Below are 46464 nucleotides of genomic sequence, written 5' to 3'. Positions count from 1 at the left end.
TCCGCAGGACCCCTGCCCGTAAGGATAGGAGTGGGTCGCGGCATCGACAAGGCGTCGCAGGTAGCTACGCGGCGGACAGCATGGCGGGTATCGAGCGGTAGGCGTGCAGGTTTCGCAGGGGATGCGGGATCGGCGGGCCGTCCAGGCTCAGATCCGGGTACCGCTCGAAGAGGGCTCGCAGCGCGACGGCGCCTTCCAGCCGGGCGAGTCTGGCTCCCAGGCAGCCGTGTATTCCGCTGCCGAATGCGAGGTGTTCCCCGGCGTTGTCCCTGGTGACATCGAATTGCTGCGGGTCGGGAAAGACGGCTGGATCGTCGTTGGCTCCTGCCAGGGAGAGCAGGACGAGGGAACCCGCGGTGATGTGCTGATCGGCGATGTCCACGTCACAGTTCGCGACCCGGCCGGTCATCCGCACGGGACCGTCGTAGCGCAGGATCTCCTCCACCGCGTTCGGCCACAGTTCCGGCTGTGCGGTGCACAGTTCCAGCTGGTCCGGGTGGCTCGTCAGCAGCACGATTCCGTTGCCGAGCATGTTCACCGTCGTCAGGAATCCGGCGTCCAGGAGCAGGGCCGCGTTGGCCACCTGCTCGCGGCGGGTGAGCTCGTCACCTGTCACCAGCATGCTGAGCACGTCGTCCTGCGGGTCGGCGGTGAGCCCATCGAAGTACCGGTCGAAGTACAGCTGGACTTCGGCCAGATCTTCGATCGCGTGGCGGTAGGTGGACCAGGGCAGGCCTCGTTCGAGCAGCGGTGCGCCGGAGTCTCCCCACTTCAGCAGGGTCGAATGCATGGTGTCCGGCAGCCCGAGTATTTCGGCGATGATCGTGACGGGCAGCTGTGTGCAGAAGTCCTGGATCAGGTCCGGCCGAGGTTTGGAACTCAGGCGTTCGACGAGGTCATCGGCGACCTCGGTGACTCGCTCGTCCAGCGTCGCGATCGCCTTCGGGCCGAACGCCTGCCCGACCATGCGCCGGTACCGGGTGTGATCGGGCGGATCGGTCACCAGCATCGAGGGCGGTTCGCCCAGATTGGGAAGTCCCAGATCCGTCTTGGTCATCATCCAGCGGATCGGCTTCGGCAGGGCCGGGTGGTTGGGCGTGACTATGCCGAAGCGCCGGTCTCGCAGGATGAGTCGGCACAGTTCGTAGTCCGCGGTTACCCGCACCCCCGACATCCTGGGAATCCGGCCGCGCTGCCGGATCTGTTCGATGTACGGCGATGAGCCGAGCAAACGATCCGAACCGACGGCGATCTGCCCGAGCGGGTCACCGAGACGCGCCGACCACCGAAGATAAATCCGTGGGATGCCATGTGTGAGCAGCCATCGAGTCCATGCACGAATCAACATCGTCACCTCCCAGCCCCGACTACTCCTATGATAGGTAGCCGCTATGTCTGTCGCAGCTACCGTTCGCCTCGGGCGAGGGGGCATTATGGACAGGGGCTCGGGGCGGCGGTCATCGCGCTGCGCCTGTCGCGGTCCGGGATTCGGGTCGCGGTGCTCGAGCGTGGATCGCGCTGGCCGCGCGATTCGTGGCGCGACATCTTCGCCACCGACACCATTCCCGACGGCCGCGGCTTCTGGCAGCGCACCTCCTTCACCGGGGTGGACGGGGTCCCATTGGCTGTCGATTTGTTCGGCGGGGCCCTCGATGTCTCCAGCTACGCGGGCATCGACGTGTGGCGCGGAGCGTGCGTGGGCGGCGGCTCGGTGGTGTGCACCGGGGTGACGCTCGAGCCGGAGGAGAGGTTCTTCGACCATCTGTTCCGGGGCGTGGTCGACTACCGCGAGATGCATGAGGTCTATTACCCCAGGGTCCGAAAGATGCTGCGGCCCAGCCCGATTCCGCCCGACATCTACAACTCCGTCGCGTTCACGCACTCCCGTGCCTGGGACCGGCAGGTCCGCGCGGCCGGATATCAGCCGCGGCGTAACGACGGCATCTGGACCTGGAACATCGTCCGGCACCACGCCCTTCGACACCACCGTTCTCGGATCGTTGGGCATCGTGCTGGAGGACACCCGGGGCAGGTTCGTCTGCGATCCGGCCGACGGGCGGGTGGACCTGCGGTGGCCGCCCGACGGGGCTGCCGCCTATCTCGCGCGAGCGCGGGAAGTCAACCAGCGGGCGGGCTGTCACTGCAATTCCGGCATTCGGACAATTCCGGATGCGGATGCGTCGTTCACCTCTCATCCGCTGGGCGGCGCGGTGATCGGCCGCGCGGCGGACGAATACGGCCGGGTGCGTGGTTATCGGAACCTCTATGTGATGGACGGCGCGGCGGTGCCGGGTAGCAGCGGAACGGTGAATCCGTCACTGACGATCAGCGCGCTGGCCGAGCGCAATATCGAACAGATCATTCGTTCCGGGCGTTTGTGGCGACGGCCGGGCGATACAGTCGAAAGCTGTGAACGAAACGCCGGTCACGAACCGTGCGCGGCCGCTCGCCGAACGGGTGGCGATCCGGCTGCTGTATCCGACATTCCGGCCGAGCGAGGAGTCGTTGCGTGCCGCCGTCGGCGGCAAGGTGGTGCTGGTGACCGGCGCCTCGCACGGTATCGGCAAAGCCAGTGCGCGGAAACTGGCCGCGGCGGGGGCGGTGGTGCCGCTGGTGGCGCGTTCTCGGACCGAATTGGAAAGGCTCGCTGCCGATATCACCGCCGCCGGCGGCACGGCCCACGCGTATGCGAGCGACCTGACCGATATGGCTGCCGTCGAGCGGCTCGGCCGGACGCTGCTGGCCGAGTACGGGCATGTCGATGTGGTGATCAGCAACGCGGGAAAGTCGATTCGGCGGCCTATCGCCGAGTCCTACGACCGGTTCCACGATTTCACCCGCACCATCGATACCAACTATCTCGGCCCGGTGCGGCTGCTGCTCACCCTGCTGCCCGATATGTGCGCACGCCGGCAGGGGCATATCGTGAATGTCTCCACCTGCGGCGTGCTCATGCCGCCGAGTCCGCGTTGGTCGGCCTACGGCGCCTCGAAAGCGGCGTTCGACGTCTGGCTGCGCAGTGTCGCCGCGGAAATCGCCGGAGACGACGTCACCACCACATCGGTCTATCTGCCGTTGGTCCACACCAGAATGAGCGCTCCCACCGACTTCCGTCGCATCCCGGGGCTGACGGTCGAGGAAGCCGCCGACCTCATTGCGTACGCAATCACGGCCAAACCTCGTGATGTCGCCCCCTGGTGGGCGGTCCGGGTCCAGGCCTGGTCCGCCGTCCACCGCGACCGCGTCCAGCGCTTTCTGGAACGTCGATCGCACCGCGAACTCGAATAGTCGCAATCCACGGATCGCCATAGTGCAGAAGATGTCGGGCATCCGATCCGGTCGGTGGATACTGGTTCACCCATCATGTATAAATGAATGGTCGAGAAATTCGATTCTCGCTCCGAAAGACCGAGCGAAAAGATTGCGGAAAGAGTATTTGGTCGTCTGATCGAAGGACGGAAGCCACAAATTCGTCGTGGCGGGGAAGACTATTCCTGTGCGCGGCGGTGTACAAGAACATATTATTTTGCTTATAATGTGGGCGGTCGGGGTTAGAAGGAAATTATGACCGCTCCGCAACCCCAGCTCGACTCCGCCCGGGGATCGAGCGAAAATACCGAGCCGGACGCGTCAGTCATACAGCCGATACCGCTATCTGCCGGGCAGCGGGCGTTGTGGTTGGCGCAGAAATTAAGTCCGGGTGTGCCGATATCCGAGGCGCAGTACGTCGAGTTCCGTGGTGATCTCGACATAGAGGTACTGCGTGAGGCGGCGATACAGGCCGGCCGAGAGTTCCAGTCGGGCTTTCTGCGGCTGGTCGAGACCGACGGTGAGCCCTACCAGCTGTACGACCCGTCGCTGACGTCGGCGGGACCGGTCATCGATGTGCGCGATGCCCCGGATCCCGTTGCGGCAGGCCTGGAGTGGATGCGCCGGGAATACACCGCGCCGTTGGACATGACCCGTGACCGTTTGGTCGCGACGGCGATCGTGCAGGTCGGAGATCGGCATTATCTGCTGTACTGCCGGAGCCACCACGTCGCCCTGGACGGCTACGGCGCGATGATGATCGTGAACCGGATCGCGGCGCTGTACACCGCGGCGGTACAGGGCCGCACGGCGGAGCCCGCCCGGGCGGCGGACATTCGCGCCCTGTTCGAGGCCGACCGCAGCTACCGCGAGTCGAAGCGGTTCACCGACGATCAGGAATATTGGGTGAACCGGCTCGCCGGTCTCGGCGAGGAAGTCGGCCTGGCCGCCGGGCAGGCGCCACCGTGTGCGGACAGCGTCGTCGCGATCACCGAACTGTCGGCGGTGACCGTGGGACGGATCGATCATTCGGCGAAGGCATTGGGCGCGAGCCCGGCCGCGGTCGTGATCGCCGCGTTCGGCTGTTACCTGGCCCGGAACACGGGCCGGGACGAGGTCCTGGTCGACATTCCCGTGTCGGGCCGTACGACCGCCGTACTGCGGCGGTCCGGAGGGGTGTTCGTCAATGTGGCACCGCTTCCGATCGTCCTGGATCCGCAGGACACCGTCGCGACGCTGGCGCTGCGGGTGCAGTCCGATCTGGTGGGTGTGCTGCGACACCAGCGGTGCGGCCTCACCGACATTCGCGCCGCCACCGGGAACCATGGCGCACAGCGCCGCTTCGCGGGCCCGGTGGTGAACGTCATGCTCTTCGACCAGCAGATCAAGTTGGGGACGGTGACCGGGGAATTCCACATCCTCAGCTCGGGCCCGGTCGAGGATGTGCTGGTCGACGTGTACCGGACCGGGGATCCGCCGCGGACGATCCTGCAGTTCCTGGCCAATCCCAACCTCTATACCGACCGCGAACTGTCGGCGCACCGCGCCGCATTCGTGGAGTTCCTCGACGAGTTCGCCGCCGCCGCACCGGACACCGCACTCGGGCAGGTCCACCCCGGCAGCGCCGCCGACGCCGCCCGGATCCGCCGCCGCCGCGAGAACCTGGAGTTCTGGCGGGCGACGCTCGCGGATCTTCCCGAGGAACTCGGTCTGCCGTTCGACAGGCCGCGCCCGGCGGTGCTGTCGAATCGGGGCGCCACCGCGAGCTACGCATTGCGTTCGGGGCTGGTTCGAGAGCTGGAAGATGTTGCGCGACAGCGTAATTCTTCATTGTTCGCGGTGATTCACGGTGTGCTGGCGGTATTGCTGGCCCGGATGAGCGGCGCCACGGACATTCCGGTCAGCACCCCGGCCGCGGGGCGGGGTGTCGCGGCGATCGGCGATTCGGCCGGGATGTTCGGGAATCACCTGGTGTTGCGTACCGAGATCGACCCGGGGGAGTCCTTCGCCGATTTGCTCGGCCGGGTTCGGCAGGTCGATCTGGATGCGTTCGACCATGCCGATGTTCCGTTCGGACAAGTGCTGGACCAGCCGTCCCGGTCGCGACATCCCTGGTCTCGAGTGGCGCTGGCGTTACGGAACCCGGAACCGGGGCGACTCGCCCTCGAGTTACCGGCCGTCGGCCTCTCCAGCGAAATATGCTGCTTCGACCTGCGATTCGAGCTGTCGGCGGAGCCCGGCAGCGGCGACTCGACGGTCACGATCGCGTACACCACCGACCTGTTCGATCCCGCGACGGTCGACTCCCTCGCCCGGCGGTTGATCCGGATTCTCGAATCGGTAGCCGCCGACCCGACGATCCCGGTCGGCGCGATCGACGTACTCGAGCCAGCCGAGCGAGCCGACCTGTTGTCTCGTTCGGGTGAGGCCGCGGCGACGGCGACAATGACGTTGCCGGAGCTGCTGGCCGCCGCTGTCCGGCGCGATCCCGATGCTTCGGCGGTCGTCTTCGATGGGCAGCGGTTGAGTTATCGGGAGATGGACGAGCGTTCGAATCGATTGGCCCGGTTGCTCGTTCGGCGTGGTGTGGGCCCGGAAGACGTTGTCGCGGTGGGTATTGCGCGAAGTTCGGATTCGGTGACGGCGGTCTGGGCGGTTGCGAAGTCGGGAGCGGCCTTCATGCCGGTCGATCCGGGTTATCCGACGGAGCGGAAAGCGCACATGCTGGCCGACTCCGGGGCGGTCGTGGGCGTGACCGTCGCACGGGCGCGCGCGCAGTTGCCGGACGGCATCGACTGGTTGATCGCGGACGACCTCGACGAGACCTCGGATGCCCGGTCGATCTCCGACACGGATCGGACGACCTCGCTTCGACCGGAGCACGCGGCGTACCTGATCTACACCTCGGGCTCCACCGGAGTACCGAAGGGCGTGACGGTGACGCATGCGGGGTTGGCCGCACTGAGTCGCGAACAGCGGCAACGCTATCGGGTCACCGCGGGTTCGCGGACGCTGCATCTGGCATCTCCGAGCTTCGATGCCGCGGTCTGGGAGTTGCTGCTCGCGGTGGGCGCGGGAGCCACCATGGTGATCGCCGGGCCCAGCGACTACGGTGGCGCCGAGCTGACCGATCTGCTGCGCCGCGAGCGAGTGACGCACGCGGTGATCACCCCGACCGCGTTGATGTCGGTCGATCCGGCCGGTCTCGACGCGCTGCGTGTCGTCGTCGCGGCCGGTGACGTGTGCCCACCGGAGCTGGTGCGGCGCTGGGCCGCCGACGGTCGCGAGTTCGTCGATGCTTACGGGCCGACCGAGGCCACGGTCATGACGAACCACAGCACCCCGTTGGCGGCGGGTGATCCGGTGACGATCGGCGGTCCGATTCCCGGTGTGGCGGAATGGATTCTGGATCAGCGGCTGGAGCCGGTGCCGGTCGGTGTGGCGGGTGAGCTGTATGTCGCGGGTCGTCTGCTGGCTCGTGGGTATCACGGTCGGGCGGGGATGACGGCCGAGCGCTTCGTCGCGTGTCCCTGGGCGGCGGGGGAGCGGATGTACCGGACCGGGGATGTGGCCCGGTGGACGGCGGCGGGGGCGGTCGAGCATCTGGGCCGGTCGGATTTCCAGGTGAAGATCCGAGGTCTGCGGATCGAGCTGGGCGAGATCGATTCTGCTCTGACGGCTCATGCGGATGTGGGTCATGCGGTGACCGCCGGTTTTCGCGGTGATTCGGGCGCGCAGTCGCTGGTTTCGTATGTCGTCGCCGCGCAGGACCATGCGATCGATACGGCGATGTTGCTCGAGTATCTGGGTAATCTGTTGCCGGCGTACATGATTCCGGCGTCGATCATGGTGTTGGATCGGATTCCGTCGACCCCCGCGGGGAAGTTGGATCGCAAGGCGTTGCCGAAGCCGGTGTTCTCCGGCGGCAAGCACTTTCGGAAGCCTACGACGCCGACCGAGCGGATCGTCGCCGGGTGTTTCGCGGATACTCTGGGTGTCGAAACGGTCGGTGTGGACGACTCTTTCTTCGCCCTCGGCGGAGACAGCTTGGTGGCGACGCGAATTGCCGCGCGAATCGGGGCCGCGCTGGATACCGACATCCCGGTGCGACTGCTGTTCGAGGCGTCCACGGTAGCGGCGCTCGCGGCTCGCATAGATCAGCATTCCGGGACCGGGCGACGGCGCCCGCCGCTGGTCGCCCGGCCGCGCCCCGATCTCGTTCCGCTGGCGCCTGCCCAGCAGCGGATGTGGTTCTTCAACCAGTACGACATCGGTTCCGGCACATACAATGTGCCGATCGTCATCCGGCTGCGCGGCGAGTTGAACGTCGAGGCGGTCCGAGCGGCCATGATCGATGTATTGGGTAGGCACGAATCCCTGCGGACCCGGTACCCGGATCACGACGGAATGCTGATCCAATTGATCGAACCCGTTGCCGATGTGGACCGCGAACTCACCATGGTATCGGTTCCGCCGAGCCAATTGATCGCGGCGATAACCGAATTCGTCACCGAAGGCTTCGATGTGAGCGCCCGGCCGCCGGTGCGCGCCCGGCTGTTCGGCACGGCCGATCCGCGGGAACACGTGCTGGCCGTGGTGGTGCATCACATTGCCGCGGATGGCTTTTCGATGACGCCGCTGGCCCGGGACGTGGCGACCGCCTATACCGCCCGGATCCACGGTGAAGCCCCGTCGTGGACCCCGCTGCCCGTCCAGTACGCGGACTACGCCCTGTGGCAGCGAGCTACCCTCGGTTCGCCGGACGAACCGGAATCGCTGTGCGCACAGCAGATTCGATATTGGACGCAGACTCTGACCGGAGTCGCCGAGGAACTCCGTCTGCCGTTCGACCGGCCGCGCCCCGCGGTGATGTCCAATCGGGGCGCCACGGCGACCTACTCGTTGCCCGCGAACACGGTACGTGCGTTGGAAGATGTTGCCCGGCAGCACAATTCCTCGCTGTTCATGGCGATCCACGCGGCACTCGCGGTCCTGCTCGCCCGGATGAGCGACGCCACCGATATTCCGATCGGCACACCCGTCGCGGGCCGTGGCGTCGCGGCGCTGGACGATATGGTCGGAATGTTCGTCAACACCCTGGTGCTGCGAACCGAAATCGACCTACGAGAGTCGTTCGCCGATCTACTCGACCGGATCCGGCACATCGATCTCGAGGCATTCGACCACGCGGACGTACCGTTCGAACAGGTGGTGGACCGACTCGTCACGCACCGATCCCAGGCTCGCCATCCGCTGTTCCAGGTGATGCTGGCGTTCCACAACCTGGAAGCGGTGCGGCTCGAACTGCCCGATCTGGACCTGTCGGTGGTCGACCTACCCGTCGAGGCGTCTCGCTTCGACCTGCAATTCGTCCTCGCGCAGGACCACGACAGCGGCGATATGACCGTCGCGGTCACCTTCGCCACCGATCTGTTCGACGTCGCGACGATCGACTCCCTCACCCGGCGGTGGATCCGGATACTCGAATCGGTGGCCGCCGACCCGGCGATCCAGGTCGGGGCCGTCGAGGTGCTCGAGCCCGCCGAGCGAGCCGACCTGCTGACCCGTCGCGGCCCATCCGCGATGGCCCCGGTCACCCTGCCCGAGTTGTTCGCCACAGCGGCCGGGGTGGATCCGGACGCCTCGGCGGTCGTGTTCGAGGGACAGCGGTCGAGTTACCGGGACTTGGACCGGCATTCGAATCGATGGGCTCGGCAGTTGATCGGGCGCGGTATCGGCCCGGAGGATCTCGTCGCGATCGGTATGGCGCGTTCCGCGGATTCGGTCGCCGCGGTGTGGGCGGTGGCCAAGACGGGAGCTGCCTTCGTACCGATCGATCCGAGCTACCCGGCCGAACGCATCGGTCACATGCTGGCCGATTCGGGGGCGGCCCTCGGCCTGACGGTGGCGTCCGCGCGTGACCGGTTGCCCGATGCCGATATCGACTGGTTGACGCTGGACGACCTCGACGAGGGCGATGATCGGCCGGTTACCGATGCCGATCGGGTGCGCCCGTTGCGCGTCGACGATATCGCCTATGTCATCTACACCTCCGGATCGACCGGGCGGCCCAAAGGCGTCGCTGTCACGCACCGAGGACTGCGGAACTGCGCCGCCGAACATCGCGCCGTCCTGAACATCGAATCATCCAGCCGCACACTGCATCTGGCTTCGCCGAGCTTCGACGTCTCGGTTCTGGAGCTGCTGTTGCCGCTGTGCTCGGGCGCGACGATGGTCGTCGCGCCCAGCGGCATCGCGGGCGGTGACGAACTCGCCGGATTCGTGGACGGCGAACACGTCACCCACGCCTGCATCACGCCCTCGGCATTGTCCACCATCGACCACATCCGCTGGCCGCTGAAGGATTTGGGCCATCTGATCGTCGGCGGCGAGAGCTTCGGTCCTGAACTGGTCGAGCGGTGGGGCGGCGATCGTGAGCTGTTCGACGAGTACGGGCCCACCGAGACCACCATCGCCGCGACGCTGACCGCACCCATGACAGCGGGGGAGCCGGTCACGATCGGCCGCCTGATGCCGGATGTCTCGGCGTGGGTGCTGGATCGGCGATTGCGGCCCGTGCCGGTCGGGGTGGCGGGTGAATTGTATGTCGCCGGTGGACTGTTGGCTCGTGGGTACTACCGCCGGGCGGGGCTGACGGCCGAGCGTTTCGTGGCGTGTCCGTGGTTGCCGGGTGAGCGCATGTATCGGACCGGTGACGTGGTTCGCTGGTCGGCAGGTGGTGCGATCGAGCATCTGGGCCGGTCCGATTCGCAGGTCAAGCTCCATGGTCTTCGGGTCGAGCTCGGTGAGATCGATTCGGTGCTCGCGGGGCAGGAGAGTGTCGGTTATTCCGCCACGATCGGTTACCGCGCCGATTCGGGAGCTCAGTCGCTGGTCTCGTATGTTGTCGCCGCGCAAGGGTATTCGATCGACGCGGGGGCTTTGACGGAGTATCTCGCCGATCGCGTGCCGTCCTATATGGTTCCGTCCTCGATCATGGTGCTGGACCGGATTCCGTTGACGCCGACCGGCAAGCTCGATCGCAGGGCGTTGCCCGAACCGGTGTTCGCCGACGACGCGCCGTACCGGCCGCCCCGAACTCCGATCGAGCACCTCATCGCCGACACGTTCGCCGGTGTGCTCGGCGTCGACACCGTCGGTATCGACGACTCCTTCTTCGCGCTCGGCGGAGACAGCATCATGTCGATCCAGGTGGTGACCCGGGCCAGAGCGGCGGGTGTGGTGTTCTCCCCGCGCGACGTGTTCGAGCGCAAGACGGTCGCCGGACTGGCCCAGGTCGCCATCCGGGACAGCGCCGCGGCGATGGCCCTCCCGCGGGAACTGCCCGGCGCGGGCGTGGGCCCGCTACCGCTGACACCGATCGTGCGAGCGTTGCTCGAGCGGGCGGGGCCGGGGTTCGGCCGCCTCTCGCAGGCGATGATGCTGGCGCTACCGGCGGGGATCGACCGGCGACAGCTCACCGAAGCCGTGCAGGCCGTACTCGATCGGCACGACATGTTGCGTGCGCGACTCGGCCCGGGCGCCGACGGGTATTGGACCTGGGAGGTGTTGCCGGCCAGCCTGATTCGAGCCGATGACGTTCTCGTCCGAGTGCCGATGGGAGAGGAATCCGGCGAGTTGCCCGCGCTCGCGGAGGCCGAGCTGGATGCCGCCGCGGATCGGCTCGATCCGGGCGCCGGGATCGTGGTGCGGGTGGTCTGGTTCGATCCGGTGAGTTCGGCCGATCCGGGCGCTGTTCTGCTGGTGGTCCATCGTTCGGCGATCGATCGGGCCTCCTGGCGGCTGCTCGCGTCGGATCTCGCGGCCGCGTGGGCGCGGATCGCATCCGGTCGGCCACCCGATCTGGCCCCGATCGGAACGTCGATGCGCCGGTGGGCGTTCGGGCTGGTCGAGGCGGCCCACCGCCCGGAGCGGGCCACGGAACTCGAACTGTGGCAAGCGATTACCGCCGGAGATGATCCGATGATCGGATCGCGGCCCCTCGACCCCGCGATCGACGTGGTCCGAACTACCCGCACGGTCGAGGTCGACGTGGATCCGGAGGTGACGGAGACCCTGCTGAGCGAGCTGCCCGCGGCTTTCCACGGGAGTGTGGACGACGGGCTGCTGGCCACCCTGGCGGTGACGATGGCCGAGTGGCGGCGCGAGCACTCGGATGCCACGGGCTCGCCTACCGACATCGTGATCCGGCTCGAAGGGCGCGGCCGTGCGGCGGGTGTCGTCCCGGGCTCGGATCTGACCCGGACGGTCGGCTGGTTCGACACGAATTACCCTGTGCGCCTGGATCTTTCGGGCATCGATCTCGACGACGCGTACGCGGGCGGTCCGGCGCTGGGGGCGGCGATCAAGTCCGTCAAGGAACAGCTTCGCACCGTCCCGGAGCACGGGATCGGCTACGGCTTGTCGCGATATCTCGACGAGGGCACCGGACCGATCCTCGCGACCGCGACGCCGCAGATCGCGTTCGACTACCTCGGCCGCGTTGCCACGGCGGACACCGAAGAGATATCGGGGGCGGGATGGGCGCCGATGCGTATCGGCGACGCCGAGTTCGCCGTTGCGCAGGATCCGGATATGCCGGTGCCCGCGGTGCTCGACATCCGGGCCGTCGTCCTGGACGACGCGGGCGGGCGGCGGCTGCGAGCGATCTGGTCGTATCCCGCCGGGGTGCTCACCGCCGACGAGGTGCGCGAGATCGCGCAATCGTGGCGCCGGTTGCTGACCGCCTCGGCGAGCCATGTCCGCCGTGCCGGGAGCGGCGGGCGGACACCATCGGATCTGCCGCTGGTCGATCTCGGACAATCCGAGATCGAGCTACTCGAGCAGCGGTATCCGGCGCTGAGCGATGTCTGGCCGCTGGCCCCGCTGCAGGAGGGGCTGTTGTTCCATGCGCTGGTCTCCGAGCAGTCGGTGGATACCTATCTCACGCAGCTGGTCCTGGAACTGCGCGGCCGGGTCGACGCGCGTCGGCTGTGCCGAGCCGCGCGGATACTGCTCGACCGGCACGCGAATCTGCGCACGGCGTTCGTCAGCGATGCGGGCGCCGGACAGGTGCAGGTCGTCGTCGACGACGCCGAGGCTCCCTGGGCGGAGCTGGACCTGTCCGGGCTCGATGAGGGCGCACGCGGTCGCGAGTGGGAGCTGCTTCTGGCCGCGGACCGCGCCACCCGGTTCGACCCGGCCCGTGCCCCGCTGCTGCGCTGGATGCTGGTCACCACCGGACCGCAGCAGTACCGGCTGGTGCTCACCGATCATCACCTGGTGCTCGATGGCTGGTCGACGCCGCTGCTGCTACAGGAACTGCTGGTGCTCTACGCCACCGATTGCGACGAGACGTCGCTGCCGCATGTGCGGTCCTACCGCGACTACCTGTCCTGGCTCGGCCGCCAGGACCGGGCGGCGTCACTCGACGCCTGGGCCCGCGCGTTCGAGGGCGCGGACGAGCCGACCCTGGTGGCCGCGGCCGGTCCGGGCCGTCGCGACACCGAATCACGCGAGGTATCCGGCGAACTCACCGAAGAGCAGACCGCGGCCCTGACCCGTTGCGCGCGGTCCCGCGGCATCACGCTCAACACCATGGTCCAGGTGGCATGGGCAATTATCTTGGGCGCGTTGACATCCCGGAAGGACGTGACGTTCGGCGCCGTGGTCTCCGGACGGACCCCGCAGATCGCGGACATCGAATCGATGATCGGGCTGTTCATCAACACGGTGCCGGTGCGCGTGCGCCTGGACACCACCGAGACCCTCGGGCAGTTGCTCGACCGAATCCAGGCGGAGCAGGCCGCCTTGCTCGATCACCAATTCATCGGCCTGGCCGACATCCAGCGTGTGGCCGGGCCGGGGGCGGAGTTCGACACGATAACGGTGCTCGAGTCCTTCCCGATCGACCGTCACGGGCTGACCGAGGACACCGACATCGCCGGAATGCGGCTGGTCGACGTGGTCGGCATCGACGCGGCGCACTATCCCCTCGGCGTGGTCGGGCGGGTCGATACCGGACTGCGTCTCGAGATCAAATACCTGGCCGAGTTCTTCGACGACGACATGATAGCCAGGACCATGGGGCGGGTCCTGAGCGTGCTCGACGCCATCGCCACCGACCCGGATCTGCCGCTGGCCCGGCTCGATCTGCTCACGTCGGAGGAATCTCGCGAACTGGCGCCGATGTCGGGTGCTCCCGCTGTGCCGGAGCGGGTGTTGCCGGAGCTGTTCGCGGCGGCCGTGGCGCGGAATCCGGGGGCCGTCGCGGTGGTGTGCGGGGACCGGCAGTGGACGTACCGTGAACTGGATGCGGAGTCGAGCCGGTTGGCGCGACTGCTGATCGGTCGAGGCGCCGGTCCGGAAACCAGTGTCGCGGTCGGGTTGCCGCGCTCGTTCGAGTCGGTGCTGGCGGTGTGGGCGGTGGCGAAGTCGGGGGCGGCATTCGTCCCGGTGGATCCGCGCAATCCGGGGAGCCGGGTCCAGCACATGCTCACCGACTCGGGCGCGGCGACCGGAATCACGGTGTCGGAGTGGCGCGATCGGCTGCCCGGATCGGTGCCGTGGCTGGTCCTGGACGAGCCGACGGTCGCAGCGGAGGTGACGCGGCTGCCTGCGACGCCGGTGACCGATGCCGAACGACTGCGGCCGGTCCGGATCGACGACGCCGTCTACGTGATCTACACGTCCGGCTCGACGGGCGTGCCGAAGGGCGTGGTCGTCCCGCACCGGGGGTTGGCGAATCTGGTGGCCGAGCAATGCTCGCGCTTCGAGATCGGGCCGAGCGCGCGGGTGCTGCACGCCGCGTCGCCCAGTTTCGATGCCGCGGTCCTGGAACTGCTCTGGGCGTTCGCGTCGGGCGGACGGCTGGTCATCGCACCACCGACCGTCTTCGGCGGAATCGAACTGGCACAGATCATTTCGCACAACTCGGTGACGCACGCCGCGCTGACCCCCACGGCCCTGGGCACCGTCGACCCGGCCGGACTGCGGAACCTGGGGACGGTCGTGATCGGTGGCGAGACGCCCTCGCCACGACTGGTGTCGCGGTGGGCTCCGGGCCGGAAACTGTTCAACACCTACGGTCCGGCGGAGGCCACGATCCAGACCGATGCCGGAGCGCCGATGGCGCCGGATGCGGCCGCGACGATCGGCGGGCCGATCCGCGGCGTCGACCAGGTCGTGCTCGACGCCTGGTTGCGCCCGGTGCCGCCGGGAGTCGTCGGCGAGCTCTACCTCACCGGTCCGGGATTGGCTCGCGGTTACCGCAACCGGCCGGGGCTGACGGCGTCGCGGTTCGTCGCCGATCCGTTCGCCGATTCGGGGCGGCGGATGTATCGCACCGGGGACCTGGTGCGGTGGCTGTGGCAACCCGAGGGAGGTCCGGCGCTCGACTATGTCGGCCGGACGGACTTCCAGGTCAAGATTCGCGGCTTCCGCATCGAACTCGGCGAGGTCGAATCGGGTCTGCTGGCCTGCGCCGGGGTGGCTCGCGCGGTAGCGGCCGTGCGCCACGACTCCACCGCCGATCGGTTGATCGGATACGTGGTGCCCGAGCCCGGCGTCCACGTGGACCCGGCCGCGGTTCTCACCTCCGCCGGGCAGCGCCTGGCCCCGCACATGGTGCCGGCGACCGTGATGGTGCTCGACGAGCTGCCCATTACCGAGACGGGCAAACTCGACCGCGCCGCGCTGCCCGAGCCGGACTTCGCCACGGGCCGAGCCGAATTCCGGGCGCCGGTCACCGATACGGAAAAGACGCTGGCGGGGCTGTTCGCCGAGGTACTGGGCGTCGACGCGATCGGGCTCGACGATTCGTTCTTCGCTCTGGGCGGCGACAGCATCATGTCGATCCAATTGGTGACCCGGGCCAGGACGGCGGGGCTGGTGTTCTCCGTCCGTGACGTGTTCGAGTGCAAGACCGTCGCCGGGCTGGCCCGGACCGCCGTCCCCGACACCGCCGCGGCGGCCTCCCTCCCGGAGGAACTGCCCGGCGGAGGTGCGGGGCCGATGCCGCTGACGCCGATCATGTGCTGGATGTTCGAGCGCGGCGAATTCGACCGCTTCTGCCAGTGGGTGATGCTGACGCTGCCGCCCGACGTCGACAGGACCGCGATAACGGCGACCGTGCAAGCGGTGATCGATCACCACGACATGCTGCGCGCCCGGCTACTGCCCGACCCCGCGCACCCGTCGGGCTGGGCGCTGCGGGTGCGGCCGGCCGGGATATCCGCCGCGGGACTCATCCGGCACGTGCCGGTGGACGCGCCGCCGGACAGCAGCGCGTTCGCCGCGATCGCCGCCGAGCAGGCGCGTTCGGCCGCCGAGCGTCTCGATCCCGCCGCGGGAGTCGTGTTGCAGCTGGTCTGGTTGGACTGCGCGGACCGGCCGGGTCGGCTGCTGGTCGTCGCACACCACCTGGTGGTGGACGGGGTGTCGTGGCGGATCCTCGTTCCCGACCTCGCTGTCGCCGGGGCCCAGGTGAGCGCCGGGCAGCAGCCGCGGCTCGCACCCGTCGGCACGTCGATGCGACGCTGGGCACACGGACTGGAAGCCGCCGCCGCGAGCATCGATGAAATCGACTGGTGGCGTGCCACACTCGCCGGCGACGATCCGGTGATCGGGACGCGACCGCTCGACCCGGCCGTGGACGTGCAGGCCACCGTCGACACCGTCCGGGTGACGCTGCCCGCCGCGACGACCCGCGCCGCGCTCACCACCCTGCCCCGGGCGTTCCGCGGCAATGTGGACGATGCCCTCATCGCCGGACTCGCACTGGCGCTGACCCGGTGGCGCCGCCGCCACGGCGAGGACGTCACCGAGACGCTGCTCACCCTCGAGGGTCACGGCCGCGACGACACGGTCCTGCCCGGCGCCGATCTCACCCGGACCGTCGGCTGGTTCACCACCGCCTACCCGGTCCGGCTCGATCTGTCCGATATGGACATCGATGACGCGTTCGCGGCCGGCGCTGCCGCGGGGACGGTCGTCAAATCGGTCAAGGAACAACTCCGGCGGATCCCCGGCCACGGCATCGGCTACGGGCTGTTGCGCTATCTCGGCACCGATACCGCCCGCATCCTGGGTGCGCTGCCCGGCCCCCAGGTGAGTTTCAACTATCTCGGCCGGTTCGACACCATCCCCGACGCGTTGCGCGACAGCGGGTGGATGCCCGCCGGCGGTGATGCCGACGGCGGCAGCGTCCAGCATCCCGACGCATCGGTAGCAGCCGTACTGGGCGTCAACGCGGTCACCGTGGACACGCCGGACGGACCTGCCCTGACCGCGACCTGGGACTACCCGGCCGGGCTGATCACCTCCGCCGAGGTCGCCGACCTCGCGGAACTGTGGCGCGACGCGGTGACGGCCCTGGCCACCCACGCGGCCCGGCCCGGCGCGGGCGGGCTGACGCCCTCCGACGTCGGCCTCGTCGACCTGGACCAGACCGCGATCGACCGGCTCGAGGCCCGATACCCGGCGTTGGACGACATCTGGCCGCTCACGCCGCTCCAGGAGGGGCTGCTGTTCCACGCCCAGCTCGCCGACGGCGCGCAGGACGACTACATCGTGCAAATCTGCATGGAACTCGACGGGCGCGTCGACGCGGACCGGTTCCGTCGCGCCGCACAGACCCTCGTCGGACGGCACCCGAACCTGCGGACCGCGTTCGTGCGCGACGGCGCGGGCGAGCCGGTCCAGGTGGTGCACTCGCACGTCGACGTGCCGTTCACCCACATCGACCTCGCGGAATCTTCCGACACCGCGGCCGCGCTCGATGAACTCATGGCCGGCGACCGGCACTTCGACACGGCCGTGCCGCCGCTGCTGCGCCCGACCCTGATCAGCACCTCGGACCAGCGGCACAAACTGCTGCTGAGCATGCATCACATCCTGATCGACGGCTGGTCCACCCCGCTGCTGATCCGGGAGCTGCTGATCCTCTACGCAGGCGACAGCGACCCCGCCGCACTGGCCCCGGTGCGTCCCTTCCGCGACTACCTGGCATGGCTGAGAACCCAGGATCAGGGCGCGGCGGAAACCGCGTGGGCGCGGTCGTTCGAGGGCGTCACCGAGCCGACTCTGCTGGCGGGCGCGGACCGCGGCAGCGGCGACACCGAGACGGCGGGCGATGTCCGGGTGCGGTTGAGCGAACACCGCACCGCGGCCCTGGCCGCCGCCGCCCACCAGCGGGAGATCACCCTCAACACCGTCGTCCAGGCCGCCTGGGCGATCGTGCTCGCGAACGCGACCGCACGCGACGACGTCGTGTTCGGTACCACCGTCTCCGGACGCCCCCCGCAGATTCCCGGCGTCGAATCGATGATCGGGCTGTTCGTCAACACCGTGCCGGTCCGGGTCCGGCTCGACCACGGCGAAACTCTCGCCCAGCTGCTCCGGCGAATCCAAACCCAGCAGGCCGCGCTGCTCGACCACAACCACCTCGGACTCGCCCGGATCCAACAGGCGGCCGGGTCCGGCGCGATGTTCGACACCGCGGCCATCTTCGAGTCCTACCCGGTCGACACGACCGGGCTGTCCGAAGACACCGATATCGCCGGGATGCACGTCCTGGACGTGCACGGACGGGAGGCCGCGCACTATCCGCTTGGCCTGATCGTCCACCTCGGCGACCGGCTGGAGCTGACCTTCGAATACCAGCCGGGCCTGTTCACCCGACACCGGATCCACGCCATCGCGCGCCGAGTGCTGCGCGTGCTCGAGGCCGTCGTCGACGACATCGATCTCCCGCTCTCGCGAGTGCAACTGCTCGCGCCCGATGAGCATGCCGCGCTGGTACCCGTTCGCGGTGGACCGAGTGCGGCGACGGCGATGTTGCCGCAGGTGTTGGCGGCCGCGGCGAGGTCCGGTGCGGACGCGCTGGTCTGTGACGGTGAAACGCTGTCCTATCGCGAACTCGACGAAACCTCGAACCGGTGGGCTCGGGTATTGATCGACGCCGGGGCAGGGCCGGAATCGTTGGTGGCCATAGCGTTACCGCGTTCCATCGACGCCGTGATCGCGGTCTGGTCGGTCGCCAAAACCGGTGGCGCGTTCGTTCCGATCGACCCCGCCCAGCCCGAAGACCGGGTCAGCGGCATTCTCGCCGACGCCGGCGCCGTCGCCGGGCTGACGATCGCGGCCCATCGAGACCAGTTGCCGGACGCCACCACATGGCTCGGCATCGACAGCCCCGAATTCGTGACGAAGGCGGCTGCGGCGCCCCCCTCCGCGATCGAGGACGGCGAACGCATCGCCGCATTGCGGCCGGAGCATCCCGCCTACCTGATCTACACCTCGGGTTCGACCGGGATCCCGAAAGGGGTCGTGGTCACCCACGCCGGGATCGCGAATCTGGCCGCTGAAGCGCGGGAAGGGATCGGCCTCACCGCGTCGTCCCGAATGCTGGCCGCGGCGTCTCCGAGCTTCGACGTGTCGGTCCTGGAATGGCTCGGCGCCGCCGCTGCCGGAGCCACACTGGTGCTCGCCCCGGCGCATGTGGTCGCGGGCGATGAACTGGCCGAGCGGATCGCCGCCGCCCGTGTCACCCACGCGGCCTTCACCCCGACCGTGCTCGCCTCGCTGCGCCCGGGCGAACTCGGCACCCTCCGCACGCTGATCCTCGGCGGCGAGATATGCCCGCCGGATCTGGTGAACCGATGGGTGCCGGGCCGTACGCTGATCAACACCTACGGGGCTACCGAGACCACCATTCTGAGCTGCCGCGACATCCCACTGACCACGGTGACGGACAGTCCGCCGCTGATCGGCGGCCCGGCCCGCGGGTTCCGTGCGGTTGTGCTCGACCGCAGAATGCGCCCAGTCCCGCCCGGAGTGGCCGGCGAGCTGTATCTGTCCGGTCCGGGCATCGCCCGCGGCTACCACCGGCAACCCGCGTTCACCGCCACCCGATTCGTCCCCGATCCATACGGGCCGGTCGGGACTCGCATGTATCGCACCGGCGATCTGGCCGCCTGGACCGGCGACCGGCGACTGCGCTACATCGGCCGCAGTGACCTGCAGATCAAGGTCAACGGCCATCGCATCGAACCGGGCGACATCGAAACCGCGCTGTGCGCTCACCCAGGCGTCTCTCGCGCCGCGGTCGCGGTCCACACCGGGCCCGACGGCGTCGACCGGCTCACCGGCTACGTGGTGCCCACCCCGCACACCACACCCGACGCCGCGGTGCTGATCGCACACCTTGCCACCCGCTTGCCCACCCACATGGTCCCCACGACCATCCGCACGCTCGACCGGCTTCCGCTCACGACCACCGGCAAACTCGATCACAACGCCCTGCCCGCACCCGACCTGCGCCGGCGGTCTCGGTTCCGGGCTCCGTCCACCCCGCTCGAGGCCACCGTCTGCGACGCCTTCACCCGAACACTCGACATCGAACGAACCGGAGTCGACGACGCCTTCTTCGACCTCGGCGGCGACTCGCTGGCCGCCACCCGCCTGGTGGCGCGGATCGCGGAATCCACCGGCGTCACCGTGCCGCTCCAGTGGCTCTTCACCGACCCGACACCTCGGTCGCTGGCCCGCCGCATCGAGAGCCGCCGTGCCGGCCCCGCCGGGCAGGACTTCGGCGAACAGGATCTCGCCGAGGCGCTCTCGGTCGTGCTGCCGCTGCGGGACGCCGGAACCGCCGCACCCCTGTTCTGTATCCATCCGGCGATCGGATTGGCTTGGGGTTTCAGCGGACTCGTACGGTATCTCGATCCCGACCGTCCCGTCCGCGGGCTGCAATCACCCGCGCTGACCGAACCCACCGTGCGGTTCGACACGCTCGACCAACTCGCCGCCCGCTATGTGCGGGAGATCCGTTCGGTCCAACCGCACGGCCCCTACCATCTGCTCGGCTACTCGCTCGGCGGCACGATCGCCCACGAGATCGCCGTCCGACTCCGCCGCGAGGGCGACTCGGTGGCCACCCTGGCCATGATGGACACCCGTGTCGTCAGCGCCGAGACCTTCCGTGCGCCCACACCTTCGGTGACGACGATGCTCGCCGAGTTCGGCGGTTTCGCCGTTCCGGACGGCCCCGCCGAGCCGACGATCGAGGCCGCCGTCGAATTGCTGCACCGGCAAGGCGGACTTTTCACCAGCGTGACCCCTGAGCATCTGCTCCGGCTGCAACGCGACTACACCCGGCTCGTGGACCTCACGTTCAACCATCGACCGGATCTGTTCGATGGCGATCTGATCTACTTCAGCGCCGCGGACCGCCGCGTCGAGGACGACACCTCTCCCGCGCACGCTTGGAGCGCCTACGTCACCGGGCGTATCACCGAACACCGGATTCCCGTCCAGCACGAACGAATGACCGAGCAGGATTCGCTGCGCGTCATCGGTTTCGTGCTCACCGAGCACTTCAGGTCAATCCGCACCGCTCTCACCGAGTCATCCACTCCCGCAAGGACGAGCCGATCATGATCACCGACCGAATCGTCGGAACGCGTTCCGGCATCGAACCCGCCAACCTGTTCGCCGACCAGACAACCGGTACCGATGTGCCTGCCCATGCTGCCGAACTGCGCCGGTGGACGCTCGAATACCTCTGCCGCCCCCACCCCGACCTCGGCCGCCCCGGCCCGGTCTGCCCCTACACCAGTCACGCCGTCGCACACCGATTCCTGTGGGCCGCGTTCATCTCGGGTCGTGAAATCCACCGCGACCGCATCCGCGCGATCGTCGACGACTTGTACGAGCTGTTCCCCGACCTGCCACCGCAAAACGAATCCGACGCCAAGCTGAAAGCCGTCCTCGCGGTGTTCCCGGACCTCACCGAATACGGCGATATCGACTTCGTGCAACGCGATCAGAAATCCCGGTTCGTCGAGCAGGGCCTGATGCTCGGACAGTTCTATCCGGGTTGCACCGTCCCGGGCCTGCACAACCCCGACTTCCGAGCTCTCGACGCGCCCCTGCCCCTGCTCGCGATCCGTCACATGGTCCCCACCGATTTCCCGTTCCTCAACACCCGCCGCGAATGGATGGACTGCTACCTCAAGCTCTTCGCACCCAGCATCCCCAGGTTCATCGCCACCGCGATGTCCGACAGGCTCGTCCAGCACCCCAACGCAGCGAACGACCGGTCCAGCTGATCGGTGACGTTCGACCGAGCGCCCGGCTCGGACACGCGACGCGCGATTCGCCCCTCGCTCTCGCCGTCACCTGGCAAGATCGACCATGCCGCCCGATGGCTCGACCACCGACATCCAAGTCACAGCAATGGGTTTCACACCGGCGTCGGTATTCGGCTTTTCGAGGCTGGTCGGTCGGGTCGATCGGCGTGACGACGCGCGAGATGAACAGGAGTGGCAATGGCGGAGGTCCTCATCACCGAGATCCGTTCCGATCGCGACCCTCGGCGAGGGCAGAAGGACCGATCGAGTCCGAACTTCTCGCTGGCCGAGATCCCGGCGGGGACCACGGAATTGCTCTGGCGGACAGAACCCGACACCGGGAAGATCCGGTTCAACGTGATGGCCGATATCCGGGCGAACTCCGACCATCGCGTCTTGTCGAACATCGCCTCCGGCGCCCGAACGCCCCTACCCCGCGAGCGGGAGTCGTTGTCTCGCCGTGGTTTCTACATCGCCAACCCCTCGGGCTCGGAGCAGGACATTTTCGTCGTGAAGGTCTACGCTCTCGTCCCCGACCAGTAGCCCCCGGACAGCCTGACATCGACTTGTCAAATGAACGTGGGGCATTTGTCGGCTCGCCCTGCCGGACGGCACCTTCTGGGTCTCCGACGAATACGGCCCGTTCCTGGTGCATTTCGGGCGCGAAACCTCCTCGATCTCGGTGGACAATCTGACGGTGTCCGATGGTTGAGTGACCGAAGACCACGCGAAAAACCCTCGCGCAGAAGTGTTCTCGCGACGATAAGAAAAGATGGGCCGGTCCCGCGAATTCGATTTCAGCGCTCATGCGTCCGGACCGCGCGTCCGGCGCGCATCCACGGCGCCGAGCACTCGGTCATAGTCGTGGCCGACCGCATCCTGGACACCGACGGGCATCCGATCGGTACCTCGGGGTTCTATATCGACCTGTCCGACACCTTGGCGGTGGCGGAGAAGGAAGCGGTCAGCCAGTTGCGGCCCGAGATCGTCGACTCACGCGCCGCGATCGAACGGGCCAAGGGCGTGCTGATGCGGATGTACCGGATCAGCGACGAGCAAGCATTCAAGGTCCTGGTGTGGCGATCGCAGGAAACCAACACCAAACTGCGGGCCTTGGCCGAACAACTACTCCTCGAGCTGCCGACCTTGACCCAGCCCGACCCTGCGGTGGTGAGCGAGTTCGACCACCTGCTGCTGACCCTGCACGAACGCACACCGCCCGAGTGAACCGTGCCGCCGGCCGCAGTGCGTCGTCCTCTCGAACACGACCGGCTTCCCCTGCCGGTGCCGAGCCGATCCCGATCTCGATAGCCGCTCCACCGACCGGCACGGATCTCTTCGCGATGCCGGGGTGAATCTGCGGCCTCACTGCTGCGATGCGCGGCGGTGGCGCCGACTCGTCGAGCGTCGAGCGCGCGTCCTCGTCGGCGTCCACGAGTTCGGCGCCGGTGACCACGCGCGCGTCGGCGGGAAAGCCGAGCTGGCGAGCGATCGCCCGAGCGGACTTCCGGGTGTTGGCGTTGACGTATTGTCAGTGCGGTCGTGGGACTCCCGGGTAACGGGGGCGCCGTCGATGCGTCAAGCTGTCGATTCCTTCGCGGAAGTCCGGTCCGTCCAGGGCGGCCTCGGCGAGACGGTGTGATTCGTCCACCACTGACTTCAGACTCGATACCGGATCTCGGTTGATCTGCTGCTTGATGACCGCGGTTGCGTACGGCGACGTAGTCTCGGCGAGCAGGGACGCGTAGGCGAGAGCTTCGGGAAGCAGGTCGCCGTCGCCGACGACCTTGGTGACGAGTCCGGCGGCCAAGGCTTCGCGGGCGTCGATGCGCCGGCTGGAAAGGAGCAGGTCGAGCGCGACAGCTCGACCTGCGATCTGCGGTAGAAGCCACGAGATGGCCTGTTCGGCGATGAGTCCGAGCTTGCTGAAGCCGGTGGCGAACGATGCGGAGCTCGACGCCAGGCGAACATCGCAGGTGAGAGCGTGTACGAACCCCATTCCCACGGCCGGGCCGTTGATGGCCGCGATGGTTGGAGTATCGATCTCGAGTGCCACCAGGTGGCCGCGGCGGTCTTCGTCGAGCCCTCGTGACCCGCTTTTCGCGAGCCCTTGGAGCGCTTGCAGGTCGGCCCCGGCGCTGAACGCCCGTCCCCTGCCGGAGACGATGATGGCCCGCACCTCCGGATCGCCATCCGCGGCCTGGAGCGCGTCGAAGTACTCGGTTTCCAGTTCATTGGTCATTCCGTTGAGTTCGTCGGGTCGGTTGAACCAGACGACGGCTGTGCTGTCGACCCGCTCGACCTCGACCAGGGGCTTCATTCGGCCTCCTCTGTCGTCCGGCTCGTTGCACCGACGAGAGAGTCGGGCGTGACGTGGTAGTCGTCGAGGTCGACATGGCTGGTGCGATTCCAGTAATCCGGGACGGTCCACGGGGAGTTCGTCACCACCCGGCCACGACTGTTGCGGTAGTAGCTGCTGACCCCCTCCATGGCGTAGACCATGCGGTCGTTGTTCGCGTCGAGATCGCGGTTGTACTCCTCGAACACGTCCTGCTTGCACTCCACCGCCGACAAATCGCGCTGAACCATCGCCGCGACGAGATCCACGATGTACCGCGTCTGAGCCTCGGCGATCGTCACCCAGCTGCCTCCCGGCGGATTGGTGTTCGGCCCGTAGAGGAAGAACAGGTTGGGGAAACCGGGGGTGGTGATGCCGAGGTAGGCACGCGCGTCGTCGTCGTCCCAGAGTTCGCGCAGCAGTCGGCCGGATCGGCCGGCGATCTCGAGCGGAAACAGGAAGCGTTGCTGCTGGAAGCCGGTACACAGGACGATCGTGTCGACGTGGTGCTTGGTACCGCCGCGAGTGACGAGTGCGTCACCATCGACGGCGCGGACCTCGTCGTGCACGAGTTCGACATGTGGCTTCTTGAGGGTCGCGAACCAGCCGTTGTCGATCAGCAGTCGCTTGCCGAAGGGCGGGTAGGTGGGCAGAGACTTCTCGATGAGGTCGTCGCGGCCCTCGAGCTGACTGTTCAGGTAGTGCTCGAGGAAGCCGCGGTACGCGTCGTTCATCGAGCTGACGCGCTTGCCCTTGCGCTCGCGGTCCGGATCGACCGGAAGGGCTGCGTAGGAACGCTCGGTGTAGAGCCAGTACAGGCGGAACCGGTACCAGCCCCGGTAGTACGGAACGTGGGTGAACATCCAGTGGGTGAGGTCGTCGTGCTGGGCGAAGACGTGCTCGTTCGGGGAGATCCATTGCGCCTCGCGTTGCAGGACCGTCAGTTTCGAGGCCCGGTCGGCGACGGCTGACACCACCTGCATGGCACTGGCGCCGCTGCCGATCACCGCGACCCGTCGGCCTTCGATCGGTACGTCGTCGCGCCATTGGGCCGAGTGGACGACTTCGCCTCTGAACGAGTCGAGGCCCTCGATGTTCGGCACCCGAGGTGTGCTGTGCAGACCCGCGGCTGTGATGAGCACGGTACTGCTGGCCTCGAGGACTGTGCCATCGGGCGCGGTCACCGACACCACCCAGGAGTTGGCCGCCTCGTCCCAGCGGGCACCCCCGACCTCGTGTCCGAGGTAGATGTTGTCCTGGAGGTCGAAGTGCGCTACGGCGGACCTGATGTAGGCCGCGATCTCATCGCGGCCTGCGAATTTCTCGCTCCACTGCGCGGGGAAGAAGGAGTACGAGTACAGGTCGCTGGGTATGTCGACCCGCGCACCCGGATACGTGTTCGACCACCAGGTTCCGCCGACCTGCTCGTTGCGTTCGAAGATCCGGAACGGGATGCCGGCCGCCGCGAGCTGGACGGCACAGGCGATGCCCGAGAATCCGGCTCCGACGATGATGACCGCGAAGTCCGGTCGGCGCTCGGCGACGAGATCTCCGACGAAGGGGGGCTCGTACGGTGCGAGGCCGAGTTGCTCCGCGACGAGCCCGGCATGGATCTCGGGAATGGGCTCGCCCATCGCGGTGGACATCAGCCGGACCATCAACTCTGGTTCCGGTGCGGGATGAGCGGGTGGCCGACCGGCCGACCACGCCAGAACCGCATCGATGGCGGCGGCGCGGATCTCGCGCTGCCGCTCGGGATCGAGCCCGCCGGAGGTCATCTCCTCGACACCCTTGGTAGGCCGAGGGCGGTAGGGGTCCGCGAGCCAGCGGTCATCGCCGGTCAGCTGGTAGAGCACCGGAAGTAGGCAGGGGATGTTCGCGGCGTCCACCGCTGCGGTCAGTGTTCGTCGGTCGATGCCGGGATCGGGTTTGATGTCGTGGCGCATGAACCCTTCTTCCCTTCTCTGGTGCGGTACGTGCTCAGGGAGCCGTGCGGTGGGCAACTGTCGCGCTCGGCGACCGGGTTCCTTCGAAGCGATCGAAAGTTAGTTAGAGTTCTAGCATGGATCTGCGGAAACGTCACTAGTCTACGCGCTCTACTCACGTCGCCACCTCCGTGCTGAGGTGTGGTCGAAGCGGATTTTCTAGCTCTGAACTGCGAATTATGACGTTTATCAGTCGTTTCGACTGCGCCGGAAGTAGACGTGCAACTGGCGGTCTTCAGTTCTTAGAGTTATTGTTAGTTCTGATATTTCTGCCGTAGTAGTCCGGGTGGCGTGCCTGGGATACGTTGATCGACCGCTCTCTCGGGCTCGACGGGGCCGTCCGGATCCGGGACAGCGGAGCGCGCATTGCGGTCACATTCGCGTGCTCAGGCCGAGGCAGCTCACGCGCTACCGGCGCTGTGCTCCCGTGGGAGCGCCGGATCATGCTCGACGCTCCCGAGGGCCGACCCGGATTCGAGGACTACGCCGAGCCCGCGTGGTCGCGATCGGGCCGGTGACCCGGCAGATCGGAGACGAATGCCCCGACCTCGGCGAGCGCCGCGCGCGCGGACGGCAGGGAGGCAGGGAACAGCGTCCAGGCATGGAAGGCATCGGAATGCACGGACAGCCGAGAGCGTGCGTGGAGCCGGCCGGCATCGGCGTGGAGCCGGACGCCGTCGTCCAGCAATGCCTCGTTCTCGCCGACCAGGGTCAGCACCGGCGGGAGCCCTCGCACATCTCCGAGGAGGGGCGAGGCTCGTACATCGGTCGCGTCCGCGCCCGCGAGGTACACCGAGGCGATCATGCGGACCGATCGGCCGCTGATGATGGGATCGCTGTCCGCGTTGGCGACGATGCTCTCGCCGGATGCGGTCAGATCGAGGAGCGGGGACACCAGTACGATGCCGGCGGTGAGCCCGAGCTGGGCGTCGCGCAGTCCCATCGAGGCCGCCAGTGCCAGACCGGCGCCCGCCGAGTCGCCGCCGACGACGGTGCGCGAGGCGCCGTGTTCGGCGACAACGGCAGCCAGCACGGCCTCGGCATCCTCGATCGCCGCGGGGAACGGCGCTTCGGGCGCGAGGCGGTAGTCGGGGGCCAACACCGGCAGGCCCGTGGCCGCCGAGAGCGCACTTGTCGCGGCGTGGTAACCGGCCGAGGAACCGAGCATGTAGCCACCGCCGTGGAACCAGACGAAGATTCCGGCGTCGGCGGTTGTGCCCGGGGCCGACACGAGCCGGCCCGTGACCCCGGCCACCCGCACCTGCCTGACCTCGACAGCGGGGTCCGCGTGCTCGGTGCGGAGCAGCTCGTCGAGGGCTGCGCGGGTGTCGGCGAACGATCGGGTTCGGTCGCCCAGGACCTGTCCGAAGGCCGCCTCGACTCGGGTGACTTCGGGTGATCGTCCGGGATCGGTCATGACGTGCTCCTCTTTTCGGTGCTGCTCGATCGGTTCGAGGAACTCACAGCAGCTCCTGGGCGCGACTGGCGAGCTGGGCTACGAGCGCGCTGCCGGCTTCGATGTCGAAGTCGTCCTCGCCCATCAGCCCCGCCCGGTACCGCGTCACCACCCCGGCGAGGAGGCAGGCGATCTTCCAGAGCGCGAACGAGTGGAACCAGTCGACATGGCGCACATCGATGCCGGTCGCGTCCGCGTAGCGGGACACGACCTGCGCTCGGGTCTGGAATCCGATGTTGCTCGTCGGTGAGTCGACCAGCGGCTCGGCCTCGAGGGGGTCCGGCCACATCGCCAGCAGGCCGCCGAGGTCGGTGAGGGGGTCGCCGATGGTGGCGAGTTCCCAGTCGAGCACGGCCGCCACGGCTCCGGTCGCCGGGGCGATCATGACGTTGGCGAATTTGTAGTCGCCGTGGATCAGGGTCGGGCGTCCCTCGGCGGGGACGTCCGCGCTGAGCATCGCGTGCGTTTCGAGGATGGTGCGTGCACTGCGTTCGTCCAGCTTGGGTGCCCTGGCCGCCCACCGATCGAGCTGCCGGGCCACGTAACCGCGGCCGGGGCCGATCGATCCCAGCCCCGTCGCTTCGAGGTCTACGGCGTGAATGGCGGCGAGGGCGTCGACGATGCTCGATGACGCCTTGTCCCGGAGCGGCTCGGGGAGCCGGGCGCCGTCGTCCGGTGTGGCGAGCACGACGCCGTCGACGAATTCGGTGACGTAGAAGGGAATGCCCCATTCGTCGCCGGACGTCTCCAGGCCCACAACCCCCGGCACCGGGACGCCGGAGCCGGCGAGCGCGGAGACGATGCCGAACTCACGGGCGCCGTCGTGGGTCTGCGCGGTGCCCGGGCCCGAGGCGGGCGGCGTCCGGAGCACGTAGCGACGACCAGCGGTACCGGACACCTCGTACGTCAAATTGGACCGTCCGCCGGTGATGAGCCGGTGGCGCAGCGGACCCGTCAGCTGTGCGCCGTGTCGGCGCAACCAGGTCTCGAGGTCGGCGTCGTCGCGGAGCATGCCGGTGATCACAGGGCATTCACATCCATCGTCATATAGGTCGATCCGATCGATCGGTGGGTCACGGCATCCTCCCGGGTGCCTACGGTTACGGGCGGGAGTCAGCGAACCGAAGCTTCTTCGAAGCGCACGATCTTCTTCAACAGCACCTGCGCGATGCGGCGGTTGAGGTACGTGTAAAGAAGCGGGCGCAGGTCGTGGTAGCGACCATCGGCTTGGAGTTTGATGGCGATGGCGTTCATCGCCAGTAGAGACCACCCCGTGGCGACCTCCCACCAAAGCAGCGTCTGTCGGTCGAATTCGACAGCCGAGCGAGACTCGTAGGCCTCGATGAACCATGAGCGCGGGGCCAGCCCGAAGATGAGATCCTCATCCGCGTACGAGCCGGTCAGCATCCAGGCCAAGTCGTACAGCGGGTCGCCCAGGGATGACTCTTCCCAGTCCATCATCGCGGAGACAGCGCCGTCGGCGCCCCACAGCACGTTCGCGAGACGGAAGTCGCCGTGCACGATGGTCAGATCAGCCGACGGGGCCGGTATGCGGTGACGCAGCCAACGCTCGAGAAATTGGTGGTAGGCGGGAAGCTGGACGTCCTCCTCGCGCAGGCGGTCGGTCCACCGCTCGAGCAGACCGGCGGGTGATTTGACCGAGAGGTGGCCGAGCAACCCGGCAGCGCCGCCGTTCTCGGTCCCGACAGGAACTCGATGAATCCGCACGAGCAGGTCGACGAGGGCTTCGGCCATGCGCTGACGGTCCATACCGGTGCTGCCCGCGCCCTCGGCAGTCATGGTGCCGGGGTCGAACTCGGTGGCGTAGAAGGGACGTCCGACGATTTCGGCGTCGGTCTCCAGAAGCGCTACGTTCGGCACCGGCACTCCCTGGCCGGCCATCTCCCGCAGTAAGCCGGCCTCGACCGCGGGTTCGTACGGTTCCAGGGGCCCGAACGCGGGCGGAACACGCACCACCAGCCGGTCGAGGGCGTCAGGGTTCGCCGAAGGGGTGGTGCGGTCGTACATGATGGTCAGCTGTGAGAGCCCACCGCCCAGCATGCGCCGCGTCACGTGACGTGAGTCGTCCGCGCCGAGTGCTCGGGCGATGTAGCCGTCCAGCGCCTCGATGTCGAATTCGGTTGTCTGATCGTCTGGATGGCTCATGGGACTCAACGGCTCCAGCTGTCAGGGAAGGCTTGGAAGGTGATCATTGCGTGCTCCGTGGCTGGGTTGACGGTTTGTGCGTGTGCTTCGCCGGACAGGGCGATCGGCGTCGTCATCGGCGTTCGGGGGGAGTCTGCGAGCGGAGTTCCCGTCGCAGTACTTTCCCTGAAGCGTTACGGGGAAGACTGTCGACGATGTGAATCGACTGCGGACGCCGGAATCCGGCCAATCGGAGACGCGCCCACTCGAGCACCGACTGCTCGTCGAGCTTTTCATTTTCGGTTACGATGAATGCGGAAACCGCCTCGCCCCATTTATCGTGGGGAAGGCCCACGACAGCCACATCCTGGATATCCGGATGTTTGATCAGAACACCCTCGACTTCAGCGGGATATACGTTCTCTCCGCCCGTGATGATCAGATCGCTCAGTCGATCGGTGAGAAACAGGAAGCCGGCCGAGTCGATGTATCCGGCATCGCCTGTTCTCAACCATCCGTCCGCGTTGCGAAGCCTGCCGGATTGTTCTTCTCGCCGCCAATATCCGGCTATGGCGCCGGGATGGCGCACCCACAACTCTCCTGTCGAGCCCGCTGGAAGCGGATCCGTCGTCACCGTGTCGAAGATACCGATCTCGACCCAGTCGAAGGGACGTCCGACGGAGTGCAGACGACCGATTTCATGTTCTCGGGGCGGCATGTACGTGACCGAGGCGCACTCGGTCATCCCATAACAGTTGTAAAGCACATTACCGAACGTCGCCAGCCCCTTTTCGAATTCCTTTTCGGTCATAGGCTGCCCCCCGTACGCCACGACCTCGACACTCGAAAAATCGCGTTTGCGCTCCTCCTGCACCGCCGCCATCATCGCCACCATGACCGGCGCCAGGGTGATGTGCGTAACGCTGTGGGTTTCGATGGTGTCGGCGACTCGGGCGGGATCGAAGGTCTCGACGATGACCACCTGTCCTCCGACGGACAATCCGTACAGTGGCCAACCACTGCCTCCGACGTGATGGACCGGCATCGCCTGAAGGAGTACCGATCGCTCGTTCATCCCGAGCGGCTCCGCGACGCGGAGCAGATACTCGTAGTTTTCGTTTTTTATCAGTGCGCCCTTCGGAACGCCTGTCGTTCCCGAGGTGTAGCACATCAAGACCACATCATCAGGGGCCGGTTCCACCGAAACCGGCGTCGAAGGTTGGCTGTCTCGAAATGCTGTGTAGTCGGGGCCGTACACGACTCGGGAAATCGTATCCGGGAGGAGGTTTTCCAGATCCTCGTCCACGAAGGCCAGGGTGGCTCCGGAGTCCTCGATCAGGAACTCTATATCGGGAGCGGTCAGTCGCCGATTGAAGGGACTGGCGATCGCGCGCCGCTTCGCCGCACCGAAGAAGAACTCGAAGAACTCGATCCGGTTGTTGCTCAAATAGGCGACCCGATCGCCGGGCCCGATTCCGCGTTCGGCCAGTCCATGTGCGACCGCGTTGGATCTTGCGTCGAGCTCCGCGTAAGTGATCGACTCCTGCGCGTTACGGAGGGCCACTTGCTCGGGACGCTCTTGGACCAGCTTCTGTAGAAGCGATACGAAATCGAAGGACATGTACGTAGCTCCACGCTAATGGGTTTGTAGAACCAATACCTTCGCGATGGGATCGCGCCGGCTGTGGCGACTGACTGCCCCGCGAGCCGCCGCGGCGGACAGGGCTTGTGCGCCGAGATCGTTAGGACGTGGCGTCTGCCTTCTGGGCCCAGCGTGCGAAGTGCCCGTGTACGTCCGGATAGCGCATCAGATGCGCACCGCCGTTGAGATCGATGGTCTCGCCGGTCATCCACGTCGCGTTCGCGACATATGCTACTGCCTCCGCGACATCGTCCGGCGACCCCGCGCGCCCGAGCGGGATGTTCTCGAGGTACTCCGCGCTGACGCCGGGGACCTCGAGCGCGCCCGCGGTGAGTGGTGTCTCGACCAGGCCGGGGGCGACGGCGTTCACGCGGATGGACCGTGCGCCCAGCTCGAGAGCGGCGACTTCGATCAGCATCGCGAGACCGGCCTTGGCCGAGCAGTAGGCGGCCATGCCGATTCCGGGTTGTCGAGCGTTGAGCGAGGTCAGCGACACGATGCAGCCGCCGGACCGTACGGCGTCCGCGGCATGCTTGATGACGATGAAGGAACCGGTGAGGCAGATGTCCACGACCTTGCGGAACTTGCCGACGGGCAGTTCGCTGACCAGGCCGAGGAAATTGACGCCCGCGCAGTTCACGACCAAGTCGAGCGAATGCGCTCGGCCCGCGAACATGGCCGCGACGCTGTCCTCGTCGGTGACGTCGACCCACGTCGACTCGTGCGGTTCGCCCAATTCGGCCACGACGGCGGCGGCCGCGTCACCGTTACGATCCGCGACGCTCACCCGGTATCCAGCTGACGCGAGATGGCGTGCCGTGGCCGCGCCGAGCCCGGAGCCGCCACCGATCACCAGTGCGGCGCGGTCGAGGGAACGTTGGGCGGCGGTCATGGTAGCGCCACCACCGCACTACCCCTCATGGTCTGCGTCCCGTCCTCGAGCACCACGGTGATGCTCAGATGCAACCGTGTCTCGCCGTCGACCTCACTGCGGTCGGTCACCTCGAGGTTCACCACCGGTGCGGCCCCGACGGGCGTGATGGCGGTGAAGCGGCCGGACAGCTCACGGAGCTGGGACTGCGGGAAAGAGTCGGTGACGCCGCGACCCATATAGGCCATGGACAGCATGCCGTGGGCGAACACGTCGTCTAGGCCGGCGGCCTTGGCCGCGTCGCTGTCGATGTGCATCGGGTTGTGATCACCGGACGCGCCGGCGAACAGTGCCAGAGTCTTGCGCGTGATGGCGCCGATCCGGAGGGACGGAATGGTGTCGGGTGTGCTCGTGCTGGTCATGCCGCACTTCCGTTCTTGATCACGGTCACGCTGGAGAAGGTGGCGACGAGTTCCTCGGATCGAGTGACCTCGGTGCGGCGTACCAGGAAATCGAGCGCCCCACCGGCCTTGGAGTACAGGTCCACGCCGCGGGTGGAGAACCGGACTTCGTCGCCGGCGTGTACGAGTCCGTGGTACTCGAAGGTCTGTTCTCCGTGCAGGACCTGGGAGATGTCGACGCCGTAGCGTGCCAGCACGTCGAACACCTCCGACTGCTCGAGCTCGAGCCCGAACAGGAAGGTCGGAGGCGCCAGCAGGTCGGGATGACCGGCGCTGCGCGCCGCGTCGAGATCGTGGTACACCGGATTCGTTTCGCCGATCGCGGTGGCGAACTGCCGGATCCGGCCGCGTTCGACCTGCGTGAGGAGCACCGAGGCGGGCTCGTCCAGGATTGCGGGGTTCAGTGCCATGGATCAGGCCACTTTCTCGTAGAGGGTCACGACGCAGGCGCCGCCGAGGCCCAGGTTGTGCTGGAGAGCGACTTGCGCGCCGTCGACCTGCCGGTCGCCGGCCTGCCCCCGCAGCTGCCACACCAGTTCGGCGCACTGCGCGAGACCGGTAGCGCCGAGGGGGTGGCCCTTGGACAGCAGCCCGCCCGACGGGTTGGTCACCACGCGGCCGCCGTAGGTGTTGTCGCCGGAGAGGATGAATTTCTCCGCGGTGCCCTCCGGCGTCAGTCCGAGGGCTTCGTAGGTGATCAGCTCGTTGGTCGCGAAGCAGTCGTGCAGTTCGACGACCGGGATATCGATCGGGTCCACGCCCGATGCCTCGTAGACCTCCTTGGCGGCCCTGACCGCCATGTCGTACCCGACGACCTTCATCATGTCTCCGTCGAACGCGCCCGGTACGTCCGTCACGAGCGACTGCGCTCGGATACGGATGGTTGTGTCCAGGCCGCGCGAGCGGGCGAACTCCTCGCTGCATACGATCGCGGCTGCCGCGCCACTGGTCGGTGGGCAGCACATGAGCAGAGTCAGCGGTCCCCAGATCGCCTTCGATCCCATCACCATGTCGAGGTCGATCGGATCGCGGAACACAGCGAAAGGGTTCCGCGCGGCGTGTGACCGGGCCTTGACGGCGACGCGCCCGAAGAGTTCCCGGCTCGTCCCGTAGCGGTTCATGTACTCGACGCCGGCTCCTCCGAAGGTTTTCGCCGCCATCGGGCCGGGTTCGTCACCGCCGGGCTGCGCGAGTGCGATGGCCTCGCCGCGAGCTGTCGCGCTGATGCGGTCGTCCCAGACGTTCACGAGCGCGCCTGGGCGCATCTGCTCGAAGCCGACGGCGAGCACGCAATCGGCTGCGCCGGATGCCACGACCTGTCGCGCGAGCCACAGGGCCGATGATCCGGTGGCGCAGTTGTTGTTGACGTTGACGATCGGGATTCCGGTCAGGCCCAGGTGGTAGAGGCCGGCCTGGCCGGAGGTCGAGTCGCCGTAGACATAGCCGACGTAGGCCTGCTGGATGTCGGTGTAGGCCAGTCCGGCGTCTTCGATGGCCGCGCGCGCTGCGGCGCTGCCCATCAGGTCGTAGCTCTCGCACTTGCCGGGCTTGGCGAACGGCACCATGCCGACGCCCGTGATGCACACGGACATGCCACACCTTCTTTCGTGTCGTGATCCTCGATTTCCGAACTATACACAAAACTGCGACTAACTAAAATGAGAAATTACGTTGTAGCTCGGCTCTTGCGGACCAACATAGCTATAGTTAGCATTCACATCCATCGAATGGCGATCCGAAGGAGGACGATGGGCACGCTCGAGGGGAATGTGACGGTGGTCTCGGGTTCCGGACCGGCGGTGACCGAGGAACTCGCCGGCTACATCACCGGCGAGACGATCGTGTGCGGTGGGGGTCTGTGATGGCGACACCCGCATCCGAGGTGCGCGTCGAAGTCTCCGCCGGCATCGCCGTCATCACGCTCGACGCGCCGCAGCGTCGCAACGCACTGCGCAACGAACTGCTCGTCGATCTCTGGAATGCGTTGGACCGAGTCGACCGCGACCCGCAGGTTCGTGCGGTCGTCCTCACCGGCGCGGGGTCGTCGTTCTGCGTCGGGGCCGAGCTGACCGGACCCGACACACTGCTGCGAGCGCTCGAAGACGACCAGCTGGGGCACACCCCGACCGGCTACCGCGAGCCCGGCGGCCGCGTGAGCGAGCGACTGCACGACATGGTGACTCCCGTCATCGCCGCGGTCAACGGCGACGCTGTCGGCGGCGGGGCGTCGATCATGGCGGCGACGGACGTCCGGATCGCCTCGCGAGAGGCACGGTTCGGGTTCGTCTTCACTCGTCGCGGTGTGGTCCCCGAGAGTGCCTCGTCGTGGACCGTGCCGCGGCTGGTCGGCCTCGGCCGGGCCCTGGACTGGATGTTGTCCGGGCGGGTGTTCGGCGCCGAGGAGGCATATGCCGCGGGGCTGGTCACGCGATTGGTCGATCCGGCGGATGTGCTGACCGAGGCCATGGCATATGCCCAGGACCTCGTCGAGAACACCTCCCCGACGTCGCTCGCCCACACCAAGCGGCTCATCGGTGGCAGCTGGCGCTACGACCACCCCGGTGCGGCGTGCGACGAGGAGTCCCGAACCTACGCCCGGCTGGTCGATTCCGCCGACGCCCGCGAGGGCATCGCGTCGTTCCTGGAGCGTCGGCCGGCGCGGTTCGGCCCCCTCGACGACCGGCCGTCGCACCGATTCTGAGACCCGCCGATCTCGGACCCACACATCAACTCGGACCCACATATACCGATCGAGAGCGAGACCATGCCCCACGACGTCTTCATCTACGACGCGTTCCGCACCCCGCGAGGACGTGGACGAGGCGGCTCCCTGCACGGGGTCAAGCCCGTGTCGCTGGTGACCGGACTACTCGGGGAACTGCCGCAGCGCAACCCGTCCATCGACCTCACCACGGTCGACGACCTCGTCCTGGGCTGCGTCAGCCCCCTCGCGGATCAGGGCGCGGATATCGCCCGGACAGCCGCGCTGGCGGCCGGTCTGCCCGAGACCGTGGCAGGCGTGCAGCTGAATCGGTTCTGTGCCTCGGGGCTGGAGGCCGTCAACACCTCGGCGCAGAAGGTGGCCTCGGGATGGGAGAAGCTCGTCATCGCCGGTGGTGTCGAGAGCATGTCGCGGGTCGCGATGGGGTCCGACGGTGGCGCCTGGGCGAATGATCCGGAGACCAATCTGCTCACCGGCTTCGTGCCGCAGGGCGTCGGCGCCGACCTGATCGCCACGATCGAGGGCTTCTCGCGCGAGGATGTCGATCGCTTCGCCGCGCAATCGCAGGAGCGTGCGGCCCAGGCGTGGGGCGACGGCAAGTTCGCCCGCTCGATCGTCCCGGTCCGAGATCGGAACGGACTCGTCGTCCTCGACCGCGACGAGCACATGCGGCCCGGCACGACCGTGGAGACCCTCGCGAAGCTCCGGCCTTCGTTCGCCGCGCAGGGAGCGGCCGGTTTCGACAGGGTCGCGCTGGAGAAGTACCACTGGGTCTCCTCGATCGACCACGTGCATACCGGTGGAAATTCGTCGGGCATCGTCGACGGCGCGGCGCTGGTGTTGCTGGGCAATGCGGCGGTGGGCGCGGAGCAGGGGCTGATCCCGCGTGCGCGTGTGGTGGCCGGTGCGGTCACCGGCACGGATCCGACCATCATGCTCACCGGGCCCGGCCCGGCCACCGAGAAGGTGCTCCGGACGGCCGGGCTCGGGGTCGAGGACATCGACCTGTTCGAGGTCAACGAGGCGTTCTCGTCCGTCGTGCTGCGCTTCATGCGTGACCTGGACATTCCACGGGAGAAGGTCAACGTCAACGGCGGAGCCATCGCTCTGGGTCATCCGCTCGGCGCCACCGGCGCGATGCTGATCGGCACGGTGCTCGACGAATTGGAGCGTCGTGAGCTGAGGCGCGGGCTGGTCACCCTGTGCGTCGGCGGAGGCATGGGCATCGCCACCATCATCGAGCGAGTCTGAAAGGCATCATGAGCACCCACCAGGAAAACGGCCCGGTCCGGCGGACCGAGGCCGACGGCATCCTCACCCTGACCCTCGACGACCCGACGCAGTCGGTCAACACCATGACCGCCGAGTTCGTTCGATCGCTGGAGGAGCACCTCGATCGGATCCTCGCGGACATCGAGGGCGGATCCGCGATCCGCGGGGTGATCCTGACCTCGGGCAAGAAGACCTTCTTCGCGGGCGGTGACCTACGTGATCTGTCGGCGGCGACCAAGGACGACGCGCCGGATCTGGCCGCCTTCACCGACCGGGCCAAGCGGCAACTCCGTAAGCTCGAGACGCTCGGCGTCCCGGTGGTCGCCGCCATCAACGGCAGTGCCCTCGGTGGCGGTCTGGAGATCGCGCTCGCCTGCCACCACCGCATCGTCATCGATGCGCCGGGTGTGCGAATCGGTCTCCCCGAGGTCACGCTCGGCCTGCTGCCCGGTGGCGGTGGCGTCGTGCGTTCGGTCCGCCTCCTGGGGCTGGACGTGGCGCTGGACAAGGTCCTGCTGACCGGCGCGACATATGCGCCCGAGGCGGCGCGGGACCTGGGCCTCGTCGATCGGGTCGTGGGCGACGACTCCGCGCTGATCGAAGCGGCCACGGCCTGGATCGCCCAGCATCCCGACGCGAAGCAGCCGTGGGACGAGGGGGCCTCGATCCCGGGTGGCTCGGCCAATGATCCCGCGGTAGCGGCGACCCTGCCGGCGCGGACGGCGGCGGTGCGCGCTTCCCACCGAGGGGCGCCGATGCAGGCGGCCGCCAACGTGCTCTCGGCAGCGGTCGAATCGACGCAGGTCGACATCGACACCGCATTCGACATCGAGACGCGCTACTTCGTCGAGTTGGCGGTAGGACAGGTCTCGAAGAACATCATCCAGGGCACATTCTTCGACATGCAGGCGGTCCGGGCGGGTACCAGCCGGCCGGCGGGCTTCGACGCCCACAGTGTGAGCACCGTCGGTGTCGTCGGTGCGGGCATGATGGGCGCCGGCATCGCGCTCTCGGCCGCGCTGTCCGGCCTCGAGGTGTGGTTGAAGGACGTCGACCGGCCGCGTGCCGAGAAGGGCGTCGCCTACGCCGAGCGCGTTCTGGCGAAGCAGGTCTCGTCGGGACGTCGTTCGGAGGCGAGTGCGGCCGAGGTTCTCGGGCGGATTCGCGCCACCGACCGGATGACCGATCTCGCCCAGGCCGACCTCGTGATCGAGGCGGTGTTCGAAGACCCCGATCTGAAGGCGAAGGTCTTCGGCGAGATCGACGAGACCGTGGCGCCTACCACGCTGCTGGCGTCCAATACGTCCACGCTGCCGATCAGCGGGCTCGCCGGTGCGGTGAAGCGGCCGGCCGACTTCGTCGGGCTGCACTTCTTCTCCCCGGTGGAGCGGATGGGCCTGGTCGAGATCGTGGTGGGTCGCGAGACCAGCGACGAGACCGTGGCTCGGGCGTTCGACGTCGTGCGTCAGCTGGGCAAGACGCCGATCGTGGTCGGCGACGGACGCGGCTTCTTCACCAGCCGGGTGATCCTGAGCAGGTTGCTCGAGGCGGCCGCCATGGTCGGGGAGGGCATCGCGCCGCAGTCGATCGAACAGGCCTCGGTCCGGGCCGGCTACCCGGTGGGGACACTGGCTCTGCTCGATGAGCTCACGCTCAGCTTGCCGCACACGATCTACGAGCAGTTCCGCGCCGATGCCGGCCCGGACTGGGTCGACCATCCCGGTGCCCGGGTGCTCGAGGTCCTTCTCGAAGCCGGTCGCCCGGGTCGTGCCGCCGGCGGTGGCTTCTACGAGTACGTCGACGGGCGTCGGTCGGGGTTGTGGTCCGAGCTGGACAAGCGCCTCGGCCCGTTCCGCCCGGCTCCCGACATCGCTGAACTGTCCGACCGATTGCTGTTCGCCGAAGCCGTGGACACCGCCCGGTGTCTGGACAGCGGCCTGCTGCGTAGCACAGCCGACGCCAACGTCGGGTCGATTCTCGGCATCGGGTTCCCACGATGGACCGGCGGGGCGGCGCAGTTCGCCGCGGGCTACCCGGGCGGCCACGAGGGGTTCGCCCGCCGCGCCGCACAGCTCGCGGAGGCTTACGGCCCACGTTTCGATCTTCCGTCCTCGACGGGTGGCAGTCGTGCGTAGGGCGATCTATGACCGGGAGCATGAGGCGTTTCGATCGGCCTTCAGGGAATTCCTCGACCGGGAGGCGGTGCCGTACGTCGACGAGTGGGAGGCCGCCGGCACGCCCTCGCGCGACTTCATCGTGAAGGCGGGCCAGGCCGGTTTCCTCGGATTCGAGTTCGCCAACGAACTCGGTGGCCTGGGTATCGACGATTTCCGATACAACGCGATCATGACCGAGCAGGTGGTGGCCTCCGGGATCGCCGCTGACACGTTCAGCATGCAGAACGACATCATCGTGCCGTACCTGCGGGATCTCGCGAACCCGGAACAGCAGCGTCGATGGATTCCGGCGTTCGTGGAAGGCCGCTGCGTCACCGCGCTGGGGCTCTCGGAGCCCGGCGCGGGCTCGGACCTGGCCTCGATTTCGTGTTCGGCCCGCCAGGACGGCGATCATCTCGTCCTCAACGGACAGAAGACGTTCATCACCAGTGGAGCCACCTGTGATATCGCGATCGTGCTGACCAGAACCGGGGAGCGCGACGGACGCGGGATGACGCTCGTGGTGGTCGAAGCCGGCACTCCGGGATTCGAGCGTGGACGCCCGATGCACAAGATCGGGCGCAAGGGGCAGGACACGGCCGAGCTGTTCTTCGAGGACTGTCGCGTCCCGCTCGACCAGGTCCTCGGCACATCGGTGGTGGTCAACTATCGACGCGATGCGGATGCCGCAGAGCAGGTGGTGCGAGAGATTCGCCGGGCCGGGGGCTCGGCGATGGCCTGCGCCGCCGCCATCGACGTGGGCGCCGAGGTCGCGCGCATGGTCGAACGGGTCCGCGAGGAGCTCGGGCCGGTCTCGATCTTGGTCAGCAACGCCGGCACCGCCAGCCGCGGACGCACCGTCGCAGACACCGAGGCGGCCGAGTTCCGGTCGCTGCTGGAAGTGCACGCGCTCGGACCCATCGCCCTGATCCAGTCGCTGCTGACCGACATGCGGGCGATGCCCCGCGCCGACATCGTCATGATCTCCAGCAATACGGTCGGGAACGCTCCGGCCGGCGCTGCGCCTTACACCATGGCGAAAGCGGCGATGGAGACATGCGTCGCGACCTTGGCGCGCGAAGAGCGCAGCCACGGGATCCGGGCGAACATTGTGGCACCGGGCCTGGTGGCGACGGATATGGGTCGCCGCCTCGTCAAGGCGTCCACCGGTGGCGGCTCGCTCGACGACTTGAATGCCACGTCGCCGTTCGGACGGGTCTGCACACCAGCCGACGTCGCGGCCGCTGTCGCGTTCCTGGTTTCCGCCGATGCCGGGTACGTCACCGGTCAGCGGCTGTTCGTCGACGGCGGGGGAGCCGATGCCACCGTGTTCTGAGCAGGACGCGAAACGCGGTGTCGAACCTGTACCGGACTGGTTGATGTCTTGTCCGGCACTGGAAGGAGAATGAGATATGGACTACGTCAGCAACGCCGCCGGCGCGCGGTCCGTCGCACGGACGCTCGAGCAGGTCATCGAGAGCACCGAGGACAGCTACACCCGCGGTCAGCTGTGGGCCTGTGTGGGGTTGCTGAACAACCTCGCGAACGAACTGGCTCGGCTGGCCGTCGACGGTGACCGGACCGGATCGGTCGGTGACGACCTCTCGGTATTCCTCCCCGAGGACTCCGACTGCCTGTCGTGGCACGACGCGGCGGAGGCGGTCGGGGCCGACCTCGACCGCGTTGTGAAGGGCCAGGCATCTCTGCACTACCGTCGAGCGATCGACGGCTATTCCTGACCGTCGGTCGCGTTGTCATCGACGGCGCGGGCCCTCCGTTTCTCCAGCCCGATTATTCGCTGTTATGCCTATATGATGTGTCTTTATTTGTGAGACATGCGCTTTTCCTCTCCGAAGTTATTTTCCAATACTCTCTTCGGCTAGGATTGTGGTGTTGGGCGCCGCCGACCGAGGGGATCCAGATTCATGACCGCAGCTCCCGTGCCGGGCAAGCCGCTCAGCCGTGGTGCCGCGCGCACCCGCCAGATCATCGTCGCCGCGGCCAAACTCTTCGAGGATGTCGGTTACCAGAACGTCAGCATCGATGACATCGGCACCGCAGTCGGTCTCACCGGCCCTGCGGTGTACCGGCATTTCTCCGGCAAGCACGACATTCTGGTGAAGGCGCTCGAGAGCCAGGTGGCGGCCGTGGCGCTGGTGGTCGGCCAGGCGGCCGAGGGTGATCCGGCCGAGCGGCCACTGGTCATGCAGCTCATCGACCAGCTGACGGTGCTCACCGTCGAACGCGACGAAGCCTTCATCTGGCGCCGCGAGCGCCGCCACCTCGACTCGGAGCACGCGGAGAGCTTCCGTACGACGTTCGGCAGCCTGCTGTCCCGCATCGCATCGCTGATCGGTCAGTTTCGCCCCGAACTCGACGACGGTCAGGCACGCCTGCTCGGGCTGGCGCTTCTCTCGTTGTACGGGAACGTCCATGACATCCGCTCGCATCAGACCGACGCGAGGTTTGCCGGCTTGGTCACGGGCGCGGCGAAGCGGATCGTGCTGGTCGATCTGGGCAATGACGCCCCAGCGACCGAACTGTCGCCGCCCCCGGGCCGTCGCCGGCCTGCCGGGCGGCGTGAGCTCGTCATCGAAGCGGCCGCCGATCTCTTCGACAAGCGCGGCTTCTACGACGTGCGAATCGACGACATCGCCCGAGCGGCGGAGATGTCGGTCGCCACTCTCTACCAGCATTTCGACAGCAAATCCCGCATCCTGCAGGCAGTGCTGGAACGTGGCGCCGAAGGACTTCTGTACATCACGACCGAGGCCCTGACCGTCACTCAGAACGCCGAGGACACGCTGCGGACGTTGATCCGCACCTATGTCTCCCAAGCGCTGGGGCTCCACGGCCGCACGATGCGCATCCTGGCATCGGATCTGCACTATCTGCCCACCGAAGTTCAGGACGCACTCCGTGAAGTTCAGCGGGAGTACGTGGCGGAGTGGACAGCAGTGATCGGTGAGTTGCACCCGGGACTGGCCACAGCGGATGCGCGAGCGCTGGCACACGCTGCTATCAACATCATCACCGACTTGTCGCAGACCTACTCCCTGCGAGGCAGGTCCTCCCTCACCCGCGACCTCGAGGGCCTCGCGTTCTCAGTCGTGAGCGCCTCCGCCCAACAGGTGTAGTCGTCGAAACTTTCTGGGCTGGAATGTAAGCCGGCATTCGGAGTCGGCTACGGGACGGCGGGTGCACCTGTCGTCCGTTCGTCGGTCGCCGCGGGAGCAGTCCGGCGGACCCCGGCCGGAGTTCGTCCGTATCGAAGACGACGCTGGGGTCGGTCAGCTGATTCCCGGGATTTCCCTGCTGTGATCGGTCGCCTTGCGCACGGTGTCGAGCTTGTCGATGCGGTCGGCTGCCGTCCGCGTCACGTGCGGTACGACCGTCCGCCGTCTTGTCGTACCGCGGGTCGCTTCTTCGCTTGAAGCCACACATTACTGCGATAGACAGATTAACAATGCATACCTACGAGCTGCAATTATGTGTCTATTGACAGGCATAGACGCTGAAGTTAGCCTTCACGTTAGTGGTAGGGGTCACCTACCCGGATATGAGCTTGGGTAGCCGGTTCGACAGGCCGGCGCGAGGAACGCAACCGCGGAGGAGACGTCAGGTGAGTGCACAGAGACTGCAGGGCAAGGTCGCACTGGTTTCGGGTTCGGGTCGCGGCATCGGGCGCGCGGTCGCCGAGAAACTCGCGGCCGAGGGAGCCAAGGTCGTGGTCAATGACCTGGATCCGGAACCCGCCAAGGAGGCGGTAGCCGCGATCGAGGCAGCCGGGGGTGTGGCCGTGGCGTGCGTCGGCAGCGTCACCGAACCGGATTTCGCGGATCGCTTCGTGAGTACCGCGGTGGATCAGTTCGGCGGTCTCGACATCATCGTCAACAACGCCGGTTACACCTGGGACAACGTGGTTCAGAAGATGACCGACCAGCAGTGGGAGGACATCCTGGACGTTCACCTCACCGCGCCGTTCAGGATCCTGCGTGCGGCGCAGCCGGTGATCAGCGCGGCGGTCAAGCGCGAGCGGGCGGCCGGGCAGCCGGTGCCGTGCCGCAAGGTGGTCAACACGTCGTCCACCTCGGGTTTGCAGGGCAACCCGGGGCAGGCCAACTACTCCTCGGCCAAGGCCGGGTTGATCGGGCTGACCAAGACCATCGCCAAGGAGTGGGGGCGATACAACGTGACGGTGAACGCGGTGGCCTACGGGGTCATCAACACCCGGCTCACCTCGGTCACCACGGAGGAGAAGACGATCAAGGTCGAGGGCCGCGACATCAAGGTCGGTGTGAACCCGGCGGTGATGGACGCCGCGACCAAGCAGATCGCGCTGGCCCGGGCCGGATCGGTGGAGGAGGCCGCGGGCGCGGTCTACCTGCTGTGCAGTCCGGAGTCCAGCTACATCACCGGCGAGACCCTGGTGTGCGGCGGCGGACTGTGACCAGGGATGCCGCGACGCGACCTCGGTCCTGGCCGACGAGCGGGAGGCTCCGCACGACGGTGCGGGCCGTTTCGCGCGAAAGGGTATCGGGATGACCGTGCAAGTGACCCATAATTCCGGTGTGCGGCGCATTGTGATCGATCGGCCCGATCGGCTCAACGCTGTAGACGTGGAGACGCTCGTCCGGTTGGGAGACGCTGTCGCCGATGCGGGAACCGATCCGGCCGTGCGGGTGGTCGTGCTGTCCGGCGCCGGACGCTTCTTCTGTTCCGGCGCCGACCTCGCTGTCTCCGACCCAACGTCAGCCGATGCCACCGCGCAGACGATCGATGCGGCCAATCGGTTGGTCGGCATCCTGCGCTCGGTGCCGCGCCCCGTCGTCGCCGAGCTTCGTGGCCCGGCGGTAGGCGTCGGTGTGTCCATTGCATTGGCGGCTGATCTCGTCATCGCGAGTGCGGACGCATACTTCCTACTGCCGTTCACCTCGATCGGGCTGATGCCCGACGGGGGCGCCACGGCACTCGTAGCCGCGGCGGCCGGACGTGCGGTCGCCATGCGCTTGTTCGCCTTGGGAAAACGGATGAGCGCTCACGACGCAGAGCGGTTCGGACTCATCGCGGCGGCGTACTCCGCCGACACCTTCGCCGGCGAGTTCGATGCGATCGTCGCCACCCTGCGCGACGGCTCGCTCGATGCCTTCGTCCACACGAAGCGGGCTGTCGAGGCCGCCACGCTCGGTCACCTGGATGCGGCGTTCGCGCGTGAACGCGAAGGACAGCTATTTCTCGCGGGCCGGCCGGACTTCCACGAGGCGCTGACAGCATTCGCCGCGAAGCGACCGCCAGTGTTCAACCGCGTCCCATCGACGGATGCGTCCGGCCGATTGGCACAGAGCGTTGTCAGCGGCGATCCCGCTGTGCGATAGCGGTTTTCGCTCGCACTGGCTGGGCGGCGCGGTTGTCTCGGGCAGATGCCCGAGACGGCCGACGCCGGTCGGCGCGCTGGATGAACCAGCCTTCTCGATGCATACGGAAAGGATTACCTCGACAGTGGAGACAGCTCAGGTCGGATCTGGCGCAGCACCGCCGCCGGAGAGCACGAGTGTCGGTGTGGTGCGTGAGACGTATCCGGGGGAGCGTCGGGTTGGGTTGGTGCCGAAGATTGTTGCGGGTCTGGTGAAGCAGGGTGTGCGGGTGGTGGTGGAGGCCGGTGCGGGGCGGGGGGCGTTGATCCCTGATGCGGCGTTCATTGAGGTGGGGGCGGTGATTGGTGATCCGTGGTCGGCGGAGGTGGTGGTGAAGGTCGCCCCGCCTTCGGATGCGGAGGTCGCGAAGTTGTCTGCGGGTCAGACGGTGATCGGTTTCCTGGCTCCGCGTAATGCGGACAACAAGATCGCGGCGCTGAAAGCGGCGGGGGTGCGGGCGTTCGCGGTGGAGGCGATTCCGCGTATTTCGCGGGCGCAGGTGATGGATGCGTTGTCTTCGCAGGCGAATGTGTCGGGGTATAAGGCGGTGTTGGTGGCGGCGTCGGAGTCGACGCGGTTCTTCCCGATGTTGACCACCGCGGCCGGGACGGTGAAACCGGCGACGGTGCTGGTGCTGGGTGTGGGGGTGGCGGGGTTGCAGGCTTTGGCGACCGCGAAGCGTTTGGGTGGTCGCACCACCGGATATGACGTTCGTCCGGAGGTGGCTGATCAGGTGCGGTCGGTGGGTGCGCAGTGGCTGGATCTGGGGATCGATGCGGCGGGTGAGGGTGGTTACGCGCGTGAGTTGACCGAGGATGAGAAGGCTCAGCAGCAGCAAGCTCTCGAGGATGCGATCAAGGGTTTCGATGTGGTGATCACGACCGCGCTGGTCCCGGGTCGTCCCGCACCGCGCCTGGTGACGGCCGCGGCGGTGGAGGGGATGCGGCCGGGCAGTGTGATCGTGGATTTGGCTGGGGAGACCGGTGGTAACTGTGAGCTGACCGAGCCGGGTGAGACGGTGGTGGTGCACGATGTCACGATCGCTTCGCCGTTGAATCTTCCCGCGTCGATGCCCGAGCATGCGAGTGAGTTGTATGCGAAGAACATCGCGGCGTTGCTGGAGTTGATGCTCGTGGATGGCCGACTAGCACCGGATTTCACTGATCAGGTGTTGGCGGATTCGTGCGTGACCCGCGAACCGGACGCTGAGCCGAAATCGGATTCGGTTGCGGCCGGGACGGATTCGCCCCAGGCGAACCGGCCAGCCTCGGAATCGATTGCGGAAAGGGCTGATTCGGCTGCGTCCGGCCCTGGTGCAGCCGTCGCGGATGGCGCTGACGCGGGCTCGGTTGTGGCCGGGTCGGTGTCGACTTCGGCGACCGGCGATGGTGCGGATTCGGGAGCGTTTGGCGGGTCGGCTTCGGGAACGGCGGGTGCGGCCGCGACGGACGTGGGTTCGGTTGCGGCTGGCTCGGATTCAACACCGGTGAACGGGTCGGTCTCGGAATCGACTGCGGCTGAAACGGATTCGACTGCCGCGAACGGGACCGGTGCGGGATCGGCTGCCGATGTGCCGGGTTCGGGTTCGGCGGGGAAGGAGCAGGGCTGATGTATACCGAGTTGTTGGCGAATATCGCGATTGTGGTGTTGTCGGGGTTTGTGGGGTTCGCGGTGATCTCGAAGGTTCCCAATACGTTGCACACGCCGTTGATGTCCGGGACGAACGCGATTCACGGGATCGTGGTGTTGGGTGCGTTGGTGACGTTGGGCAATGTGCGGCATCCCGGGGTGTTGACGCAGATCATTCTGTTCGTCGCGGTGGTGTTCGGGACGTTGAACGTGATCGGTGGGTTCGTGGTGACCGATCGGATGCTGGGCATGTTCAAGTCCAAGAAGCCCGGCGCGGCGGCCGGTGAGAAGGCGGGTCGATGATGCGTACGTTCGATGACATCAGTTATCTGGTCAACGGCCTGTATATTGTCGCGTTCGCCTTGTTCATCTATGGGTTGATGGGATTGACCGGCCCGAAGACCGCGGTGCGGGGGAATTTGATCGCGGCGGCGGGCATGGTGATCGCGGTCGTGGCCACGTTGATTTCGGTGCGGCACACCGGTAACTGGATTTTGATCGTGGCGGGGATCGTGGTGGGTGTGGTGTTGGGGGTGCCCCCGGCGCGGTTCACCAAGATGACCGCGATGCCGCAGTTGGTGGCCGCGTTCAACGGTGTGGGTGGTGGCACGGTCGCGTTGATCGCGTGGTCGGAATTCCTGAACTCGCAAGGGTTTTCGCATTTCGATGAGCAGCCCACGGTGCATATCGTGGTCGGTTCGTTGTTCGCGGCGGTTATCGGGTCGGTGTCGTTCTGGGGTTCGTTGATCGCGTTCGGCAAGCTTCAGGAGATCCTGCCCGGCCGCCCGATCGGGCTCGGGAGACTGCAGCAGCCGGTGAATCTGCTGTTGCTGGTGGGTGCGATCGCGTGCGCGGTCGTGATCGGTGTCGGCGCCAGTGGGCACGGGGTTCCGCAGGTGTGGATGATCGCGCTGCTGGTGTTGGCGGGTGTGC

Annotated in this window: 26 protein-coding genes and 2 pseudogenes; 17 read left to right on the top strand and 11 right to left on the bottom strand. The window is 67.2% G+C overall.

Annotation, left to right across the window (positions count from 1 at the left end):
- Positions 1-64: 64 nt before the first annotated feature.
- Complete coding sequence (locus NM2_RS40880; RefSeq protein WP_245718476.1) at positions 65-1174, bottom strand: cytochrome P450; 1110 nt, start codon at positions 1172-1174, stop codon at positions 65-67.
- Between the two features lie 622 nt (positions 1175-1796).
- On the opposite strand from NM2_RS40880, the pseudogene NM2_RS52730 reads away from it, so the two are divergent.
- The 6 genes and pseudogenes from NM2_RS52730 to NM2_RS52215 form a co-directional block, all read left to right on the top strand.
- Positions 1797-2279: pseudogene (locus NM2_RS52730) on the top strand (hypothetical protein); the annotation flags it as partial.
- A 130-nt stretch (positions 2280-2409) separates the two neighbouring features.
- On the top strand, positions 2410-3288 hold the full coding sequence (locus tag NM2_RS40870; protein WP_245718475.1) for an SDR family NAD(P)-dependent oxidoreductase: 879 nt from the start codon (positions 2410-2412) through the stop codon (positions 3286-3288).
- Positions 3289-3564: 276 nt separating this feature from the next.
- Positions 3565-20748 carry a non-ribosomal peptide synthetase gene (locus NM2_RS40865; protein WP_084532059.1) on the top strand — a complete coding sequence of 5728 codons (17184 nt, stop codon included), beginning with the start codon at positions 3565-3567 and terminating at the stop codon, positions 20746-20748.
- Positions 20745-21419 carry a DUF6875 domain-containing protein gene (locus tag NM2_RS40860; RefSeq protein ID WP_067681419.1) on the top strand — a complete coding sequence of 225 codons (675 nt, stop codon included), beginning with the start codon at positions 20745-20747 and terminating at the stop codon, positions 21417-21419. The genes NM2_RS40865 and NM2_RS40860 overlap by 4 nt, the downstream gene beginning before the upstream one ends.
- Before the next feature lie 219 nt (positions 21420-21638).
- Positions 21639-21983, top strand: a complete 345-nt coding sequence (locus NM2_RS40855) for a hypothetical protein (RefSeq protein ID WP_067681412.1) — start codon at positions 21639-21641, stop codon at positions 21981-21983.
- Positions 21984-22304: 321 nt separating this feature from the next.
- On the top strand, positions 22305-22667 hold the full coding sequence (locus tag NM2_RS52215; RefSeq protein ID WP_067681409.1) for an ANTAR domain-containing protein: 363 nt from the start codon (positions 22305-22307) through the stop codon (positions 22665-22667).
- Between the two features lie 304 nt (positions 22668-22971).
- On the opposite strand, the gene NM2_RS40845 is transcribed toward NM2_RS52215, so the two are convergent.
- The 10 genes from NM2_RS40845 to NM2_RS40800 all read right to left on the bottom strand — a co-directional run bounded on the left by NM2_RS40845 (position 22972) and on the right by NM2_RS40800 (position 33930).
- The gene (locus NM2_RS40845) at positions 22972-23760 is read right to left on the bottom strand and encodes an enoyl-CoA hydratase-related protein (protein WP_067681406.1); all 789 of its coding nucleotides are present in this window, start codon (positions 23758-23760) and stop codon (positions 22972-22974) included.
- Positions 23757-25724: a flavin-containing monooxygenase gene (locus NM2_RS40840; RefSeq protein WP_067681403.1), complete on the bottom strand. Its 1968-nt coding sequence runs from the start codon at positions 25722-25724 to the stop codon at positions 23757-23759. Before NM2_RS40840 ends, NM2_RS40845 begins: the two co-directional genes overlap by 4 nt.
- 520 nt (positions 25725-26244) lie before the next feature.
- Complete coding sequence (locus tag NM2_RS40835) at positions 26245-27180, bottom strand: alpha/beta hydrolase fold domain-containing protein (protein WP_067681400.1); 936 nt, start codon at positions 27178-27180, stop codon at positions 26245-26247.
- Between the two features lie 43 nt (positions 27181-27223).
- Positions 27224-28231, bottom strand: a complete 1008-nt coding sequence (locus tag NM2_RS40830; protein WP_067681431.1) for a phosphotransferase family protein — start codon at positions 28229-28231, stop codon at positions 27224-27226.
- Between the two features lie 101 nt (positions 28232-28332).
- Complete coding sequence (locus NM2_RS40825; RefSeq protein WP_067681397.1) at positions 28333-29385, bottom strand: phosphotransferase family protein; 1053 nt, start codon at positions 29383-29385, stop codon at positions 28333-28335.
- Positions 29386-29497: 112 nt separating this feature from the next.
- Entirely contained in the window at positions 29498-30985 is a 1488-nt protein-coding gene (locus NM2_RS40820) for a class I adenylate-forming enzyme family protein (protein WP_067681394.1), read from the bottom strand.
- Positions 30986-31106: 121 nt separating this feature from the next.
- Positions 31107-31898 carry an SDR family NAD(P)-dependent oxidoreductase gene (locus NM2_RS40815; RefSeq protein ID WP_067681392.1) on the bottom strand — a complete coding sequence of 264 codons (792 nt, stop codon included), beginning with the start codon at positions 31896-31898 and terminating at the stop codon, positions 31107-31109.
- Positions 31895-32299: a MaoC/PaaZ C-terminal domain-containing protein gene (locus NM2_RS40810; protein WP_067681389.1), complete on the bottom strand. Its 405-nt coding sequence runs from the start codon at positions 32297-32299 to the stop codon at positions 31895-31897. Before NM2_RS40810 ends, NM2_RS40815 begins: the two co-directional genes overlap by 4 nt.
- Positions 32296-32748 (bottom strand): MaoC family dehydratase N-terminal domain-containing protein, encoded by a 453-nt coding sequence (locus NM2_RS40805; protein WP_067681386.1) that lies wholly within the window; start codon positions 32746-32748, stop codon positions 32296-32298. Before NM2_RS40805 ends, NM2_RS40810 begins: the two co-directional genes overlap by 4 nt.
- Positions 32749-32751: 3 nt before the next feature.
- A complete protein-coding gene (locus tag NM2_RS40800; RefSeq protein WP_067681384.1) occupies positions 32752-33930 on the bottom strand; it encodes a lipid-transfer protein in 1179 nt (392 codons plus the stop codon).
- Positions 33931-34199: 269 nt separating this feature from the next.
- On the opposite strand from NM2_RS40800, the gene NM2_RS40795 reads away from it, so the two are divergent.
- The 11 genes and pseudogenes from NM2_RS40795 to NM2_RS40745 form a co-directional block, all read left to right on the top strand.
- Complete coding sequence (locus tag NM2_RS40795; protein ID WP_067681381.1) at positions 34200-35039, top strand: enoyl-CoA hydratase-related protein; 840 nt, start codon at positions 34200-34202, stop codon at positions 35037-35039.
- Between the two features lie 63 nt (positions 35040-35102).
- Positions 35103-36311 carry an acetyl-CoA C-acetyltransferase gene (locus NM2_RS40790; protein WP_067681378.1) on the top strand — a complete coding sequence of 403 codons (1209 nt, stop codon included), beginning with the start codon at positions 35103-35105 and terminating at the stop codon, positions 36309-36311.
- 8 nt (positions 36312-36319) lie between these two features.
- Positions 36320-38467, top strand: coding sequence for a 3-hydroxyacyl-CoA dehydrogenase NAD-binding domain-containing protein (locus tag NM2_RS40785; RefSeq protein WP_067681375.1), 2148 nt, complete (start codon positions 36320-36322; stop codon positions 38465-38467).
- Positions 38460-39824, top strand: a complete 1365-nt coding sequence (locus tag NM2_RS40780; RefSeq protein ID WP_084532060.1) for an SDR family oxidoreductase — start codon at positions 38460-38462, stop codon at positions 39822-39824. The genes NM2_RS40785 and NM2_RS40780 overlap by 8 nt, the downstream gene beginning before the upstream one ends.
- Positions 39825-39900: 76 nt before the next feature.
- Positions 39901-40227: a hypothetical protein gene (locus NM2_RS40775; RefSeq protein ID WP_067681370.1), complete on the top strand. Its 327-nt coding sequence runs from the start codon at positions 39901-39903 to the stop codon at positions 40225-40227.
- Positions 40228-40413: 186 nt separating this feature from the next.
- Complete coding sequence (locus NM2_RS40770; protein WP_067681367.1) at positions 40414-41625, top strand: TetR/AcrR family transcriptional regulator; 1212 nt, start codon at positions 40414-40416, stop codon at positions 41623-41625.
- A 485-nt stretch (positions 41626-42110) separates the two neighbouring features.
- Positions 42111-42938: an SDR family NAD(P)-dependent oxidoreductase gene (locus tag NM2_RS40765; RefSeq protein WP_067681364.1), complete on the top strand. Its 828-nt coding sequence runs from the start codon at positions 42111-42113 to the stop codon at positions 42936-42938.
- Between the two features lie 91 nt (positions 42939-43029).
- Entirely contained in the window at positions 43030-43863 is an 834-nt protein-coding gene (locus tag NM2_RS40760; RefSeq protein WP_067681361.1) for an enoyl-CoA hydratase-related protein, read from the top strand.
- A 97-nt stretch (positions 43864-43960) separates the two neighbouring features.
- Positions 43961-45106, top strand: a pseudogene (locus tag NM2_RS40755) (NAD(P) transhydrogenase subunit alpha); the annotation flags it as partial.
- 404 nt (positions 45107-45510) lie between these two features.
- The gene (locus tag NM2_RS40750; protein ID WP_067681358.1) at positions 45511-45834 is read left to right on the top strand and encodes an NAD(P) transhydrogenase subunit alpha part 2; all 324 of its coding nucleotides are present in this window, start codon (positions 45511-45513) and stop codon (positions 45832-45834) included.
- Between the two features lie 17 nt (positions 45835-45851).
- Positions 45852-46464 (top strand): NAD(P)(+) transhydrogenase (Re/Si-specific) subunit beta (locus NM2_RS40745; RefSeq protein ID WP_174575742.1); only part of this gene is annotated, 613 nt, incomplete at its 3' end.

The sequence above is a fragment of the Nocardia miyunensis NBRC 108239 genome (assembly GCF_001613065.1).
GTDB classification, from domain to species: Bacteria; Actinomycetota; Actinomycetes; order Mycobacteriales; family Mycobacteriaceae; genus Nocardia; species Nocardia miyunensis.
Note: the sequence above shows the minus strand (reverse complement) of the source record. Positions and strands in the feature narration are given on the sequence as shown.

What these genes read in the sequence shown, in the direction of transcription:
- NM2_RS40880 (WP_245718476.1), bottom strand. Translation starts at nt 1,174, where the DNA reads ATGTCGGGGGTGCGGGTAACCGCGGACTACGAACTGTGCCGACTCATC.
- NM2_RS40865 (WP_084532059.1), top strand. Translation starts at nt 3,565, where the DNA reads ATGACCGCTCCGCAACCCCAGCTCGACTCCGCCCGGGGATCGAGCGAA.
- NM2_RS40860 (WP_067681419.1), top strand. Translation starts at nt 20,745, where the DNA reads ATGATCACCGACCGAATCGTCGGAACGCGTTCCGGCATCGAACCCGCC.
- NM2_RS40855 (WP_067681412.1), top strand. Translation starts at nt 21,639, where the DNA reads ATGGCGGAGGTCCTCATCACCGAGATCCGTTCCGATCGCGACCCTCGG.
- NM2_RS40845 (WP_067681406.1), bottom strand. Translation starts at nt 23,760, where the DNA reads ATGAAGCCCCTGGTCGAGGTCGAGCGGGTCGACAGCACAGCCGTCGTC.
- NM2_RS40840 (WP_067681403.1), bottom strand. Translation starts at nt 25,724, where the DNA reads ATGCGCCACGACATCAAACCCGATCCCGGCATCGACCGACGAACACTG.
- NM2_RS40835 (WP_067681400.1), bottom strand. Translation starts at nt 27,180, where the DNA reads ATGACCGATCCCGGACGATCACCCGAAGTCACCCGAGTCGAGGCGGCC.
- NM2_RS40830 (WP_067681431.1), bottom strand. Translation starts at nt 28,231, where the DNA reads ATGCTCCGCGACGACGCCGACCTCGAGACCTGGTTGCGCCGACACGGC.
- NM2_RS40825 (WP_067681397.1), bottom strand. Translation starts at nt 29,385, where the DNA reads ATGAGCCATCCAGACGATCAGACAACCGAATTCGACATCGAGGCGCTG.
- NM2_RS40820 (WP_067681394.1), bottom strand. Translation starts at nt 30,985, where the DNA reads ATGTCCTTCGATTTCGTATCGCTTCTACAGAAGCTGGTCCAAGAGCGT.
- NM2_RS40815 (WP_067681392.1), bottom strand. Translation starts at nt 31,898, where the DNA reads ATGACCGCCGCCCAACGTTCCCTCGACCGCGCCGCACTGGTGATCGGT.
- NM2_RS40810 (WP_067681389.1), bottom strand. Translation starts at nt 32,299, where the DNA reads ATGACCAGCACGAGCACACCCGACACCATTCCGTCCCTCCGGATCGGC.
- NM2_RS40805 (WP_067681386.1), bottom strand. Translation starts at nt 32,748, where the DNA reads ATGGCACTGAACCCCGCAATCCTGGACGAGCCCGCCTCGGTGCTCCTC.
- NM2_RS40800 (WP_067681384.1), bottom strand. Translation starts at nt 33,930, where the DNA reads ATGTCCGTGTGCATCACGGGCGTCGGCATGGTGCCGTTCGCCAAGCCC.
- NM2_RS40795 (WP_067681381.1), top strand. Translation starts at nt 34,200, where the DNA reads ATGGCGACACCCGCATCCGAGGTGCGCGTCGAAGTCTCCGCCGGCATC.
- NM2_RS40790 (WP_067681378.1), top strand. Translation starts at nt 35,103, where the DNA reads ATGCCCCACGACGTCTTCATCTACGACGCGTTCCGCACCCCGCGAGGA.
- NM2_RS40785 (WP_067681375.1), top strand. Translation starts at nt 36,320, where the DNA reads ATGAGCACCCACCAGGAAAACGGCCCGGTCCGGCGGACCGAGGCCGAC.
- NM2_RS40775 (WP_067681370.1), top strand. Translation starts at nt 39,901, where the DNA reads ATGGACTACGTCAGCAACGCCGCCGGCGCGCGGTCCGTCGCACGGACG.
- NM2_RS40770 (WP_067681367.1), top strand. Translation starts at nt 40,414, where the DNA reads ATGACCGCAGCTCCCGTGCCGGGCAAGCCGCTCAGCCGTGGTGCCGCG.
- NM2_RS40760 (WP_067681361.1), top strand. Translation starts at nt 43,030, where the DNA reads ATGACCGTGCAAGTGACCCATAATTCCGGTGTGCGGCGCATTGTGATC.
- NM2_RS40750 (WP_067681358.1), top strand. Translation starts at nt 45,511, where the DNA reads ATGTATACCGAGTTGTTGGCGAATATCGCGATTGTGGTGTTGTCGGGG.